Origin of the sequence: Oceanobacillus neutriphilus (assembly GCF_014645515.1) — a bacterium.
In the GTDB taxonomy this organism is placed as follows: domain Bacteria; phylum Bacillota; class Bacilli; order Bacillales; family Amphibacillaceae; genus Oceanobacillus; species Oceanobacillus neutriphilus.
Genome location: NZ_BMLW01000006.1, coordinates 288,357 through 330,098, shown reverse-complemented (window position 1 = coordinate 330,098; position 41,742 = coordinate 288,357). Strand labels below are relative to the sequence as shown.

Sequence of the window (41,742 nt, the reverse complement as noted above, 5' to 3'; positions counted from 1 at the left end):
TTCAGAAGTCAACTTCTGACTTAAATATTCAAGAAAAACGAGGTGTTTTTCTTCTTTCGTACTGGTTGTTTTGTTCAGTTTTCAAAGAGCAATTTCTTTGTCGCTGTTTCAATTTGGCGACTTTATTAATATATCACATTCGCAAATCAATGTCAACAACTTTTTTTAATTTATTATGTTGTTATCTTGTTGAATCGTTTGTGTGATGCACATTGCGTTATGCAACGATAATTAATTTATCATGATTCCAAACCGAAAGCAAGTCTTTTTTTAAATAAAATTATAGAAGACAAATATTTCTATAATTCATTTTATTGAAGCAGTTTGATAAACCCTTTATAAATAACTGTTCACAAGCATTTTAACCCTTTTTATGTTCATTAAAACGCAAAACCCTGCAGGAAGACAATCTTCCTGCAGGGTTTTTATATCTTTACTCATGCAATTAACGGTTTTTCATTTGCGGGAATAATAATACATCACGAATAGAAGGTGAATTTGTTAATAACATTACCAAACGGTCTACTCCAATTCCTAATCCGCCTGTTGGGGGCATACCGTATTCTAAAGCTTCTAAGAAGTCCTCATCCATATAATGAGCTTCATCATTACCTTGCGCTCTTTCTTTTACCTGTGCTTCAAAACGCTGGCGCTGATCAATCGGGTCATTCAACTCACTGAACGCATTAGCATGTTCTCTTCCTACAATAAACAGTTCAAAACGATCAGTAAATCGTTCATCTTCTTTATTCTTTTTAGCGAGAGGAGAGATTTCTACAGGATGACCAAAAATAAACGTAGGCTGAACTAATGTTTCCTCTACCTTTTGTTCGAAAAACTCATTTACAATATGTCCAAATGTCATTGCGTTTGTAATTTCAATATTATGTTCTTTCGCTAATGCACGCGCTTCATCATCAGAATAGTGCCGCCAGAAGTCGACACCTGTCTCCTGTTTAATAGCATCTACCATATGCAGTCTTGTCCATTGCGGCTCAAGGTTTACTTCATAATCACCATATTGAATAGTAGTCTTTCCATAAACTTCTTGTGCAATATGCGCAATTAAATTTTCAGTAAGATCCATAATATCGTGATAATCAGCGTATGCTTCATATAACTCAATCATTGTAAACTCAGGGTTATGCCTTGTTGATACCCCTTCATTACGGAATACACGTCCAATTTCATATACTTTCTCTAAACCGCCGACAATAAGACGTTTTAAATGTAGCTCAATAGCAATTCGCATATATAATTCCGTATCTAATGCATTGTGATGGGTAATAAAAGGACGTGCTGATGCTCCACCCGGAATACTGTGCATCATTGGTGTTTCTACCTCTAAGTAGCCTTGTCCATTTAAATACTCACGCATTGATTGAATAATTTTACTGCGGGCCACAAATGTATCTCTGCTTTCCGGATTCGTGATTAAATCTAAATAACGCTGACGATAGCGTTGCTCGATGTCTTTCAACCCGTGATATTTTTCTGGTAAAGGACGTAATGATTTGGACAGCAGATGAAATTCTTTTGCTTTAACAGACAACTCTCCGACATTCGTTTTAAACATTACACCTGTAACACCCACAATATCGCCCAGATCTGTTGATTTAAAGATTTCATATGCTTCTTCACCAATTGCATCCTTACGAACGTATAATTGGATTTGTCCGCTTAAGTCCTGCATATGCGCAAATCCGGCTTTTCCTTTTCCGCGCTTTGTCATTAAACGTCCAGCTATCGTTACTTCATCTGTGATGTCTTCCAGCTCTTCTTTTGAAAACTGATCGTATTTTTCAAGTAAATCTGCAGCCAAATGGGTACGCTCAAATTTTCCGCCGAATGGATCTAATCCTTTTTCAATGTATCCTGCGAGTTTATCACGTCTTACCTGCATATGTTCGTTCAATTCTTCTGACACTTCTACCACTCCGCTTCTTAAATAGTTAATATGATATCTTCTAACCTGGGCATTAAAATAATTATTACTTTATACTTACGAAGAACAATCTCCGCTGCTTTCTCTTATATCTCTGTCTCCGAAAGTCTTACATCCGCCTTATCCGACTCTGGAAGTTCTTTTAGATAGGCTTCTACAGACTTCTCACGTACAGGTATAATAAAACCAGGAGCGATCTCTGCTAATGGAATTAACACAAAAGCACGCTCATGCATGCGAGGATGCGGTATAATCAATCTTTCTACTGTACTATTTTCATGATTAAATGTCAAAATGTCAAGGTCAATGGTTCGCGGTCCAAAACGGATATCCCGTTTTCTGCCAAGCTCCTTTTCAATCTGCTGGCAAACAGCAAGTAAATCCATTGCTGATAAACTTGTTTGGATTTCTAACACCATATTTAAGAAGTCTGATTGATCCTGATACCCAACCGGGGCAGTTTCATATACAGAGGATTTTTTCTGGATCCTGACAGCCTCATTTGCTTCCAATAGTTCCAATGCCTGTTTCAAATGTTCTTTTCTCGGCTCAATATTTGTTCCCAATGCGATAAATGCTTGATTCATTCCGTTCTCTCCCTATAAATTTCTACAGCTACCGACTCATAATAACCGGGAATGGGCGGGTCCGGCTTTGTTACATGAATGGTACATGCCTCCAGCAATTCAAAAGAAACAAAAAGCTCATCTGCAATTGCTTCAGCTACTGCTTCAATAAGGTTAAAGCGTTTCTCCTCTACGACGTGTTTTATCTTTTCATAGGCTTTCCCGTAATGTATGGAATCCTCCATTGCATCTGATTCTCCTGCTTTCTTTAAAGACAGGTACAGGTCAGCATCAACGTAAAAACGTTGTCCCAAAGTATTTTCTTCAGGTAATAGCCCGTGATATCCATAAAACTGCATTCTTTTTAAAACAATTTTATCCATCTTTGTTCTCCCTTTCTTCTGAGCATGCTTTTTGTTTAACTACAGCTTTGTTTGATAAATAGCGTCTGCTACCCTTGCCGCTTCCAGGTTGGTTTTCACATCATGTACGCGAACAATACGTGCTCCTTTAGCAATTCCAATTACCGTTGTCGCTGCTGTTCCAATATCTCTCTGATCTGCAGGAGTATCTAAAATATCGCCTATAAATCTTTTCCTGGATGCTGCCAGAAGCAGCGGATAACCAAAGGTTGTTAATTCCTGAAGTTCTTTAATTATATATTGGTTCTGCTCCATCGTCTTTGCAAATCCAATACCCGGGTCGAGAATAATCTGCCTGTCCTCTATACCTGCGGCTTTTGCAATCGTAATACTCTCCAGTAAATCTGCTTTCACGTCCTTAATAAAGTCCCCATAATCCATATCGGTTCGATTATGCATTAATATAATCGGTACTTGATAACGCGCAGCCACTTCCGCAATTTTGGGTTCCTTTTTCGCTCCCCAAATATCATTTATGATAGAAGCGCCTGCCTTTACAGCCTGCTCCGCTACAGCTGCCTTAAATGTATCTACCGAAATAGGTATTTGTAAGGACTTTTTTAAAGCCTCTATAACCGGGATAATTCTGCCTGCCTCTTCTTCCGCACTGACAGGTGTGTGTCCTGGGCGGGTAGATTCTCCGCCAATATCAATTATATCTGCTCCATCCGCTGCCATCTTTTCCCCTTGAGCAACTGCTCTTTCGATATTTGTGTAATGCCCGCCATCTGAGAAGGAATCAGGAGTGACATTTAATATTCCCATAATATGCGTCCGCTTATTTAAATCTAATTGAAAATCTTTCGCCTGTATCACTTATTTCCCCTCCTCTTTACTGTCTGAAGAACGTATTATATAGATCGTATCAAATCAATCATATCTATTTTACATCCTACCTTAAGACGTTAAAGAAAAAAAGTGGAAAGCGCTGGTTAAAAAAGATAAAAAAAGAAACCAGCATATCTTTATGCTGATTCCTTTCAAATTTTGAATTTTAGTTTTCGTCTTCAAATTGATAAAGAGCCGTAGAAAGGTAACGCTCTCCGTTATCAGGAAGAATCGCCAGAACCTTTTTACCTTTCCCTAATTCTTTTGCTACTTTCACTGCCGCTGCAACTGCCGCTCCAGAAGAAATACCGCCAAGTATTCCATTTGTCGTAGCAACCTTACGTGCTGCTTCAAAAGATTCTTCAGTACTAATCTGCAGAATTTCATCATAAATGGACGTATCAAGCACTTCGGGTTTAAATCCAGCTCCAATTCCCTGAATCTTATGCGGGCCAGGGGTTCCGCCTGAAAGTACTGGTGAATCCTTTGGCTCAACAGCGTAAATTTTGACACCATCAAAATGTTTCTTCAGCACTTTTCCTGCACCGGTAATTGTTCCGCCTGTTCCAATCCCGGAAACAAAAGCATCTAAACCGTCTGACATTTGTTCCACGATTTCTTTACCAGTCGTTTTTTCATGAATTTCCGGGTTAGCCGGATTGTTAAATTGCTGCGGCATAAAATAACCTTTCTCTTCTTGCAGTTCTTTTGCCTTAGCAATCGCGCCCTTCATTCCTTCTGCTCCTGGAGTTAATACAAGCTTCGCACCGTAGGCCTTCAGTAAATTACGACGTTCTTGACTCATTGTGTCCGGCATAACAAGGATTGTCTGGTATCCCTTAGCAGTAGCAACCATCGCTAAACCGATTCCTGTATTACCACTGGTCGGTTCAATAATTGTATTCCCGGGCTTCAATTCCCCTGATTTCTCTGCAGCTTCGACCATTGCTGCTGCGATACGATCCTTCACCGAGCTTCCCGGGTTCATAAATTCTAATTTTACATATACATCTGCACTATTCTCATCAGTAATATTATGAAGCTTTACAATAGGTGTTCCGCCAATTAAACCTGCAATATTATTTGCAACTGTCATATAACCCCTCCTAATGCCAAGTATTTTTATATGATTTATATATAATGTATTTCTTTATTGAAAAAATGTCAATCCTAAAGGTAAAAAAAGTGCCCATTTTTCTTATCTGAAACAAAGCACGGATTCATCACCGTTTTTTATCTATATAAAAAAGCGGCCCATCATACTTCTATTTTGTATCATGACTCCGCTATTTACACATCTTTTATGATTGTTTAAGCTCTTCTAACTCTTCCTCTGTAAAAGTATATCGTTCATTACAGAAATGGCAGGTTGCTTCTGCTCCATGATCTTCATCAATCATTTGCTGGATTTCTTCATCACCTAATCCAATAATAGCATTCGCAAGCCGTTCTTTTGAACATTTACATTGAAATTCTATCGGCATTTTCTCCAATATATTTACATTATCTTTATCGAACAATGTATATAGGATCTCTTCAGGCGTCTTTCCTTCACGGATAAGCGAAGAAATAGCAGGGAAGGACTGAATACGGTCTTCTAACCGCTCAATAACTGCTTCATCTGCTCCAGGCATAACTTGTACAATAAAACCGCCGGCAGCTAAAATACTCAAGTCCGGATTGACGAGAACCCCTGCTCCAACTGCGGATGGAACTTGTTCAGAAGTTGCAAAGTAATACGTGAAATCTTCGCTTATCTCACCGGAAACAATCGGTGTCTCACCTGTGAAATAGTCTCTCATCCCTAAATCCTTGATAACACTGATATTTCCTTCTGTACCGACTGCTCTGGCTACATCCAGCTTACCTTTTTCATTTAAATCAAAATCAACATGCGGATTTGTTACATATCCACGCACATGACCTTTTGCATCTCCATCTGCAATAATAGCGCCCATCGGTCCATTCCCCATTACTTTTACGGTAACAGAGTCATCTCCCTTCAGCATCGCTCCCATCATTGCTGTCACTGTAACTGTACGGCCAAGTGCAGCAGAAGCTGTTGCCCACGTATCCTGCCTTCTGCGTGCCTCCTCCACTGTTTCTGTTGAGGAAATTGCATATGCACGAATCATGCCATTATATGTTGTAGCCTTAATTAAATAATCGTTCACAATCATCATTCCTCCATTTTATTGATAATACTTTTTATAAATAAGATATAGCCCATTCAACGTTAAATATGGTTCTACAGCATCTATTGTCTCCGATTCATGTGCAATCAGTTTAGACAAGCCGCCTGTTGCGATAACAGTCGGGTCCGTCCCTTTTTCCTGCTTAATCCGTTTTACCAGGCCGTCAACCTGGCCAATATAACCGTAGAACACACCAGAAGTCATCGCTTCGACAGTAGAAGAACCAATAACCTGCTGTGGTTTTTGAATCTCAATTTTTGGCAGCTTTGAAGCTCTTGTATTTAATGCTTCCATTGAAATATTGACTCCTGGGGTAATAATCCCCCCGGCATATCTCGCTTCTTCATCAACGTAGCAATACGTCGTAGCTGTTCCAAAATCAATAATAATTAATGGTGCGCCATATTTATGGATACCTGCTATTGCATTAACGATCCGGTCTGCTCCAATTTCAGACGGGTTTGGATAATTCATCTTAATCATCTTGTCGTAGGAAGCTTTTCCAATAACAACTGCTTCTAAGTGAAAATAATCGCGGCTCATTTTCTCTAAAGCAAACATAATGGGCGGTACTACAGAAGAAATAATCACCCCGGTAATATCCTGAAAACTTAATCCTTTATATTCAAATAATGAGTGTATGAGTACACCAAATTCATCTTCTGTTTTATAACGGTCTGTTTTTATACGCCAATCATGAATTAAGGTATCATTATCAAAAACACCCAAGACTGTATTAGTATTCCCTACGTCCAGAACAAATAACATCTATCATCATACCTTCCTTTGTTTCTTAAGGAACTTCCCTTTTATTCACCTAAAAATTAATATAACATACTTTTTTTAAGGAAAAACCAAAAAAGCATCAGAACCATGCAAAAACCTTATACAAATACCTTAGAAGCAATCACGTCATCGCAACTTATTAGACCTTGGAGTTTAATTGAGAAAATTAAGGTGTACAAATCCACAATTACTCGCCCGGCAGCAAAAAAAGAAGCAGCCTTTCCAATCTAAGGCTGCTTCATGTATATACTCCCCAACCTCTTAATTTTTACGATCTGAATCTGAGTCATCCTCTGTATTTTCGTCAGAGTTATGCGTTTCTTTTTCCTCATAATCATTATTCATAATAGGATCGTTTATATAAGAGTCGGATTTCTTTTCGGCTTTTTCTTTTGCTTCTTCAAAAGAAAGACCTGTTTTTTCCTCATCATCTTCTTTAGATTGAATGCTAACCTTCACATCATCTGAACCTTCTTCCGGTTCTGGAAGCTTTCCATCTTCAAAAAGAGACTTGATTTGTTTTGCATCCAATGTTTCCACTTCTAATAATGTCTGTGCAATTAATTCTAACTGTGCTTTATGCTCCGTAAGAATTGTTTTTGCACGATCATAACAGTAGTTAATGAAGTTCTGCATTTCCTGATCAATTTCTTGTGCAATTGCATCAGAATATGTTTGTTCATTTTGAATATCACGGCCAAGGAATACATTTCCGCCGCCTCCACTGGTAAATTGAAGCGGTCCAATCTTATCACTCATACCAAACTCGGTGATCATCTTATGCGCAATACCTGTCGCACGTTGGAAGTCATTCGAAGCTCCTGTACTTACTTCACCAAAAATAACTTCTTCCGCAACACGTCCACCCAGTAAACCAGTAATTTTATCAAACAGCTCCGGTTTTGTCATGAAGTAACGGTCTTCTCTCGGAAGCATTACCGCATAACCGCCGGCTTGACCACGAGGAACAATGGTAACTTTGTGAACGACATCCGCATCATCTAAGACCATACCGATGACCGTATGACCACTCTCGTGATAGGCAACAATGTTTCTTTCTTTTTGGGAAATAACTCTGCTCTTCTTCGCAGGTCCCGCAATAACACGGTCAATTGCTTCGTCAATATCTAACTGACCAATTTTCTTACGATCAGCACGGGCTGCTACCAGTGCCGCTTCATTCAGCAAGTTCTCCAAATCGGCACCGGAGAATCCCGGAGTACGCATGGCAATTGTTTTTAAATCGACTGTATCTTCAAGCGGTTTATTTCTTGCATGAACTTCCAGAACAGCTTCACGGCCTTTTACATCCGGACGGTCTACCATGATTTGTCTATCAAAACGTCCTGGACGTAATAGGGCAGGGTCAAGTATGTCCGCACGGTTTGTTGCAGCAATCATAATAATTCCTTCATTTGCTCCAAATCCGTCCATCTCAACCAATAGCTGGTTTAGTGTCTGTTCACGTTCATCATGTCCTCCGCCAAGTCCTGCTCCACGCTGACGGCCAACCGCATCAATCTCATCGATAAAGATGATACACGGCGCATTTTTCTTCGCATTTTCGAATAAATCACGAACACGGGATGCACCGACCCCTACAAACATTTCTACGAAGTCAGAACCACTGATGGAGAAGAACGGTGTTCCTGCTTCACCTGCGACTGCTTTCGCCAGTAATGTTTTACCTGTACCTGGAGGTCCGACAAGAAGGACACCTTTTGGAATACGTGCACCTACCTGTGAGAATTTACGCGGATCTTTTAAGAATTCCACGACCTCAACAAGCTCCTGTTTCTCTTCGTCAGCACCAGCGACATCTTTAAAGCGGACTTTTTTCTTATCTTCAGAGTACATTTTCGCCTTACTCTTACCGAAGTTCATAACACGGCCGCCACCACCGCCGCCTTGTGCCTGACTAAGGATGAACAATAAGAATAGACCAATCAACAAGAATGGAATAATTCCAGTTAAGAATGTAAGCCAAGGACTAGGCTGTTCTTCTTCTTCTACCGTTAATTGACTTTGTTGACTTGCTCTATTTGTGATTTGCGAAACAATTGCTTCATTATCCGGCACTTGAGCAACAAATTCTGTCTCATCATCATCCATTAACGTACCCGTCAAACGAATAATACCGTGTGACGGCTGAAAGGTCAGTTCCTTAATTTCACCATTATTTAAAGCATTCATAAATTGCTGTACATCATACTGTTCCTGATCTTCACTTGGTCCATTAAATACTCCAATTACTCCAATAATGATAATAAATAAGAGCATCCAGACGAAGACCTTACGAAATATCTGATTCATTGCTTACCTCCTCCCAAATGGGGAAAAACTATAGTAAATCGTATCATAGTAAAATCGCTTTATACAAATAATTTAACCATTTTTGACGAATTATTTTTTATGAGATGAAATATTGCAAAATTCCTAATCAAATCGTCCAGGGCTATTCCTTAAAATACAGGTGCTGCTTCCCTAGAAAAAGCTGTATTTTCAGCAATCTCCATTGCAGCCTGTCCCGACTAAGCTCCTGTCTTACCCGTTATTTACATTTAACCATCAGCCGCCATAAATTTCTGGTTTAAGAACACCAATATAAGAAAGATTTCGATATTTTTCTGCATAATCCAGGCCATAGCCGACAACAAATTCATCGGGAACTTCAAAGCCGATAAGATCTGCTTTGATATTTGCTGTTCTTCCTGCCGGTTTATCGAGAAGTGTTACGATTTTAATCGAATTTGCTTTACGATATTTAAATAAATCCACTAAGTAGCTCAAGGTAAGTCCGCTATCAATGATATCTTCCACAATGATAATATCGCGGCCTTCTACTTTTGTATTCAAATCTTTTAGAATTTTCACTTCTCCAGTGGAGGATGTTCCGCCATCGTAGCTGGACACATCCATAAAATCCATTTCCAGATGTGTTTCTGTATGACGAAGAATATCTGACATAAACGGCAATGCACCTTTTAGTACGCCGATAGCCAGCGGAAACTTGCCTTTGTATTCCTCTGTTAATACAGCGCCAAGCTCCTTACATTTTTTCTGAATTTCTTCCTCACTTACCAAAATCTTTTCAATCTCATCATGAATCGTTCCTTGCGCCATGTTTTCTCCTCCTAATTATCGTCTCGAACTAAATTCCAGCTTTATATTCAATCCTTTACCATTTTGTGCAGTCTCTGCTTTTTTTAGACCGACAACCCAAAGGATGATGCCTTTATCATCCACTATAATTGGCCAATTATCCCGTAGATTTTTTGGTACTTTAGCATTTATAAAAATATCCTTGAGCTTTTTTGAACCATTGAGCCCTCTGACAGACATACGATCTCCCGCTTTTCTTACTCGGATATGTAGTGGTAATGAAATAGAATCTGACGGAAAGACAAAAATAGCTTCATTCTCTGACGGAGTCTCTTCGACCATTGATGCCTCGATCTTCGTTCCGTCCGACAGCAGCACTTCGCCCGGGACTGTCAATAAAGAGGAATGTGCTAACTTCGTGGATGGTTGATGACCAAATTGCAGATAAATTTGTCCATATATATTTGTCATTCGGAGCCGTAAAGGAAAATCTAAACTCGAGCTCCCATTCCGACGCCTTAACAGGTCAAAAAAGTTTACTTCGTGGATATAGGATAGGTCTTTAGGTAAGGTTCCATATAGATAGTTTAATATTAGATGAAAGGCCCTTCTTTGTAAAGCCTGAGGAAGCTTTAAAAAAGCTTCTGCAGCAAAACAAATTTCCCGGTTATTTTCACGAAATTCCACTACTTTTTTCACCATTTCTTCAGCCTGTGCCTGTAAATATTGTTCATCTTGTGATAACGTTTCGCTGAGGGTCTGTATTGTCTCATGGATACTCGGATTTTTTTCCTTCAGCAAAGGTACGACATTTTTTCTGTAATAGTTTCTTGTATAGGCTTCATCTGCATTTGTTTTATCTACCCGATAGCTCAATTGATACTTTTCCAAATAAGCAAGAATATTATTCTTAGTCACACTTAATAAAGGGCGAATGATTTTCCCGCCGGCAAAGTTCCGCCGTACAGGAATTCCCTTTAAAGCATTGGATGTCGCTATTCTGGCCATCCGCATGACCATCGTTTCAATCTGATCATCTGCATGATGGCCAAGGGCAAGAGCATCTGCATTTTCTGCATACATTAATTCTTGATAAACACTGTATCTTAATTCACGTGCAGCAACCTCTTCACTGACACCCTTTTCTTTTTGGTATTGCCTTACATCTACCGTTCTTGTCACACAGGGAATTTCCCAATCCTGACAAATTTCCTTAACAAACCGGCAATCTTCTGCGGATTCTTCATTACGCAGCTGATGATCAACCGTTACTGCCACGAGGTTTAAATCCCAATTGGATGAAAGCTTTTTAAGAAGATGTAACAGTGCAATGGAATCTGGTCCTCCTGAAACTCCGACAAGAACCGTTGTATGCTTTTGAATTAATTGGTGTCTCTGGATAAATGGATACACCTTCTGTTCCATTTCATTCTTCCTCCATCCGAATCTTCCGCCTCGTCATACGGTTATTATAAATTAGAAAAAAGCCGTATTTTGGCTATACTTCTATCATACTCCTTTTTAAGAAACGGTTCAAAAGAGAGGATGCCTAAAAAGCAGATTTTCATTTTTAAATATCCTCCTTAGGGCAAAAGCAGCGAAATAATCCAAAAAACAGAGGCAACCAAAGAAATACTTAATGATTCTTTCACAGGATAAGTCTTTTTTTGCTGTACCTTTTTACGATATTGACTGCGCCTGCGCTGTACCTGTTTTATTTTATCCATAACATCCATTTTCATTTCTGTTGCTGTGTGATATTTTCCTCTCAATGCTTTTCTTAAAATGGGATGCAGTAACTGCAGATCTTTTGCACGATACAGCTTTTTTTCCAACAGCTTTTCGGATGGCTCCCCCGTTGTACGTTCAAACCGCCTCGGGTAATAAATATGGAGAAATACCATCGCAACAGCAAACAAATCATAGCTGGGTTCTGCCTTACGCGTTCCCAGACTCCAATATCCACGGTCAAAAAACTCGGTATACTCTTTAATAGAGCGTCCCATCCTTGTCGTACCGCCTACATCCACCAATCGGATTCTTGGCGGATTCGATTCAACCAGAATATTGTCTGTTTTTAGATCACCAAAGGTCCAGCCTGCCTGATGAAGCTGATCTAAATCCTCTAATAACTGAACCATCAGTACACCAAGCCACTTCTTTCCCCTCGCCTGAATAAATGCACCTAACTTTTGGCCCTCCATATATTCCATCACATAAAAAGAATATACTCTTCCATTCGGCGCCGTCCAATCGTCGACATCCAATAAAGAAGGCCCAAGGCGGTATCCTTGAACCTTTTTCAGCGCTTTAAGCACATTGACTTCTACTGTTACAGCTGCATCCTGTTCGCTCATTTTCAAAGCAACAGGCCGTCCATTATACATGCAGAGATAAACAGATCCAATCGCTCCCTGGCCAATTTTCCTTACTACGGTGTAGGATTTATAATGCCATTTTCCAGTCACTTTTTGCTGAGCATGTAAATTAATAGCCGGTTTCTTCAATGTCGAATGGTTCTTCATCCGAATTCCTCCGCAGCTGCTTCTTACTGAATTGGTACATCGCCGCACGTAATGCCGGTCCGGTCGGAGTGATTCCGCCGCTTGTCAGCTTTGGAAAAACCCTAGAAATACCATCCAGTCTTGGTGACCAGTCAAGTACAAGCTCAATATCACTTCGCCTGCCCGGGAAACGGTAAATACAAAAACGATTTTTCCCGACACGTGCGTTTAAGCTCATTGATAAATCAAAAAGTGCTTCCTTAACCGTTTCTAATTTATCACGCATACTTGCGCTGCTATCGACAAGAACAACTACTTCCAAGTCGCTCGTTTCACCTAGATCCTCAACTACTTCCATAATTTCACCGCGTTTTTCAGGGTCCAGCTCCTCCATCGACTGATCTTTTCCTAAAATACTGCGCAGCTCTTTATTCACAAATCCCTGTAATGTTTGTGTCATTGCCTGCCTTGTCACCATCTGTACTGTTTGTGACAGGCGTTCACTATAGACGATTTGGCTGACGCCGCCTCCGGACACCGCAATATCCTCTACTTCCTGAAGACCTTCCGGCTGTTCTGTCTGATCATCATCTAAAATTCCAATTACATTCACGGTAATTCCTTGCTGATTAGCTAAACTGGCAACAATAGCAGGATCTTCACCTTTGTTGGAGCAGCCATCTGTTAACAGCAAAATTTGTTTTAATGTTCCTGCATTCATTTGATGTATACCTCCCTCATCTTTCCATTACCATCATCACCAAATAATACTTTCTGTATACATATATTTGATAGATTTGAATAAGAAAAGAGGGAAGATTTTCTTAAAAAAATAGTTTTTAATTTATGAAATACCCCATGCTTACATAGAAAGAACCTTCCCATGATGTATTGGGACATTCGCCCACCTTGGTGTGTTTTTCTTCACCTTGGCAACCAATACAGTCATATCATCATTAATGTCTCCTGATCTTGTCCGTATCACCTCTTCTAATAACAGATCAGCAATCTCTTGCGGATCCTCTGTGTCCATTTCTTTAATTTTACGTTTTATCCAAATATCGATATTCTCCACGTCTTTCGGTCCATCAAAAATTCCATCACTCATCATAATTAATAAATCATCCGGCTTTAGCTGTTCACTAACAATGTCTACATCGACCTCTTTAATAATCCCCATCGGCAGATTACTGGCCTCAATTTTCAGCATCGCGTTTCCTCTGCGGACAAAGCTTGGTGTCGAACCAATCTTTAAAAATTCTGCAGACGCATTATGCAAATCAACGACTGCTAAATCAAGTGTTGCAAACATCTCATCAGTAGTACGTAAAGCGAGAATCGAATTGATGGTTTTGATGGCTACCTTTTCCCGTATCCCCGTCTGTAAAATCTGCTGCAGTAAGCGCAATGTTTCTGTACTTTCTTCTTTTGCGCGTTTTCCATTCCCCATTCCATCACTGATAGCCATGGCAAACTTCCCTGCACCAAGCTCAATGGTTGTAAAGCTGTCTCCAGATACCAGTCCACCTCCCTTTGCTGCATTTGCTGCTCCTGTCTCAATCGCAAAATCTCTTGCTGAGCCAAAGACGAAGTGGCTATATCCGTACGGGAAAGAAGAAATATCCTCCGTTTTCACTACAATCATTTCATCGAGCAGCTCTGAAAGAATAGGAGCAATCAGCTTTTCACCTTCTCCATGATATTCATAAAAGCTTGTTGTCAATTCAATATCTACATTTCCTTTTTCCAAGTGATAAATATCTAAGCGGACTAATTCAATTCCCATCTGCTTTAAAGCTTGAATAATTTGCGATTCCTGCAGCTCGTGATGCTGCCGCTCCTTTAGTATTTCTTTAGCAAAATCGTTCATCACTTCAGAAACCCCCTGGAGCTGATCAGAAACTAAGCGCTTACTTTCTGTTACCTGCTGTCTGAGCTGTTGATTTGCTTCGTAAAAGCTCATTTCTGACCGCATTGCCTCCACCACCTGGCGTGATTTCACACAATGATTCTCAAATTCCTTCATAACATTCCGGCTTGGGTCCTGACCGGCAGTTATATCCTGCTTCATATCCTCCATTAGAGAATAGGTTTTATCAAATTCCTTTTGCCAGCATTTATTCTTTAGGAAGCATCCCTGACATGTTTTTTCCGTCACCTGGCTTAAAAAGTAATCTGTATCTCTCTTCTCATCTCTCTTTTCATCACTTAATGTCCGGTCTGTTACTGCAAAGCTTTTAGATAGGGCCTGAAAAACATCCGAAAATTGCTCTACCCGTTTCGCAGTGACATTTCGAACCTTTTGCGAATACTGTTCCTGTTCATTTGTATATGCTTCTGTACCTGGTATATAGCGGGCTATTTGCTCGAACCATGATGCCGGGGTAAGGATAAATAGCATCACAGCCATAAGTGATTCTATTAATGATGGCAATAAAGCAACATTTTCACCATAGACACCAATCAGGCCTGTCCCAATTAAGAGCCCCAGCGCCGTCCCCGCTTTCTTCCCCTCCTTTAATAATCCTCCGAGCACACCTGAAAAGGCAAGCAGGCTCATTTGATAAAGATTGGCAACATTAGCTAATGATAGAATCATCCCTGCTACAACACCGACAGTTGACCCAATTGCCGCCCCGCCTACAAAAGCAAATACTAACACAAAATATCTTGAAAAAACTTGCTCTAAGGAGGCTCCGTATACCTCCCAGCCGATGAATCCTGTTAATACAGAGGCAATAAGAATAATGAGGCAGACAATTTCTTCACTTTTCAAAGCGGGTTTATATCGTTTTGGTGATAATAGCGGAATACTTTGCATAAATATAAGTACAAGAATTGCTCCAAGTACTCCTTCAATGGCCAGCATCATCCATTGGAAGGAAGATATTGTATCCTGGATAGAATATAGAAACATTCTCGGCAGGCTGGTAGCCAAAAAGACCGTGACAGGCAGCATCCACTGCTGATTTTTGATCGACTTTGTTGCTGCCGATATGAAGATAAATAAGATAAAAGCAAGAAAGATAAAAACAACATGCTGCATCGAATAGGTTAACGCACCTAAAATAACAGCAATCATAGACCGGAATGATTTATCCCGATGGACAAGCCACATACTGGCAATGAACGCAACAGCAAATGGGGAGACCGCCTGCAGAATGACAGCTCGTCCTAATAAGAAACCGGTAATGTAAAACAACCAGCCTTGCGCGATTAATATATGATTAACCTTCGCCATAACGTGTTCTCTCCATTTTCTCTTTTTATTTGCTTTCTCGATTGCAATGCTTCCCGAATCCACCCTTGGAATTGAACCTATCATTTTATCCACTCCTATCTTTCCAACTAGTAAAACACAGGTTGTATTCTTTTTTTGTCAAAAAAACATGGCAGCTTCTAAAAATCGTTCGACGTAATTTTGGTAAGTTAACAACGTTTTACAAAAAGGGTGCAGCTGGAGTTAACTGTCTATTTTGTATGTAATGCAGGAAGTATATGATTTTTCAAACAACAAGCTTAATCTGTTCATGACACTAAAACTTCGCAGCTTTTTAGATATTGCTTCATCATTTGTAGAAAAAGGTGGGAGAAAAGCTGTTCTTTTCTATAAGCTCGACAAGATAGGCAAACTAAAAAAATAGAGCAGAAAACGTATTTTTTCAGATTGAAACTTATACATTCCGGATTCCAAATAAATATGGTTATAAAATATGCGTGGAAACTATTGACACTTTGTATTGTCTGTTGTATGATTCTTCTTGTTGGTTTTACATGGCGGCGTAGCTCAGCTGGCGAGAGCGTACGGTTCATACCCGTGAGGTCGTGGGTTCGATCCCCTCCGCCGCTATCCTGAAAAAAGCTTATTTCCTTTACCGGGGAAATAAGCTTTTTTTGTTAACTTCGGAATATAACCTTCTGCAGTTACCCTTGCCATCGTATCACTGTATGTCCTGTGATCTCATTTTATCTAATTCTTTATTTCTGCGTTTACTAAGAGCTTCTCTTCCTTCATGCCATTCCATAGCCAGAACAATCATCCCAACTAAAAGAATCAGTGCATAGGCAAGGACACTTTCTATCCTGCCCGTGATTAAGCTCCATGTTAACCAGAAAACCAGAAGAACAGGAATAACCGCTCCCCAATAAGCATTATTTCGGGTTGAGAGAAAATACTGTATTGCCAGAAATCCTGCAATCATAAACGCATCATAAATACCAAATCCAAACATTACTTTTCCTCCCTTTCCTTTTTATACTTTTCAATAATTAATTTTGCTTCTTCCAGGTTAATGCGATCATCAATGGAAAGCTGTTTAATAAATTTTATAAATTCCTCATTATCCTTGGCATCATTTAATTTTATTTTTTCAATCAGCCTGTCCAACTTAATCCTTACCGTGGGATAAGAAACTGTATAAATTTTAGCGACCTCTTTTAATGAGCCGGAGTTCATCACAAATTTTTTAATGAATTCCAAATCTTCCTCGTCCAATGATAAAACCCAATCTGGTACATTTTTAATATCCATATAGCTTCACCTCTCAATGTTTACATTTATTTTAACATAATAATAAATAATATTAAAGTTAATTTTAATATTATTTATAACTTATTTCATTTTATTTTAACAAATGATGTACAAACACAAAAAAGCCGGAACAGCGAAAGTCTTTTAACCCGGCAAACTCCGAACTTAAGTTGTGTGAATATCTGCTTAGGAATACTATGCTTCCTGCTGAAAGCTGCGTATATTTACACATCGTCCGTTATTGGGGTTAATCACTTTTCCTTTTGTCCCAGCTTATAAAAAAGCAGATGCTTCCTTAATTTAAGAAACATCTGCTTTGATCTATCCATAGAGCATTATTAATAGACAGCAACCACTATCCTCTTCTAGCACCCCGTCCACCACGCTTGGATTCAGTGTGCTTTTTCAAAGAGGCTAAACGATCCTCGGAATCCTTTAGGAAACGATTCATTTTGGACTCGAAGTTCTCCGTGCGTTCTTTTTGACTCTTTTGACGTACTTGCGGGCGATCTTTCGCCTTTCTAATGGACAGGCCGATCTTGCCATCCTTTTCAACATTAATGACTTTAACCTTTACTTCGTCTCCAACCGTTAAATGTTCATTAATATCTTTGACATAGTTGTCTGCAACCTCACTAATATGAACCAGACCTGTTTTTCCTTCTTCTAACTCCACAAAAGCCCCAAAATTAGTGATTCCGGTTACTTTTCCTTGCAGCTTGCTGCCTACTTCAATTGACATAAAAGAAATGCTCCTCCTTAAAAGATTAAATGTTCTTCAATATATAGTATATTAATCAAAATAAAAAGTGTCAATATGATGGGTCTTCATCAGGCAATTTAAATATTAATTCTCCTTCATTTGAGAAGAAATAATTAGTTCTGGCAATCTCAAGAACATAATCTTCGTCCTTCAGGAGTTCAATTTCATTATTTAAATCCGATTCTTCCTGCTTTAAATCTGCAAGCTGCTGTTCTAACTGTTCATACTCTTCCATTTTATCTGCTTTAATCGACCGCTGACTGAAATGATAGACTGACATACTGCCTATGATTACCGTAACAATCAATGCATACAGTACCAACCTTCTGGTAAGGCGCTGTTTTTTTCTGTTTTGTCTCTCTATGTACGCATCGTACTGGTGCACGGATTTAGATTGAAGTTTTGTTACTTTTTTCTTTTTTTCTTCCACAGCTGTTACCTCCTTCGATAAGACTGAATCCATTTATAAACTATATTCTGTATTTTACTATAAAATCCTGCTATTTGCAGAAAGAAATTTTGAATTGATTTTGGAAAAAGGCGAAAAAGGCCTGTCCCTATCCATCGAAAAGGAGTAAATAAAAAAAGAAATAGCCATGTAATTATTTTCATAACTCCAATCAGGATTGCTTTTATCATACGATAGAACGTGAAGAATATCCACCTCAAAGGAGAAATAAGCATCATTTTTATCAATTTTTCTATTCCTTGATAAATTGCTTTGAAAATCCGGATCAAGTGTTCCAACAGCCTTTTATATATTTGTTTTGCCAATGCCTGATAAGCAGAAAAGCCCAAGAGGCATGCTAATACAATATAGATTCTGAGCTCTCCTTGATTCACCCGGTATAATATATAAAATAAAATGCCAGCCTGTGTCATCCAAAATAGTATTTCTAAAAAATACGTTAAAAATAACCGCCCCTTCCAGTAAACTGTGAAGCGACGGAAGGTTTCCTGAGCAACGCCTAAATAAAATCCGCTTAATGCCATCGTGATAAGAGTTAGAAATTGCGTGGATAAAGTCATCGGAATAACTTGCTAAAGAACCCTTTAGCTTTCTCCTGCTGCTGATCATCTACATAGGAAAGCTCATATATTTTTCCTTTAATGGTGACAACTCCTTCTGTCACATCTAAATTCTTCAGCTGCAAATTCTGTCCGCGGATAATTAAATATCCCATCACTGTTTCCAAAAGAAATGCTTCATTATCAAAGCTGTCCACTTCTTTGACGCCTGTGATTTCAAGGTTTTTTCGTTTGTCTATTTTTACAGTATGCTCTAGTTCAGTATGGTTTCTTACATCTTTATTCTCATAATAATTCATATAAAAACCCTCCCTATCGTTAATAGCTTATGATGGGAGGGACAAGTATAGAACTATATTTCTACTGCTCTAATTTCTCTTCTTTAACAATCTTATAAAGCGTATCTGCTTCGTCTTTACGGACGTTTTCCCGCAAAGAATTTACTTTTACAGTAACTAATTTTTGACCAAACCGGATGACAAGCTCGTCTCCCTCAGAAAGAACAGTAGAAGCTTTCGCCGCATTACCGTTCACAGTAATTCTTCCTTGATCAGCTACTTCTTTTGCTAGAGTACGCCGTTTAATGATCCGGGATATTTTTAAAAATTTATCTAATCTCATCATCAATTCTCCTTGCTGGCTTTTATTTTTTCTTCGCTTCTTCCCAGTAAGCATCCATTTCCTGCAAAGAAGCTGTTTTAGGTGTTTGTTGGTTTTCTTTCAATTTTTCTTCTATATATTGAAACCGGCTGACGAATTTCCGGTTGGCACGCTCTAATGCGACCTCAGGATTTACTTTATAGTATCTGGAAATATTCGCTAAGACAAATAATACATCCCCAAGCTCCTCTTCTACATCCGTAAATTCTTTTTCCTCAACCGCTTCAATAACCTCATTTATTTCTTCCTTCAGCTTCTCCCAGACTTCCTCTACCTGGCCCCATTCAAAGCCGACCTTCCCTGCTTTGGAGGTAAGTTTATATGCTTTTGCCAAGGAAGGAAGATGTGCCGGGATACCATCTAATATAGATTCTCTCTCTTTTCCCTTTTCCTGTTTTTTCAGCTCTTCCCAATTCTGCAGCACAGCTTCTTCTGTATCGGCTACTGTTGTTGAAAAGACATGCGGATGGCGATAAATCATTTTATCGGAAATCGATTGAATCACATCATCTATTGTGAAATAACCATTATCCTCACCAATCTGACTGTGCAATAAAATATGCATCAGTAAATCGCCGAGCTCCTCGACAATATGGTTATCATCTTCCTCATCGATCGCTTCAATCAGCTCATAGACCTCTTCAATGGTATGATAACGCAGGGATTCATGCGTCTGTTTCTTATCCCAAGGGCATCCGTCAGGACCGCGTAGAATTGCCATCACCTCTCGTAAAAATGGAAACGTATGATGAAGATATCCTTCTGGAGCTGGTGGAATATAGAGCGTGGTTAAATTACTTATTTCCATCCGATGATCCAACTCTTCCAAAGGAACTTTTTCAATTTTTTCTGCGCTGCTCCCAGCCGCCTCCACGATATAAATTTCATAATCGGGCGGCAAGTCTTCTAATAAAGTCAGCTTGATTTCTGATGCAATAAATGTGTCATACACTTGGCAAACAAATAGATGATTTCGCAAATTAAGCTGATTGCGCTTAAAATCTGTTCCATCTACGAACTGAAAGCCTTCGATAGGATCAATCTTCATCGCTGTGAATAAATCATCCAAATAACTTTGCCCACCGGCAATTGACACTGCAGTCTCATACTGTTCCAACAGAAGCTGAACGGTTTTCTCTGCAAGCATAGGATGACCGGGAACAGCATAAATAACAGTATTTCCACTCGTTTTCGCAGCTTCTATCAGCTTTTCCGTAATACGCTCATACACCATTCCAAACTGCTCTTCCTCTTCATAAAGCTGGTCAAAGGAAATAAAAGAAACTCCCTCTGCTTCCAGCGCTTTAATTACTGGATGATCCAACGTCCTTGCATAAACCGGCTGCTGTGTCTTTATTAATTTTCTATATATACCGAGCGGCAGCTGCTCTAAATCTCCTGCCCCCAGTCCAATGACCTCTATTTGCTTCAAGGTTGTTTCCTCCTTTTGTAAATACGTAACAAATACTCTGATTTCGGTAAAATTTTAATCTGATCTTCGGTTAATCCGCCAGTCTTAAGCAATACAAAGAGAAACAGGCCTGCTCCTGATAGTGAGATAAAGATCACATATACCAGCAGCAATAATCTTTCGTCCATTACATGCGAAGAAAATATCCCTTGTACCACCAACAGATAAATAACCATCGATAAGCTCGCCGCAGCTAGACTTCTCCAGGAAATCGAACGGTATAATGGCATGCCTGGCAGCTTCCGGTATAGCTCGATAACTACAAGTAATAATAACATACCCAGACTGGATACCGTTGCTATACTTGCTCCATAGACTCCATAAAGCGGAATGAGAATCAGGTTACTGCACACCTTTACCACAAATGAGATGCCGATAAATACTGCTGTGCGTACAATCATGCCCAGACTCTGTAAAATGGAGGCACCGATGATAGAAATAGTAGACATTACAATAGCTATAATTAATAACCTTAGTTCCCCCGTGCCCTGTGTATTTTTATAAAGTAGCTGGTTAACCTCAGGAAAAATAATGAATAAGCCCAAAACAGCACCTGCAGCGATAAAAATACCAACATGCATCGCTGTCTGAATATAGTTCGTTACCTGTTCTTTCTGCTCTTTTAATTTCTGGTGACTGATTGCCGGTATAATTGCTAAGGCGATAGATGACCCAATAATTGTCACCATCTGAATAAGAGGCTGCCCCCGGTCAAATATACCCTTCATTTCCTTGGCCTCTATTTCTCCTGCCCCGCTTGCTATTAATTTCGGCACAAACGTAAACGCATCCGCTAATTGCATTAATAAAAGTGTCATATGATTCATCGCAGCCGCTATCCCAAACAGCAGCAGGATTCTTAAATAGTTCTTCCATGGAACTGCTTCCTCCAAGGAAGAGACGCTTACCACTTCATGTGAATCATTTTGATTTTTATAGTTTAAAAATAAAAGAATGGCAAGGGCACTAAAACCTCCCAGTAAGGATGCAAGCACCGCTGTTGTTCCAATAGCATAAATTTGCAAAACTCCATGGCTGACCAGCCACGCTCCCACAATAATTATACATACACGAATAAGCTGTTCTCCAATTTGAGAGAGCGCAGTAGGGGCCATCTCATACCTGCCCTGCTGTACTCCTCTGAGTAATGCCACAGCCGGAACAACTAAAAATAATATTGCTGCCAATTGATATAACCCAATAAAATGCTCATCGCCGGCCATCTCAGCTAATAATGGGGCAGAAATATAAATTACTGCTGTAAGTATGATATGAAAGCTCCCAAGAATCAGAAGAATAGGACGATAAAACCCTTTCCAGGACAGGACTTTTTCCTTCCCGATTTCTGTCGCCGTCAACGAAGAAATTGCTGATGGGAATCCATATAATGCAAGCATCGTCGCAATTCCTAACAACGGGTAGAGCTGTTGATACATATAAAATCCAATATCTCCTGTCAGGTTTTGCAATACAATACGATAAACGGCACTAAACACTTTACTTATCAAACCGGCGATACTCAGTAAAAGCGCACCTTTAACCAACCGGCTTGTTTCATTATCTGACATGACGAATTTTTCCTTTTCCAAATGAATTTCTCTCAGTATATCATATCAGGGAGAAAAGCACTTGGTCTTTAAAACCCTGACGTTCTTAACAATGAAATGTCCACTCCACCCCCTCTTTTATATTTTTTCATGCATACAAAAAAGAAGCTTATACTCTAGAGTTGGAGGGTAACCCAGAGAAAGCTTCTTTTTTAAAGTATGAATGAGGGGCGGTCTATTCCATTTGTTTAGCCAGGAAAACAGATGCAGTCTCTGCTGCCTTCTGCTCTACCTTGCTCAGTTTATCTTCTTTAGAGAAAATCATCACACAGCCAATTGGATCACCGTTGGCAATAATAGGATGAATCGAATAAGAATGCAGCTCCTGCTCATTTCCATCTACAATTTCCACCTGAGACTTATCGCCTTCATAAACAGGTGAACGCCCTTCAATAATATTAGTAATATAGCTGCTTAACGATTTATTTGCGTACTCTTTTTTAGACTCTCCTGCTACGGCAATAATTTCATCCCGATCTGTAATAATAACAGGCGATTGTAAAGATTGAAACAATGCCTCTGCATATTCTTTAGCAAAATGGCCTAACTCACTGATTGGTGAATATTTTTTTAAAATAACCTCTCCTTCGCGATCAACGAAAATTTCAAGGGGATCTCCTTCACGGATACGCAGGGTTCTCCGAATTTCCTTTGGCACCACTACTCTCCCTAAATCATCAATACGTCGCACTATACCTGTTGCTTTCATCTAAGTATCCTCCCTTTTTAAATGACGATTCTGACCTGGATGGAAAGTCTTCCCTCCATAATTCATCACCGGTTGTTGTAATAGTATTAATCAACCAGAAATAACTATACATTCCAAATGAAATTTTTGTTATTTTTTTGAAGGAGATGAAGATGAAAGTCAACAATAGCATAATTCATTTGATAATAAAAAAAGCAATATTTTCTTAAGAAAGTATTATTTTGAACTAAAAAAGCTGCTCTCCATTCTAGAGAACAGCTTTGCACTGGTATACTTTTACCGAGTTACATTACTTAACTGTTTAATAAATTCCACCACGATATCGTGGCGTTTATAAGCCTTGTCATTGCTCCATTTAATACCTGCTTTTAAATTTTGATTTTCTGTCCCCAGGCTGATTTGACGGTCAAATTGATTAGCCACTTCAAATAATTTAGAGCCGTCAATTTCCTGGCTTCTTCCTTCGTCAATCAACATCGTAATTTTCTTCGGAGCCTCTGTGATAGATTGGACACGCTGTTGTTTAGCGTGCATTCTCATAATACTCACAGTGAATAAATTTTCCACCTCTGCAGGATAATCTCCAAAGCGGTCAATTAATTCATCTCTCAAATCCTGAACTGCTTCTGGACTATCCAAGGTTTGGAACTGCTTATACATTTCAATTTTTTGCTTCTCATCCTTCAAATATTCATCCGGAATATACGCATCAATTTTCAGGGAAATTTCCGGTTCAAATGGCTTGATATCCTCTACTTCTTTTCCTTCTTTGCGGGCATCGATGGCATCCTTCAGCATTTGAGAGTACATATCAAACCCTACAGAATCAATAAAGCCATGCTGCTGCGCACCGAGTAAATTTCCTGCCCCACGAATAGATAAATCACGCATAGCAATCTTAAATCCAGATCCGAGCTCCGTAAATTCTTTAATTGCCTGTAACCTTTTCTCAGCAACCTCTGTTAACACCTTATCACGCTGATACGTGAAGTAAGCGTAGGCTACACGATTGGAGCGTCCTACACGCCCTCTTAGCTGATAAAGCTGACTCAGTCCCATATGATCAGCATGGTTGACAATTAACGTATTCACATTGGGAATATCGACACCTGTTTCAATAATGGTCGTACTGACTAAAATGTCATATTCTCCTTCAATGAAGCCAATGATAACATTCTCCAGTTCTGATTCATTCATTTGCCCATGCGCGATAGCCACTCTCGCATTTGGGACAAGCATCCCGATATCACGTGCCATTTTTTCAATATTTTCCACCCGGTTATGCAGGAAAAATACCTGGCCGCCTCTGGACATTTCCCGATCAACTGCCTCACGGATAAAGGATGGATTATATTCCATCACATACGTTTGAATTGGGAATCTATTCTCCGGTGGTGTCTCAATAACAGATAAATCCCTCACACCGAGCATAGACATATGCAATGTTCTCGGAATAGGGGTTGCTGTCAGTGTTAATACATCCACATTGGTTTTCAGCTGTTTAATTTTTTCTTTATGCTTCACACCAAATCGCTGTTCCTCATCGACAACCAGCAAGCCTAAATCCTTATACTGAACATCCTTTGATAAGAGACGGTGCGTTCCCACAACAACATCCATATTTCCATCAGCCAGACCTTTTACTGTCTCATTCGACTGCTTACGCGTACGAAAACGGCTTAGTAAGCCAATATTGATTGGAAAATCCTGAAATCTTTCACGGATTGTCTCATAATGCTGCTGTGCCAGAATTGTTGTCGGCACAAGAATCGCTACCTGCTTTCCATCTGCTACTGCTTTGAAAGCTGCCCGGATAGCTACCTCCGTTTTCCCGTAACCTACATCCCCACAGAGCAGACGATCCATTGGTCTTTCTTTTTCCATATCTTCTTTAATTTCTGCAATACAACGGAGCTGATCCTCTGTTTCCTGATAGGCGAAGGAAGCTTCAAATTCCCGCTGTAATTCAGAATCAGGTGAAAAAGCATAGCCTTTCCGGGATTCACGTTCAGAATACAGCTTGATTAAGTCATCAGCAATATCCTCGACAGAGCTTTGTACTTTCCGCTTTACCTTTGTCCATTCTGTACCGCCTAATTTGTACAGCTTCGGTTCTTTTCCTTCTGAACCGACAAATTTCTGAACTAAATCAATTTGGTCAATCGGTACGAACAGCTTATCATCTCCGGAGTAGCGGATCAGCATATAATCCTTATGCAGCTTGTTAACCTCTAAGGTCTCAATTCCCAGATATTTTCCGACACCATGATTTGCATGCACAACATAGTCGCCGACTTTTAGTTCTTGATAACTTTTAATCCGTTCCGCATTGGAAATTTTGGGCTGTTTTCGAGAGCGTTTCATGCGTTTTTTAAACAGCTCATTTTCCGTAATAATAGCCAGTTTATGCATTGGAAATTCAATACCCGCATGCAGCTGCCCAACGATAACTGTCGGCTTTTGTATTGGCAGCTTTAGTTCTTTCTCCACCTGTGTTTTAATATCATAATCTTCTAAAATGGAATGCACTTTTTCTGCGCGCTGTTCATTTGGCGTGAGAATAATAACAGAATAATCCCCTTTTTCCCAACGCTTTAATTCATTTTTAAATAAAGGCATCTGTCCATGAAATTCCTGCATCGTCCTGGTCGATAGATTAATAACATTTTGCGGATTGGTATTCGGAATATGCCGCATAAATACAGACATGTATATACGTGGATGAGAAAGGTCTTCTATCAGTGTATTCCACGCGAAAGAAAACTGGCTGCCCCGGACCATTTTATTTCCTTCTAACAGACCAGTATACCATTCCAGCTCTTCATGATCTAAATTAGTTGCTGTTTCCTGAATACGGCTCATTTCATCAAAAAAGACAACGCCATTCTTTGGCAAATAGTCTAATAAACTAGCGGGTTCATCATATAAATAACCGATGTATTTATACATACCCTGAAAACGGGTCAATTGTTTAAATTGTTCGATGTCCTGACCAATTATCTCAACAAGATCTTCACGATCAGCAGGTTTTTTGACTTTTTTCAATGTATCTGAAAGGGCATCTTCCAATCTTTCTGCCACTTTCAACATTTCCTGTCTATCTATTAGTAATTCCGTGGCAGGATTGATGGTTACCTCTTCCACCTTATCTAAAGACCGTTGTGATTCCGCATCAAAAAAGCGGATAGAGTCAACCTCTTCGTCAAATAATTCAATACGAATCGGATGCTGTTCCGTGATTGGGTAAATATCAATAATTCCCCCGCGCTGACTGAACTCTCCGGGAGCAGTAACCATAGAGGTGTTTTCATATCCCATCTCTATCAGTGAACGCAAGTAAACCTCCATTTCAATGTCCTTGCCGACTTGAAACAGAAGCTGATATTTATTCCAATATGATTTTGGCGGCAGCATCCTTTTTAATGCTGCGACAGGTGCAATTAAAATCCCTTTATCTTTACGTGTCCATGCTGTTAACGCTTCAATTCGCTGTGCACGCAGCTCTGGGCTGGCTACAGCCATTTCAGAGGCTATTAACTCATTGACAGGATACAGATAAACTCCTTCATCGTTAGTCAGCTCTGCCAGGTCATCATATAACTGCTGAGCCTGGGCTAATTGATGGGTAACAATTAATAAAGGACGATTCATTGATTGATATATGGTGGACAGAAGCAGACTTCTGGCAGAACCGCTCAAACCGGCAACCATCTGCTCTTTCATGCCTGCAAGCAATCCATCCATAATTGACTGTATATCTTCCTGTGACTTTAAATAACTATGAATTGCTTTCATTCGTATTTCCCCTCTAAATTGTTAAAGTATTTTTAGAAAATTTGGCATCTGTTAATCATTAAAACATGCTGAATTGACCGACTTTTAAGGATTACCCGGTCAGTTAAAAATATTACATCTATGCAAATAAGAAGGCTTTCACACCTCCCCATTCGTAAAAACGCTGATTGCGTGTATTAATCAAGAAAACATGATAAAAATTTTTAAGAAAATGGTATATATGGCCCTATACTTATCGATAAAATGATTACAAGAGACAAAGTGCAGAGCTCTTGCAAACTTTCACTTATCAGCTCTCCGGCTTTGTTTCCTGAAGCTGAATGCGACTATTTCCGAATAAGAATGAGCTTATATTAAAAATATCATAAATATAGTCATTCATCTATTGTAAAAAATGATCTAATTCATGATAATCCGGATGTTCTTCAAGAACTTGTTGACAGTGTTCGCAAATGACTTCCAAACGGAAATCACCGTCTTTTTCAAAGACGATCATTTCTGATATATCCTGTTCCTCTATAAGATCGAGAAAGCGTAAAGACAAATCAATTTCTGTATGATTCAACACACCCAGTTCTTTTCCACAATGCCGGCAGCCATAGTAGATAACCATCTCATTCACCTCGATTAAAACTAAAAAGTTTTTGAGCACAGCTTATTCCTTTTTAGAAGGAATATCTATACTTTTTATTTAGTTTTAACCGAGGGGAATAAGAATATACCTTACTTAAATCAAAGGTATGCTTTATTGATTAAAATCATTCATCACTTCTATAAAAGGTTTACCATTTACCCAGGCTTCGACAGCATCAGCTGCCTGTTGGATACTTTGGCTGACAGCCTCTTTTTCATCTTTTGGAAACTTCCCTAATACATAATCCACGACAGGCATTGCATTTACCGGTCTTCCCACACCTAATCGTACACGTTTAAATTCCTTCGTACCTAAATGATCAATGGTCGAACGGACACCATTATGGCCGCCATGACCGCCTTTTTGCCGCAATCTGATTTTACCGGCGGGCAAATCCAAATCATCATAGATCACAACAACGTCGTCTGTATCTATATCATAATAATCCATTAATGGCCGAATGGACTCTCCTGATAAGTTCATATAGGTCTGCGGCTGCAATAATACAATCTTTTCGCCATTGAAATGCTCTATCGCATATTCTCCATGGAATTTAGAATTGTTTAGCTTCCAGCCGTTTCTCTGTAATAGCTCATCAATGGCACAAAAGCCAATATTATGACGTGTTTTCTTATATTTTCTGCCGGGATTCCCAAGCCCTACAATTAACTTCATTTCCTTGCCCTCACTTCTAAAAACACATTTTCTGAAAACACAACAACCCTTCTCTACACATACTTGTCTCATATGAGTAAAGAAGGGAGGTGTTACTTATACATTCTATATATTGTTAAATGAAGAAAATTATTCTTCTGCTTCGTTTTTCTCTTTGATAACTTCCGGTTCTGCATCCTCATCTGTATCTGTTTCTAAATCCTCTTCCGCAGTTGGAGGCACAACTGAAGCGATTGTTGTATCTGGATCATCTAAGAATTCATAGTTCCCAGTTACTTTTAAGTCAGAAACAGATAAGCTGTCGTTCACATCAAGTTCAGAGACATCTACCACGATTTCCTCTGGAATATCACTTGGTTTTGCACGGACTTGAATTTCATAAAATGGCTGTTGTAATACGCCACCTTCTTTTTCACCTTTTGATTCACCATCAAGGCGAAGAGAAACCTCAACGTCCATTTCTTCAGACATATTTACGATATAAAAATCGGCATGAAGTAAATCATCCTTTATCGGATCAATTTGGTAATCGTGCAGCATAACATCAACAGAATCACTGCCTTCGACTTGAAGGGAAATGATTGCATTCCGTCCTTCATCCCGAACTGTTTTAACCAAATCTACACTATCCACAGAAACTGTCTTGGGATCTTTATTCTTTCCATAAACAATTGCCGGGATTCTACCGCTGTTTCTTATTTCGTTTGTTGCTGATTTTGCAAGATCTTCTCTTTTTTGTGCGTTTAATTTTACTGCCATTCGTATCACCCTCCAAGTTGATTAAAAAAATAATATGAAACATCGTCATTTATTGTGATTTTGCATCATTTCTTTTTCTCAATAAAATAAACGGTCAGTATATTAAATACCCTAAAACGGAACAACTTAAACCTTAAATTTAGAAAAGCGGAAAGCGCCTGAAGCTGGACAGATATATTTCCAGCCGAAGAAATACTCTCTGCTAAACAATATATTATATTTATTAATCGAAAAGAATACTGACAGATTGCATTTCATGAACACGGATAATTGCCTCGCTGAGAAGAGAAGCAACCGATAGTTCAGTAATCTTACCAATACATTTTTCTTCTGGTAAAGGAATCGTATCTGTGATTACGAGTTCTTTAATTTTCGAGTTATTGATTCGTTCAATCGCAGGACCAGAAAGTACCGGATGTGTACAGCAAGCATATACTTCTTTGGCGCCACTTTCAATTAATGCGTTTGCTGCCAAAGTAATTGTTCCTGCAGTATCGATCAGATCATCAATTAAAATAGCTGTTTTCCCTTCAATATTACCAATAATATTCATAACTTCTGAAACATTCGGGCGCGGTCGGCGTTTATCAATAATACCGATCGGTGCCTTTAAACGGTCAGCCATTTTTCTGGCACGCACAACGCCGCCATGATCAGGTGAAACAACAATCACATCTTCTAAATTTTTCTTTTCAAAGTACTCAGCTAAGATTGGTACACCCTGTAAGTGGTCAATAGGAATATCGAAGAATCCTTGAATTTGAGGTGCGTGCAAATCAAGAGTAATCATACGATTTGCTCCTGCTTTTTCAATTAAATCCGCTATTAATTTTGCTGTAATTGGCTCACGTGCTCTCGCTTTACGGTCTTGACGTGCATAACCGTAGTATGGCATAACAATATTGATTGATTTGGCAGAAGCACGCTTCAAAGCGTCGATCATGATAAGCAGCTCCATAATATGCTGGTTTACCGGAGCTGAAGTTGACTGGATAACATAAACGTCAGATCCACGCACACTTTCTTCAATATTTATTTGTACTTCTCCGTCACTAAATTGTGTTACCGTACATTTCCCTAATTTTGTGCCGATTTGAGCCGCAATTTTATCTGCTAATGCTTCATTCGAATTTAACGAAAATACTTTCAGCGATGAATCCTTATAACTGGATGACATTCAATTAACCTCCATGATTTTATAGTGTGTGTTCAAAAAGTCCGATAAATAGGACCAAGAAGTTCAAGGCGACCTGCTTTTTACGAACGGAGCGTATGCTTTATAATACGTGAGTATCGTAAAAAGCAGGTCAACGCAGAAATTCGCCGCGTCATTTTTATTGGACTTTTTGAACATCCTTTTATAGTTTATTTTTTAAACTTTTTAGCATATCCTTCTTTATTTTCCTGCTTCGATCTTGCTATGGATAATGCCTCATCCGGCACATCTTTTGTAATTGTTGACCCTGCTGCAATGTAAGCACCTTTTCCAACTGTAACTGGTGCAATTAAATTTGAGTTACATCCAATAAACGAATCATCTTCAATCGTTGTCAGGAATTTATTTTTCCCATCATAATTTACTGTAATTGTACCACAACCGACATTTACGCGCTCTCCTACATTAGCATCGCCGATATAGCTAAGATGAGAAACCTTGCTGTTATCACCAAGGTTGGTTTTCTTAAGCTCTACAAAGTTACCGACTTTCGTATCATTGCCGACATTGGATGCCGGACGGATGTGTGCATACGGTCCAATATTCACCCGATTACCTATACGGCTGTCCGCAGCGACACTAAATCGAATATTTGTATCTGCTCCAATTTCACAATCTTTAATTTCTGTATGCGGACCAATTTCTGCACCGGTCTCAATGGAAGTTTCTCCTTTTAGAATCGTTCCCGGGTGGAGATATACATCAGAAGCAATTTTCACATCAGGACCAATATAAGTATTATCAGGATCTGCTATCGTCACACCGTTACGCATGTGCAGCTCATTAATACGTTTTTTCATCACTTTTTCAGCTTCACTTAATGCTACACGGTCATTAATACCGATTGTTTCATTAAAATCAGCAGCCACATAAGCACTGATACGCTCACCCTGATCGCCTAAGATTTTTATAACATCCGGTAAGTAGTATTCACCTTGAGCATTGTCATTAGAAACGGATTTTAAAGCTTCAAATAATGCTTTATTGTCAAAGCAATAAGTTCCTGTGTTAATCTCCTTAACCTCTAATTCAGCTTCATTAGCATCTTTATGCTCGACAATTTTCTCTACTTCTCCCGCTTGATCTCGAATAACTCGTCCATATCCGGATGGGTCATCTGCGATAGCTGTCAATATACTTGCTTTAGAGCCTGTTTGTTCATGATGCTCAAATAATTTTTCGAATGTCTCTGCCCGGATTAGAGGAGTATCCCCGCAAGCCACAATGGTTACACCTTCTTTATCCTGCAGCAATTGTTCCGCCTGCATCACAGCATGACCCGTACCCAGCTGCTCTTCCTGTACGACAAATTCACTAGCTTTTCCAAGCTGGGTTTTTACCTGGTCTGCTCCAAACCCGACAATGGTGACTATCTTATCTAACTGTGTCTGTTGCAATTGATCCACAACATGCTGTACCATTGGTTTTCCAACTACAGGATGAAGTACTTTATATAGCTTTGATTTCATCCTCGTTCCTTGTCCTGCTGCTAAAATTACAGCAAATCGATTCGCCATTCGGAAACCTCCATCATCTCTAAATATCCATTTAAAAATATATCGCAAAAAAAACCTTATTTCAATAAAATTGCAGATTTAATCTCTATTTAATATGTGTTCAAAAAATCCGATAAATAGGACCAAGAAGTTCAAGGCGGCTAGCTTTTTCTGAACGGACTTCCACAGGATGTGGTGACTTCTGTGTTGTCCACAGGACGTGGACGTTTTTAACAGAAGTTCCTCTATGCTTTATATACGTGAGTAACGGAAAAAGCTAGCCAACGCACTTCCGCAGGATGCGGTGGCTTCTACGTTGCCCACACGACGTGGGCGTTCTTAGTAGAAGATCCTCTCATCGCCGTGTCATTTTTATTGGATTTTTTGAACATCCTCTATTGTCTATGTTATCATATTTTATTTTTTTCGTGGTAATTGATTCGCTAAATATTACATCAAAAACCCTGAAAAAAATTCCAATTACAGATAAAGTAAAATACTATAACCAGATTTTGTATTTACTTATTCCATGAAAAAAGCAGCGGAGGTTAATTAACTTCCACTGCTGCTTAGTATAAAAAACGTCTGTTTAACTGTTTAAAACCGCCTGCTATCTATTTTTATTCACCCGTTATTCATTAGCCGAGCTGAGCCTGATGCAGGCGGCTGTACATCCCCTTCTTCTGCAATAGCTCTTGATGTTCTCCCTGCTCCTCAATTCCGTCTTTTGTCAGCACAATAATTCGATCCGCGTTCTTTATAGTAGCTAGTCGATGAGCAATGACTAATGTGGTCCTGCCTTTAGAAAGTTCTGCCAGTGACTGCTGAATAGCCAGCTCTGTTTCTGTATCCAGAGCAGAAGTAGCTTCATCCAGAATTAAAATAGGCGGATTCTTTAAAAACATACGCGCAATCGATAAACGCTGCTTTTGGCCGCCCGACAATTTAACGCCACGCTCGCCGATCACCGTATCTAAACCACCTGACTGTGTATCAATAAATGTTTTTAACTGGGCTTTTTCCGCAGCCTCTATAATTTCTTCATCTGTTGCGTCAAGCCTGCCATAAGCGATATTCTCCCGAATCGTACCAGAGAACAGAAATACATCCTGCTGTACAATCCCAATCTGGTTCCGCAGGGAATGCAGCGTAAAATCTTGAATATCATGGCCGTCTATATAAATATGTCCTTCCATTACCTCATAAAAACGTGGCAGTAAGCTGCATAGCGTTGTTTTCCCTGCTCCTGAGGGACCGACAAAGGCAACTGTTTCTCCCGGCTGAACCTGCATATTTATACGATGGAGAATATGTTCTTCCGGATGATAACCAAAAGATACATTTTCATAACGAACCTCTCCATGAACTGGAATATCCTTCGCTTCAGAGCTGTCCGCAATATCAGGGTTCATATCCATTACTTCTGTATAGCGCTTGAAGCCGGCAAAGCCCTTTGGATAGCTTTCAATAATTGCATTTATCTTCTGTATAGGGGCTAACAAAATATTTGATAAAAGTAAAAAGGCAACAAATTCACCGTAAGTCATGGAACCATTGATGACAAACCAGGTCCCGAACAATAGCGTAAATAAAGTAATAACTCGCATCAAAAAGTAATTAGACATAATATTCTTCGCCATAATCTTGTAGGAAGCCAGTTTGGTTTGACGATACCGCTCATTGTTCTCCGCAAATTTGTCCTGCTCATATTCTTCATTGGCAAAGGCCTGAACAACACGGATCCCGCCAATACTATCTTCCACTCTGGAGTTTATATCCGCAATATCGTTGAACATCATATGGAATGTTCCCGTCATCAATTTATTAAAGTAAATCGCAAAGATCATCAATAATGGAATGACAATAAAGGATATGACTGCCAGTGGCCAGTTGATACCAATCATAATCATAAAGGCACCTATCAAAGTCATGATAGCAACAAAAGCATCCTCGGGACCGTGATGGGCCATCTCTCCAATTTCCTCTAAATCCTTGGTTAACCTCGAAATGGAATGGCCTGTTTTATTATTATCGAAATGACCGAATGACAGCTTCTGCATATGGCTAAACAGCTTCTGGCGCATATCTGTTTCTATATTAATACCCAGCCTGTGACCCCAATATGTAACAACATATTGCAGGAACGTATTTATACCATAAATTATCAAGAGGGCAACACAAGCCCAAATAATAAGTGACCAATTCCCCTGGGGCAAAAGTCGATCTATTACCTGATTAACCGCCAATGGAAAAGCAAGCTCTAATAAGCCGACTAAAATAGCACACGTAAAATCTAAAATAAAAAGCCCTTTGTAAGGCTTATAGTAAGAAAAGAAACGCTTAATATAATCCATAAGAACCTCCTTCCAGCTCTGATTCTCTTTGTATCAGCTGATTATATTATTTAATTTATCGCAGTCAACCAGGCTTTTAAGACCTCCCACTGCATAGAGCTTCACTTTATCAGCTCAGCTACTAATTTCTTATTGCGTTTTTTAAATAAATCATTGTGTGAAGATACCATCCCTGATTCATATGCGTCAGGCTCTACAAACTGCTTTGCTTTATTTACTGCATTGACGGCATCCTGAAAAGCTCCTGCAATTAAATGAACTTTGCCATCATACATAATCACGTCTCCGGCTCCATATATCCCTGGTACGGAGGTTTCGCTGAATGGGCTGCCGGCAACAAAATATTCGTTGGCCATTTCAATCTGCAAATCGCTTTCCTCCAGCAATTTCTTCTCCCGGGCAAATCCGTGATTAACTACCAATTCATCAATTTCAATATTGGACAGCTGATTTGTCAAACTGTGCTTTAATTCAACCTGCTGGATATACTCACGTGTCTCGTTGGCAATTAAACGCTGGATATCCGTATCAAATAAACAATCTACGGAACTATTCATTAATTGTGTCACATGTGCCTCGTGGGCATTGAGTTCATTTTTTCGATACACCAGATAAACCTTGCGTGCAATCGGCTCCAGCTCATTTGCCCAATCGACTGCTGTATGTCCTCCACCTGAAATAAGCACCGTCTTATCCTTAAATCGTTTCAATGATTTAATCGTATAGCTGAGGTTAGAAATTTCAAATTTCTCTGCTCCGTCAATTTCCAGTTTTTGCGGGTTCAGAATACCTCCGCCAATAGCGAGAATGACTGTCTTGGAATAGTGCTTTTCTCCTGAGGAAGTATCAAGTATGAATATCCCTTGTTCATCCTTGGAGATTGCAGTTACTTTTTCATTACAGACAATCGTCGGATGAAAGGTTTTAGCCTGTTCGATCATTTGCTCAATCAGCTGCTCGCCAGACACTGGTGTTACCGCTCCAATATCCCAGATCATTTTTTCCGGATACACATGAACCTTTCCACCCAGATACTCCTGATATTCGATTATTTTTGTCTTCATTTCCCGTAATCCACTGTAAAAAGCAGAGAAGAGACCTGCCGGGCCCGCTCCAATAATGGTTACATCATAAATCTCTGGACTTTCCATCAGAAAACCTCCTTGTGTGCTTTTCAAAATAAAATAGATAGTAAAAGGAAAGGGAGCTTGCCTCCCCTCCTGTTTCAGACAAATCTATTTAAATAACTCTGGATACATTTCTTCCGCCAATATTTCCATTCCATCGAGCGCATTGTAGCTGTATCCAAACATGTAGTTATAATCTACTGCATAAACCTGTTCATTCTGAATAGCCTTCATACTCGAGAGCTTCGGATTATTATATAAGCCTTCTTTAAGATTTTCTGCATCTTCAGCATCTTCATCTGTCCAATCAGGAATAATCAATACATCCGGATCTGTTTCAATTAATGTCTCAATACTTACCTCTCCTGTTTCACCTTCAAAGGCATTTGTAAGCTTTATTTTACTAAATACGTCATTAAAGAAATTTTCCCCGCCTGCAGCATATACAGAGACCTCATTCGGATCTGTCATGTGTAAATAGACAAATGTTTTGTTTTCTTCAATACTTGATAAATTATCAATGATAGACTGTTCCTGTTCTTTTAATTCCGAACTAAAAGCTTCTGCCTCTTCCTGCACGTTAAAAATCTTTCCTAAGTTCTCAATATCTTTATAGATAGATTCATAGGTTGCTCCGTCTATGGAAGATTCCAGCACATAGGTATTCACATCCATTTCATTTAAGGAATCTACCGTCCCGACACCCCAATCATCGTTTGAGAACAAGCCGCCGCGGCCAAAGACCAAATCAGGATCTGTTCCTAAAGCTACCTCTTTGCCTACATAAGAATCACTTAAAATGTTCAAGTCATTATAATCGTCTTCTACAGTTGGATCTGGTGCACCAAAGCTGGCGCCGACACCAGCAATTTTATCCTTCAAGCCTAAATGTAATAGCAGCTCAGCTGCCGGTCTTGTATTTGCCATCACCCGTTCAGGGGCCTGTTCAAAAACTTGATCCTTTTCTTCCCATGCTGAGCTTCCTTCAGGCAGAGAATAGTTCCCGATTGTTACCGGATAATCCTCTACTTCCTTCTCTTTTTCTGCTGCGTCCCCCTGTGTGTCATTGCTACAAGCTGCTAATATAGTGATGACAGAAAAAACTGTCAATAAAAGTAAATACTTTTTCATGTTCCGGCCTCCTGTTATATTTGATAAACAAATCCAAGCTGATTCGTTATCGGATTTTTATATGTTTCACATTTGATTTGGTATAGTTCACTGATTGTTTCTGGTGTTAATACCTCTTCCGGTGTTCCAGACGTATAGATTCTGCCGTCCTTCATTGCATAAAGATAATCACAATATTGGGCTGCTGTATCTAAATCATGCAAAGCCGCCAGAACGCCTATATTTAGTTTCTTAACACATTGTAAAATTTCCAGTTGATAACGGATATCCAAGTGATTGGTTGGCTCGTCCAGAATCATAAATTGTGGCTGCTGCGCAATCGTACGGGCTAAAATCGTTCGCTGCTTCTCCCCGCCAGATAGGGACAAATAACTTCTGTCCTTATAATCCAACAGGTTCGTTTGCCTTAGCGCATTTTCCACAATATCTATATCCACTTGATTATCCACCTCTAACAATTTCTTATGAGGTGTTCTCCCCAGCAGCACCATCTGCTCCACCGTCAAATCAAAGTGCATTTCATTAAACTGGCCAACCACACCCAGCTTTTGGGAAATCTTCTTTTGAGATGTTTTTAAAACATCAATATCTCCTAAAACAACTGTTCCTTTATGAGGAGGGAGACTTTTATAAATGCTTTTTAGCATCGTTGACTTCCCGCAGCCATTTGGTCCGACAACACCTACAAACTTCTGATTTTCGACGAGCAGTGAGATATTTTTAACAATTTCCTTTTTTCCCAATTTTGTCTCCAGACTTTCTACTATCAGCTGCATATACTACCCTCCAAAGTTATAGCCTTTTTTCACAATCATATAGATAAATAACGGAGATCCAATCACCGAGGTGAGAATTCCGATAGGAAGCTCTACATTTTCTACCAGCACTCTTGATAGTACATCTGCCCACATGAGGAAGAGACCGCCTAAAAGCAATGATGCCGGCATCAGATGCTTATGATCCGAACCAAACAGACCTCTGCATATGTGCGGGATAATTAAACCGACAAACCCTATCATTCCAGAGTAGGCAACCATCGTACCGGTAATCAGCGCTGCGATGATCATATACAATTTGCGAAATACGCTTAAGTTAATCCCTAAAGTAATCGCTGACTCATCGCCTAATAACATCGTATTTAAGACACGATGCTGGAAAAGGAAGAGAAAACAGCCCGCCAGGACAATAATCGCCATAATTGGTACCTTGCTCCAGCTTGAGGATGCCAGACTTCCCATTGTCCAGAAAGTCACACTCTTGATTCCCTCTGCATCATTTGCGAAGAAAATAATCAGACTTGATAACGAACTGCACAAAGCACCGATAACCACACCGGACAATACTAATTTTATGGAAGTCACCTTACCGCCAATACTTGACAATACAAGAACAAGAATGGAAGTAGCCATTGCTCCGGCAAAAGCGCCAAAGGCCACGCCGAACTGCGACAAAACAGTTCCGCTGCCAAACCCTACAAGGATAGCAAAGGTAGCTCCCAATGAGCCCCCTGATGAAATCCCGAGTATGTAAGGGTCAGCCAGCGGGTTCTGCACGATAGCCTGCATTACCACACCGCACAAAGAAAGTCCCATACCAATAAGTAAGGCGAAGACAACCCGCGGCATACGCACTTGCATAATAATGTTGGTATATGAATCACTCTCCACCTGATCTAAGGATCCCAAATGTCCGTTAGTAATGGTATGTAGAACAATCTGCATAGATTGCTGAAACGGAATGGAAACCTGTCCAATGGAGACGGAATAAACTGCAGTCATTGCGATAGCGCAGAGAAGGAAAAACATTGCAAACCCATAAAATGCTTGCTTTTGCCTGACATTGCTGCCTTTTTCCATATTCAAATTTTCACCTCCCACCTCCCATTAATATAATTGATAATGAGAATCATTTTCAATTATAGGATAAGGATTCTATTTTGGCAATCTGTTTTTTATCTATTTAATTAAAAATGATAAATTTTTCCAAATTTTATATAGAAAGATCAGACCTTTTACACTGCAATGCTAGTACAAAACAATTGGTTTTATCACAGAGAACAGAAAAAAGCTGAGGTTTCATTTTTCTTACTCCATGAAACCTCAGCATTGCGCTGCATTATTTACATATCATTTCAATATATTTCCAGCTTCTATAGCAATAGATGAAAAAAGAAGGCAAATCTTTATTCAGATTTCTGCCTTCTCGTCTAATCGCCCTCTAGTGTCACTTTAGGAAACGCCAGCTTCTTCTTTATAGTCTAGTCCCTCTTCTTTTTCACGTTGATACTCCCCTAAAACAGCTTCTTGAATTTTTGAGCGTGTTCCAGAATTAATTGGGTGAGCAATATCTCGGAACTCCCCATCTGGTGTCCGCTTTGAAGGCATCGCAACAAATAGTCCATTGTTCCCGTCAATGACACGAATATCATGGACTACAAATTCATTATCTAATGTGATTGAAGCAATAGCCTGCATCCTTCCATCTGTTTTGACGCGGCGTAATCTTACGTCTGTTACCTCCATGATGTTTCACCACCTTTGTCCTAATCAAAAATCATTATTCATACTTATGTACTTCAACATAAATTACAAAAATCCTTCTTAAAAATACCAAAAAAATAAAATATTTTAAATTTATTCTTCCGTATACCTATAATTATATTTCCTTTCGACATATCTAGTCATTATTATCCACATTTTTCTTACAATGGTGAAAATAATCAAATTCTTGCATTTGGAATAAAAAGGAAATATTTCAGTTGTTAGATATTATCATTATTTTAGCCTAAATAAACAATCATGCTGGTGTTTCAAATGGTTTTTAGCAGTTTCAAATCATGACAGCATGAATAATTCATATCGAGAATAGCTTTCATGCACCAAAAATAAGGATTACTGAGCATCTTTACCATAAAACACGAAAAATTTGTTCTGTCAGATCTGCCTTTTATTTGTTCAGTTATTTCAGTATAGAATATCTTACTAGCGGAGGCGGACCGTTTTGACTCCTGAGGGATTAGCACCATCTGAAGATCCACTTTTGCCAAGCGATCTTCTTGGCAAAAGTTAGCTGAAGAGCGTGCCCCTAGGAAAGCAAAACGGTCCGCCGTAGCGGTCGCTTTACACTTTCCCTTCTATCTTTGTCAACAGATATATGGAAGAAATGTTCAACCCCTGTCCCTGTAGATAGGAAGTTACTTTTTAAAGTGCGAACGTTGAGTATTAAGATAAATAACAAAATATATTATATTGATGCAATTCCACTGGTGACAATTGATTCCTTTCTAACAGAATACATGAAACGTCCGAAAACATAAAAACAGATCCTCACCTGATAGACAGTTGAAAATCTGTTTTTATCTGACATTTTTATATTAAGATTCCATTTGATAATTTCCAGGCTGTACAGAAACTCGATGATTCTGAATATCAACCGGAGATATTTTTAATAGTGAAATATAATCTGTAAGTACTCTTTCGTCTTCTTCATCATCTGCTTCTGCTAATACACCGACGGCTTGTACTGTAGCAGAAAACTCTTCTAAAAGGCTCTTTATACCTGTAATGGTTCCTCCTGCTTTCATGAAGTCATCAATAATACATACATTGGCTCCATCAGGCAGGCTCCGTTTCGGCAATACCATTGTCTGTATTTTTCGGGACGATCCGGAAACGTAGTTAATACTTACAGATGATCCCTCTGTTACTTTTGGATCTCTGCGCGCTATAATAACAGGGACATTTAAAAATGATGCAGTTGCATACGCTAAAGGAATTCCTTTTGTTGCGACAGTTACGATGGCATCAATCTTTAAATGAGCAAAGCAAGAGGCAAAAACACGGCCAATTTCCCGGACCAGAATCGGATCACCAAGAATATCACTCATATACAGATATCCTCCAGGGAGAATTCTGGATGGATCCTCCAGTTTTTTCTGAAGGGATGATATAAAATCCTTACTGGATTCAGCTGAGCTTGTAGGAATATACTTTACACCACCACCTGCACCAGTAGTTCTCTCTAAATACCCCAGACCTTTATTTTCAAATACTTCATGTATAATATCTAAATCCTCACTTATCGATGACTTTGTTGTATCACAAAGCTCTACAAAGTAAGGCAATTGAATATGTTTCCTCGGGTTTTCTAAAAAATACTCTGTTAACACAACCAATCGATTACTTCTTTTCAAAATCACACCTCAAATCCGAATGTTCTTAATATAATATAGCATTTTCATATGAATTTTAGCAATGCTTATCCCAACATTCGGATTAATTGCACGTCATTACAAAAGCCTCGCATGCTGTTATATATTCGGAGTGCCTTTCGGTGATGCTTCAATAACCCAAATACCGTTGGTCCGCTGCCGCTCATCATCACACCTTCTGCACCCGCGAGCTGCATAGCTTCCTTCAGCCTCGCAACCTCTGGATGCATAGAAAAAGTAATAGGTTCCAGGGCATTTCCCAGATGATTACACAGCTTCGAAAAATCCTTTTCATGCAAAGCTTCGAGAATCTGCTTTGTATTTGGGTGCTTTAATTCAGGAATTTTAATTTGATCAAATACAGTATAAGAAGATACGCCCAGATCCGGTCTGGCAATAATAACCCAGCAGGTAGGAGGTGGAGGTAAAAGTTCAATGCACTCACCATACCCTTTAGCTATTGCTGTTTTACTATAAACACAAAAAGCAATATCCGCTCCCAGATCAGATCCCAGATCAGCTAATTCAGCTAATGGGATATCCAGGCCCCATAATCGATTGAGTCCTCGTAAAACGGCTGCTGCATCGGCACTGCCGCCGGCTAACCCTGCTGAAACAGGAATCGATTTATCAATTCGGATGTGGACACCTTTTTTTATTTTATACGTCTCCTTAAATAAAACCGCTGCTTGATATGCTAAATTTCTTTCATCGCTCGGAACATAACGGCTTTCCAACGATAATTGAATTTTATCTGCAGGTAATTCCCGCAATTCTATACGATCTGCTAAATCTATCGTCGTCATTATCATTTCAATATCATGATAACCATCTTCCCGCTTATTTAACACATCTAATGACAAATTTATCTTAGCAGGTGCCTTCTCCATTACAAGCATCTTTATTCACATCCTCAAAGCGTTGGAAATTCGTTCGTTCACCTATTTAAAATCATATATATACGTCCTTAAAAATATATTATATTGTATCATAATCAAAACACTGAGGCTAATCTTGTATGTAAAGGTATGGAATCTGCTAAATACTTTTGGTCATAATTTATTATTCCTAAAAAAAAAGCAAGCCCTGTTTTAGGACTCGCTTTTTCTCATACTTTCCTCTGCCATCTCTATCGCCCTTTTTACCATATTTCCGGCATCACGGGCTTTTATTCCTCCCCAGCCTTCCTGCTGTACCGTATCGTAAAATCCTAATTCTTTCGCTATT

General features: G+C 39.3%; 39 protein-coding genes and 1 tRNA gene (1 of these 40 cut by a window edge). 2 read left to right on the top strand and 38 right to left on the bottom strand.

Features of this window, described 5'->3' with window-relative positions; translation table 11 throughout:
• Positions 1-445: 445 nt before the first annotated feature.
• The 13 genes from lysS to spoIIE all read right to left on the bottom strand — a co-directional run bounded on the left by lysS (position 446) and on the right by spoIIE (position 15,673).
• Positions 446-1,927 (bottom strand): lysine--tRNA ligase, encoded by a 1,482-nt coding sequence (gene lysS / locus IEX29_RS12115; protein WP_229720189.1) that lies wholly within the window; start codon positions 1,925-1,927, stop codon positions 446-448.
• Between the two features lie 104 nt (positions 1,928-2,031).
• Positions 2,032-2,532: a 2-amino-4-hydroxy-6-hydroxymethyldihydropteridine diphosphokinase gene (gene folK / locus IEX29_RS12110; RefSeq protein WP_188734696.1), complete on the bottom strand. Its 501-nt coding sequence runs from the start codon at positions 2,530-2,532 to the stop codon at positions 2,032-2,034.
• On the bottom strand, positions 2,529-2,894 hold the full coding sequence (gene folB / locus IEX29_RS12105) for a dihydroneopterin aldolase (protein ID WP_188734695.1): 366 nt from the start codon (positions 2,892-2,894) through the stop codon (positions 2,529-2,531). Before folB ends, folK begins: the two co-directional genes overlap by 4 nt.
• A gap of 39 nt (positions 2,895-2,933) precedes the next feature.
• The gene (gene folP / locus IEX29_RS12100; protein ID WP_188734713.1) at positions 2,934-3,698 is read right to left on the bottom strand and encodes a dihydropteroate synthase; all 765 of its coding nucleotides are present in this window, start codon (positions 3,696-3,698) and stop codon (positions 2,934-2,936) included.
• Between the two features lie 229 nt (positions 3,699-3,927).
• Positions 3,928-4,857 carry a cysteine synthase A gene (gene cysK / locus IEX29_RS12095; RefSeq protein WP_188734694.1) on the bottom strand — a complete coding sequence of 310 codons (930 nt, stop codon included), beginning with the start codon at positions 4,855-4,857 and terminating at the stop codon, positions 3,928-3,930.
• A 205-nt stretch (positions 4,858-5,062) separates the two neighbouring features.
• Entirely contained in the window at positions 5,063-5,935 is an 873-nt protein-coding gene (gene hslO / locus IEX29_RS12090; RefSeq protein WP_308423642.1) for an Hsp33 family molecular chaperone HslO, read from the bottom strand.
• Positions 5,936-5,953: 18 nt separating this feature from the next.
• Positions 5,954-6,724, bottom strand: a complete 771-nt coding sequence (locus IEX29_RS12085; RefSeq protein ID WP_188734693.1) for a type III pantothenate kinase — start codon at positions 6,722-6,724, stop codon at positions 5,954-5,956.
• A 279-nt stretch (positions 6,725-7,003) separates the two neighbouring features.
• Positions 7,004-9,055, bottom strand: coding sequence for an ATP-dependent zinc metalloprotease FtsH (gene ftsH, locus IEX29_RS12080; protein WP_188734692.1), 2,052 nt, complete (start codon positions 9,053-9,055; stop codon positions 7,004-7,006).
• Positions 9,056-9,310: 255 nt separating this feature from the next.
• A complete protein-coding gene (gene hpt / locus IEX29_RS12075) occupies positions 9,311-9,865 on the bottom strand; it encodes a hypoxanthine phosphoribosyltransferase (protein WP_077602867.1) in 555 nt (184 codons plus the stop codon).
• A gap of 15 nt (positions 9,866-9,880) precedes the next feature.
• The gene (tilS, locus tag IEX29_RS12070; protein ID WP_188734691.1) at positions 9,881-11,269 is read right to left on the bottom strand and encodes a tRNA lysidine(34) synthetase TilS; all 1,389 of its coding nucleotides are present in this window, start codon (positions 11,267-11,269) and stop codon (positions 9,881-9,883) included.
• Between the two features lie 158 nt (positions 11,270-11,427).
• On the bottom strand, positions 11,428-12,369 hold the full coding sequence (prkT, locus tag IEX29_RS12065; protein ID WP_188734690.1) for a serine/threonine protein kinase PrkT: 942 nt from the start codon (positions 12,367-12,369) through the stop codon (positions 11,428-11,430).
• Positions 12,332-13,069 (bottom strand): VWA domain-containing protein, encoded by a 738-nt coding sequence (locus IEX29_RS12060; protein WP_188734689.1) that lies wholly within the window; start codon positions 13,067-13,069, stop codon positions 12,332-12,334. The genes prkT and IEX29_RS12060 overlap by 38 nt, the downstream gene beginning before the upstream one ends.
• A gap of 141 nt (positions 13,070-13,210) precedes the next feature.
• On the bottom strand, positions 13,211-15,673 hold the full coding sequence (spoIIE, locus tag IEX29_RS12055; RefSeq protein WP_188734688.1) for a stage II sporulation protein E: 2,463 nt from the start codon (positions 15,671-15,673) through the stop codon (positions 13,211-13,213).
• A 160-nt stretch (positions 15,674-15,833) separates the two neighbouring features.
• Here spoIIE and IEX29_RS26710 point away from each other — a divergent pair, with 160 nt between their 5' ends.
• Positions 15,834-15,992, top strand: coding sequence for a hypothetical protein (locus IEX29_RS26710; RefSeq protein WP_229720188.1), 159 nt, complete (start codon positions 15,834-15,836; stop codon positions 15,990-15,992).
• A 132-nt stretch (positions 15,993-16,124) separates the two neighbouring features.
• A tRNA-Met gene (locus tag IEX29_RS12050) sits at positions 16,125-16,198 on the top strand.
• 91 nt (positions 16,199-16,289) lie between these two features.
• Here IEX29_RS12050 and IEX29_RS12045 read toward each other — a convergent pair.
• From IEX29_RS12045 to IEX29_RS11925, 25 genes are all read right to left on the bottom strand, one after another.
• A complete protein-coding gene (locus tag IEX29_RS12045; RefSeq protein ID WP_229720187.1) occupies positions 16,290-16,580 on the bottom strand; it encodes a hypothetical protein in 291 nt (96 codons plus the stop codon).
• Positions 16,580-16,879, bottom strand: a complete 300-nt coding sequence (locus IEX29_RS12040) for a DUF2089 family protein (protein WP_188734687.1) — start codon at positions 16,877-16,879, stop codon at positions 16,580-16,582. Before IEX29_RS12040 ends, IEX29_RS12045 begins: the two co-directional genes overlap by 1 nt.
• A gap of 355 nt (positions 16,880-17,234) precedes the next feature.
• Positions 17,235-17,621: a S1 domain-containing RNA-binding protein gene (locus tag IEX29_RS12035; RefSeq protein WP_077602862.1), complete on the bottom strand. Its 387-nt coding sequence runs from the start codon at positions 17,619-17,621 to the stop codon at positions 17,235-17,237.
• 70 nt (positions 17,622-17,691) lie between these two features.
• Positions 17,692-18,072, bottom strand: a complete 381-nt coding sequence (locus tag IEX29_RS12030) for an FtsB family cell division protein (RefSeq protein WP_188734686.1) — start codon at positions 18,070-18,072, stop codon at positions 17,692-17,694.
• Positions 18,073-18,077: 5 nt separating this feature from the next.
• Complete coding sequence (gene yabQ, locus IEX29_RS12025; RefSeq protein ID WP_188734685.1) at positions 18,078-18,671, bottom strand: spore cortex biosynthesis protein YabQ; 594 nt, start codon at positions 18,669-18,671, stop codon at positions 18,078-18,080.
• The gene (yabP, locus tag IEX29_RS12020) at positions 18,668-18,970 is read right to left on the bottom strand and encodes a sporulation protein YabP (protein ID WP_188734684.1); all 303 of its coding nucleotides are present in this window, start codon (positions 18,968-18,970) and stop codon (positions 18,668-18,670) included. Before yabP ends, yabQ begins: the two co-directional genes overlap by 4 nt.
• Positions 18,971-19,031: 61 nt before the next feature.
• On the bottom strand, positions 19,032-19,292 hold the full coding sequence (locus tag IEX29_RS12015; RefSeq protein ID WP_077602858.1) for an RNA-binding S4 domain-containing protein: 261 nt from the start codon (positions 19,290-19,292) through the stop codon (positions 19,032-19,034).
• A 22-nt stretch (positions 19,293-19,314) separates the two neighbouring features.
• The gene (yabN, locus tag IEX29_RS12010; RefSeq protein WP_188734683.1) at positions 19,315-20,763 is read right to left on the bottom strand and encodes a bifunctional methyltransferase/pyrophosphohydrolase YabN; all 1,449 of its coding nucleotides are present in this window, start codon (positions 20,761-20,763) and stop codon (positions 19,315-19,317) included.
• Entirely contained in the window at positions 20,760-22,370 is a 1,611-nt protein-coding gene (locus IEX29_RS12005) for a putative polysaccharide biosynthesis protein (protein ID WP_188734682.1), read from the bottom strand. The genes yabN and IEX29_RS12005 overlap by 4 nt, the downstream gene beginning before the upstream one ends.
• A gap of 214 nt (positions 22,371-22,584) precedes the next feature.
• On the bottom strand, positions 22,585-23,118 hold the full coding sequence (gene spoVT / locus IEX29_RS12000; RefSeq protein ID WP_077602855.1) for a stage V sporulation protein T: 534 nt from the start codon (positions 23,116-23,118) through the stop codon (positions 22,585-22,587).
• Positions 23,119-23,394: 276 nt separating this feature from the next.
• A complete protein-coding gene (gene mfd, locus IEX29_RS11995; RefSeq protein WP_188734681.1) occupies positions 23,395-26,913 on the bottom strand; it encodes a transcription-repair coupling factor in 3,519 nt (1,172 codons plus the stop codon).
• Positions 26,914-27,295: 382 nt separating this feature from the next.
• Positions 27,296-27,526: an anti-sigma-F factor Fin gene (gene fin, locus IEX29_RS11990; RefSeq protein ID WP_188734680.1), complete on the bottom strand. Its 231-nt coding sequence runs from the start codon at positions 27,524-27,526 to the stop codon at positions 27,296-27,298.
• A gap of 132 nt (positions 27,527-27,658) precedes the next feature.
• Positions 27,659-28,222: an aminoacyl-tRNA hydrolase gene (gene pth / locus IEX29_RS11985; RefSeq protein WP_188734679.1), complete on the bottom strand. Its 564-nt coding sequence runs from the start codon at positions 28,220-28,222 to the stop codon at positions 27,659-27,661.
• A 129-nt stretch (positions 28,223-28,351) separates the two neighbouring features.
• On the bottom strand, positions 28,352-28,981 hold the full coding sequence (locus IEX29_RS11980; protein WP_188734678.1) for a 50S ribosomal protein L25/general stress protein Ctc: 630 nt from the start codon (positions 28,979-28,981) through the stop codon (positions 28,352-28,354).
• A gap of 223 nt (positions 28,982-29,204) precedes the next feature.
• Positions 29,205-30,158 carry a ribose-phosphate diphosphokinase gene (locus IEX29_RS11975; protein WP_188734677.1) on the bottom strand — a complete coding sequence of 318 codons (954 nt, stop codon included), beginning with the start codon at positions 30,156-30,158 and terminating at the stop codon, positions 29,205-29,207.
• 188 nt (positions 30,159-30,346) lie between these two features.
• Complete coding sequence (gene glmU / locus IEX29_RS11970) at positions 30,347-31,714, bottom strand: bifunctional UDP-N-acetylglucosamine diphosphorylase/glucosamine-1-phosphate N-acetyltransferase GlmU (RefSeq protein ID WP_188734676.1); 1,368 nt, start codon at positions 31,712-31,714, stop codon at positions 30,347-30,349.
• Between the two features lie 617 nt (positions 31,715-32,331).
• On the bottom strand, positions 32,332-34,047 hold the full coding sequence (locus IEX29_RS11965) for an ABC transporter ATP-binding protein (protein ID WP_188734675.1): 1,716 nt from the start codon (positions 34,045-34,047) through the stop codon (positions 32,332-32,334).
• A gap of 101 nt (positions 34,048-34,148) precedes the next feature.
• Positions 34,149-35,198: an NAD(P)/FAD-dependent oxidoreductase gene (locus IEX29_RS11960; RefSeq protein ID WP_188734674.1), complete on the bottom strand. Its 1,050-nt coding sequence runs from the start codon at positions 35,196-35,198 to the stop codon at positions 34,149-34,151.
• 84 nt (positions 35,199-35,282) lie between these two features.
• Complete coding sequence (locus IEX29_RS11955) at positions 35,283-36,305, bottom strand: ABC transporter substrate-binding protein (protein WP_188734673.1); 1,023 nt, start codon at positions 36,303-36,305, stop codon at positions 35,283-35,285.
• Between the two features lie 14 nt (positions 36,306-36,319).
• Positions 36,320-37,081: an ABC transporter ATP-binding protein gene (locus IEX29_RS11950; protein ID WP_188734672.1), complete on the bottom strand. Its 762-nt coding sequence runs from the start codon at positions 37,079-37,081 to the stop codon at positions 36,320-36,322.
• A gap of 3 nt (positions 37,082-37,084) precedes the next feature.
• On the bottom strand, positions 37,085-38,110 hold the full coding sequence (locus IEX29_RS11945) for a FecCD family ABC transporter permease (protein WP_373290675.1): 1,026 nt from the start codon (positions 38,108-38,110) through the stop codon (positions 37,085-37,087).
• 423 nt (positions 38,111-38,533) lie between these two features.
• The gene (gene spoVG / locus IEX29_RS11940; protein WP_077602842.1) at positions 38,534-38,827 is read right to left on the bottom strand and encodes a septation regulator SpoVG; all 294 of its coding nucleotides are present in this window, start codon (positions 38,825-38,827) and stop codon (positions 38,534-38,536) included.
• An 851-nt stretch (positions 38,828-39,678) separates the two neighbouring features.
• On the bottom strand, positions 39,679-40,497 hold the full coding sequence (gene purR, locus IEX29_RS11935) for a pur operon repressor (RefSeq protein ID WP_188734671.1): 819 nt from the start codon (positions 40,495-40,497) through the stop codon (positions 39,679-39,681).
• A 65-nt stretch (positions 40,498-40,562) separates the two neighbouring features.
• A complete protein-coding gene (ispE, locus tag IEX29_RS11930) occupies positions 40,563-41,414 on the bottom strand; it encodes a 4-(cytidine 5'-diphospho)-2-C-methyl-D-erythritol kinase (protein WP_188734670.1) in 852 nt (283 codons plus the stop codon).
• A gap of 192 nt (positions 41,415-41,606) precedes the next feature.
• Positions 41,607-41,742 carry the 3' portion of a small, acid-soluble spore protein, alpha/beta type gene (locus IEX29_RS11925; RefSeq protein WP_077602839.1) on the bottom strand. Its footprint extends 41 nt past the window's final position, so only the last 136 of its 177 coding nucleotides appear in the window; its start codon lies beyond the right edge, outside the window; it ends in the stop codon at positions 41,607-41,609.

Excerpts from the sequence above, each read along its gene's own strand:
- IEX29_RS26710 (WP_229720188.1), top strand. The coding sequence starts at position 15,834 with ATGCAGGAAGTATATGATTTTTCAAACAACAAGCTTAATCTGTTCATG.
- IEX29_RS12035 (WP_077602862.1), bottom strand. The coding sequence starts at position 17,621 with ATGTCAATTGAAGTAGGCAGCAAGCTGCAAGGAAAAGTAACCGGAATC.
- IEX29_RS12015 (WP_077602858.1), bottom strand. The coding sequence starts at position 19,292 with ATGAGATTAGATAAATTTTTAAAAATATCCCGGATCATTAAACGGCGT.
- tilS (WP_188734691.1), bottom strand. The coding sequence starts at position 11,269 with ATGGAACAGAAGGTGTATCCATTTATCCAGAGACACCAATTAATTCAA.
- ftsH (WP_188734692.1), bottom strand. The coding sequence starts at position 9,055 with ATGAATCAGATATTTCGTAAGGTCTTCGTCTGGATGCTCTTATTTATT.
- IEX29_RS11945 (WP_373290675.1), bottom strand. The coding sequence starts at position 38,110 with ATGTTTTTCCTTCTCTGCGCTATCGCAATGACTGCAGTTTATTCCGTC.
- pth (WP_188734679.1), bottom strand. The coding sequence starts at position 28,222 with ATGAAGTTAATTGTAGGGCTTGGGAATCCCGGCAGAAAATATAAGAAA.
- ispE (WP_188734670.1), bottom strand. The coding sequence starts at position 41,414 with ATGCTTGTAATGGAGAAGGCACCTGCTAAGATAAATTTGTCATTAGAT.
- folK (WP_188734696.1), bottom strand. The coding sequence starts at position 2,532 with ATGAATCAAGCATTTATCGCATTGGGAACAAATATTGAGCCGAGAAAA.
- yabQ (WP_188734685.1), bottom strand. The coding sequence starts at position 18,671 with ATGACTTTATCCACGCAATTTCTAACTCTTATCACGATGGCATTAAGC.
- IEX29_RS12060 (WP_188734689.1), bottom strand. The coding sequence starts at position 13,069 with ATGAATGCAGGAACATTAAAACAAATTTTGCTGTTAACAGATGGCTGC.
- IEX29_RS11960 (WP_188734674.1), bottom strand. The coding sequence starts at position 35,198 with ATGGAAAGTCCAGAGATTTATGATGTAACCATTATTGGAGCGGGCCCG.
- IEX29_RS12045 (WP_229720187.1), bottom strand. The coding sequence starts at position 16,580 with ATGTTTGGATTTGGTATTTATGATGCGTTTATGATTGCAGGATTTCTG.
- hpt (WP_077602867.1), bottom strand. The coding sequence starts at position 9,865 with ATGGCGCAAGGAACGATTCATGATGAGATTGAAAAGATTTTGGTAAGT.
- mfd (WP_188734681.1), bottom strand. The coding sequence starts at position 26,913 with ATGAAAGCAATTCATAGTTATTTAAAGTCACAGGAAGATATACAGTCA.
- folB (WP_188734695.1), bottom strand. The coding sequence starts at position 2,894 with ATGGATAAAATTGTTTTAAAAAGAATGCAGTTTTATGGATATCACGGG.
- yabP (WP_188734684.1), bottom strand. The coding sequence starts at position 18,970 with ATGAATTATTATGAGAATAAAGATGTAAGAAACCATACTGAACTAGAG.
- IEX29_RS11975 (WP_188734677.1), bottom strand. The coding sequence starts at position 30,158 with ATGTCATCCAGTTATAAGGATTCATCGCTGAAAGTATTTTCGTTAAAT.
- IEX29_RS11955 (WP_188734673.1), bottom strand. The coding sequence starts at position 36,305 with ATGAAAAAGTATTTACTTTTATTGACAGTTTTTTCTGTCATCACTATA.
- spoVG (WP_077602842.1), bottom strand. The coding sequence starts at position 38,827 with ATGGAGGTAACAGACGTAAGATTACGCCGCGTCAAAACAGATGGAAGG.
- IEX29_RS12040 (WP_188734687.1), bottom strand. The coding sequence starts at position 16,879 with ATGGATATTAAAAATGTACCAGATTGGGTTTTATCATTGGACGAGGAA.
- IEX29_RS11965 (WP_188734675.1), bottom strand. The coding sequence starts at position 34,047 with ATGGATTATATTAAGCGTTTCTTTTCTTACTATAAGCCTTACAAAGGG.
- IEX29_RS12085 (WP_188734693.1), bottom strand. The coding sequence starts at position 6,724 with ATGTTATTTGTTCTGGACGTAGGGAATACTAATACAGTCTTGGGTGTT.
- fin (WP_188734680.1), bottom strand. The coding sequence starts at position 27,526 with ATGGTTATCTACTATGGCTGCCGGCATTGTGGAAAAGAACTGGGTGTG.
- glmU (WP_188734676.1), bottom strand. The coding sequence starts at position 31,714 with ATGGCGAATCGATTTGCTGTAATTTTAGCAGCAGGACAAGGAACGAGG.
- IEX29_RS11950 (WP_188734672.1), bottom strand. The coding sequence starts at position 37,081 with ATGCAGCTGATAGTAGAAAGTCTGGAGACAAAATTGGGAAAAAAGGAA.
- folP (WP_188734713.1), bottom strand. The coding sequence starts at position 3,698 with ATGGGAATATTAAATGTCACTCCTGATTCCTTCTCAGATGGCGGGCAT.
- spoVT (WP_077602855.1), bottom strand. The coding sequence starts at position 23,118 with ATGAAAGCAACAGGTATAGTGCGACGTATTGATGATTTAGGGAGAGTA.
- prkT (WP_188734690.1), bottom strand. The coding sequence starts at position 12,369 with ATGAAGAACCATTCGACATTGAAGAAACCGGCTATTAATTTACATGCT.
- IEX29_RS11980 (WP_188734678.1), bottom strand. The coding sequence starts at position 28,981 with ATGGCAGTAAAATTAAACGCACAAAAAAGAGAAGATCTTGCAAAATCA.
- cysK (WP_188734694.1), bottom strand. The coding sequence starts at position 4,857 with ATGACAGTTGCAAATAATATTGCAGGTTTAATTGGCGGAACACCTATT.
- IEX29_RS12005 (WP_188734682.1), bottom strand. The coding sequence starts at position 22,370 with ATGTCAGATAATGAAACAAGCCGGTTGGTTAAAGGTGCGCTTTTACTG.
- spoIIE (WP_188734688.1), bottom strand. The coding sequence starts at position 15,673 with ATGATAGGTTCAATTCCAAGGGTGGATTCGGGAAGCATTGCAATCGAG.